Origin of the sequence: Leclercia sp. UBA2479 (assembly GCF_002341985.1) — a bacterium.
Classification (GTDB): Bacteria; Pseudomonadota; Gammaproteobacteria; order Enterobacterales; family Enterobacteriaceae; genus Enterobacter; species Enterobacter pneumoniae.
Genome location: NZ_DDPB01000012.1, coordinates 1 through 57,047 on the forward strand (window position 1 = coordinate 1; position 57,047 = coordinate 57,047).

Annotated in this window: 53 protein-coding genes and 7 tRNA genes (1 of these 60 running past the window's edge); 44 read left to right on the forward strand and 16 right to left on the reverse strand. The window is 55.2% G+C overall.

Features of this window, described 5'->3' with window-relative positions:
* The first annotated feature begins 39 nt into the window (after positions 1-39).
* Positions 40-116 (forward strand) — tRNA-Asp (locus B3B59_RS17380).
* 51 nt (positions 117-167) lie between these two features.
* Positions 168-243: transfer RNA gene (locus B3B59_RS17385), tRNA-Trp, on the forward strand.
* A 101-nt stretch (positions 244-344) separates the two neighbouring features.
* On the opposite strand, the gene hdfR is transcribed toward B3B59_RS17385, so the two are convergent.
* Entirely contained in the window at positions 345-1,196 is an 852-nt protein-coding gene (hdfR, locus tag B3B59_RS17390) for an HTH-type transcriptional regulator HdfR (protein WP_172657828.1), read from the reverse strand.
* 88 nt (positions 1,197-1,284) lie between these two features.
* Between hdfR and B3B59_RS17395 the strand changes: the two genes are divergently transcribed.
* Positions 1,285-1,623, forward strand: coding sequence for a DUF413 domain-containing protein (locus B3B59_RS17395; RefSeq protein WP_040078058.1), 339 nt, complete (start codon positions 1,285-1,287; stop codon positions 1,621-1,623).
* Positions 1,624-1,647: 24 nt separating this feature from the next.
* On the opposite strand, the gene B3B59_RS17400 is transcribed toward B3B59_RS17395, so the two are convergent.
* Complete coding sequence (locus B3B59_RS17400; protein ID WP_212478628.1) at positions 1,648-3,168, reverse strand: YifB family Mg chelatase-like AAA ATPase; 1,521 nt, start codon at positions 3,166-3,168, stop codon at positions 1,648-1,650.
* 341 nt (positions 3,169-3,509) lie between these two features.
* On the opposite strand from B3B59_RS17400, the gene ilvL reads away from it, so the two are divergent.
* The 6 genes from ilvL (at position 3,510) to ilvA (ending at position 10,059) form a co-directional block, all read left to right on the forward strand.
* Positions 3,510-3,608 carry an ilv operon leader peptide gene (gene ilvL, locus B3B59_RS17405; RefSeq protein ID WP_040090233.1) on the forward strand — a complete coding sequence of 33 codons (99 nt, stop codon included), beginning with the start codon at positions 3,510-3,512 and terminating at the stop codon, positions 3,606-3,608.
* A gap of 139 nt (positions 3,609-3,747) precedes the next feature.
* Positions 3,748-5,394 (forward strand): acetolactate synthase 2 catalytic subunit, encoded by a 1,647-nt coding sequence (gene ilvG / locus B3B59_RS17410; protein WP_046886626.1) that lies wholly within the window; start codon positions 3,748-3,750, stop codon positions 5,392-5,394.
* Positions 5,391-5,654: an acetolactate synthase 2 small subunit gene (gene ilvM / locus B3B59_RS17415; RefSeq protein WP_040078062.1), complete on the forward strand. Its 264-nt coding sequence runs from the start codon at positions 5,391-5,393 to the stop codon at positions 5,652-5,654. Before ilvG ends, ilvM begins: the two co-directional genes overlap by 4 nt.
* Positions 5,655-5,671: 17 nt before the next feature.
* The gene (locus B3B59_RS17420) at positions 5,672-6,601 is read left to right on the forward strand and encodes a branched-chain amino acid transaminase (RefSeq protein ID WP_040078063.1); all 930 of its coding nucleotides are present in this window, start codon (positions 5,672-5,674) and stop codon (positions 6,599-6,601) included.
* A 60-nt stretch (positions 6,602-6,661) separates the two neighbouring features.
* Positions 6,662-8,512: a dihydroxy-acid dehydratase gene (gene ilvD / locus B3B59_RS17425; RefSeq protein WP_233804489.1), complete on the forward strand. Its 1,851-nt coding sequence runs from the start codon at positions 6,662-6,664 to the stop codon at positions 8,510-8,512.
* Between the two features lie 2 nt (positions 8,513-8,514).
* Entirely contained in the window at positions 8,515-10,059 is a 1,545-nt protein-coding gene (ilvA, locus tag B3B59_RS17430; protein WP_286809625.1) for a threonine ammonia-lyase, biosynthetic, read from the forward strand.
* On the opposite strand, the gene ilvY is transcribed toward ilvA, so the two are convergent.
* Entirely contained in the window at positions 10,056-10,946 is an 891-nt protein-coding gene (gene ilvY, locus B3B59_RS17435) for an HTH-type transcriptional activator IlvY (protein WP_040078066.1), read from the reverse strand. The two genes, ilvA and ilvY, sit on opposite strands and share 4 nt — an antisense overlap.
* A 152-nt stretch (positions 10,947-11,098) precedes the next feature.
* Here ilvY and ilvC point away from each other — a divergent pair, with 152 nt between their 5' ends.
* Positions 11,099-12,574, forward strand: a complete 1,476-nt coding sequence (ilvC, locus tag B3B59_RS17440; RefSeq protein WP_046886624.1) for a ketol-acid reductoisomerase — start codon at positions 11,099-11,101, stop codon at positions 12,572-12,574.
* Between the two features lie 56 nt (positions 12,575-12,630).
* Here ilvC and B3B59_RS17445 read toward each other — a convergent pair whose 3' ends face one another.
* A complete protein-coding gene (locus B3B59_RS17445; protein ID WP_286809626.1) occupies positions 12,631-13,269 on the reverse strand; it encodes a class I SAM-dependent methyltransferase in 639 nt (212 codons plus the stop codon).
* A gap of 124 nt (positions 13,270-13,393) precedes the next feature.
* On the opposite strand from B3B59_RS17445, the gene B3B59_RS17450 reads away from it, so the two are divergent.
* Positions 13,394-13,834 carry an RrF2 family transcriptional regulator gene (locus tag B3B59_RS17450; protein WP_040078070.1) on the forward strand — a complete coding sequence of 147 codons (441 nt, stop codon included), beginning with the start codon at positions 13,394-13,396 and terminating at the stop codon, positions 13,832-13,834.
* Positions 13,835-13,853: 19 nt separating this feature from the next.
* Here the strand turns inward: B3B59_RS17450 and ppiC (B3B59_RS17455) are convergent, their stop codons facing one another.
* The gene (gene ppiC, locus B3B59_RS17455; protein WP_003017999.1) at positions 13,854-14,135 is read right to left on the reverse strand and encodes a peptidylprolyl isomerase PpiC; all 282 of its coding nucleotides are present in this window, start codon (positions 14,133-14,135) and stop codon (positions 13,854-13,856) included.
* Positions 14,136-14,184: 49 nt separating this feature from the next.
* Positions 14,185-14,466: a peptidylprolyl isomerase PpiC gene (gene ppiC, locus B3B59_RS17460; RefSeq protein WP_046886622.1), complete on the reverse strand. Its 282-nt coding sequence runs from the start codon at positions 14,464-14,466 to the stop codon at positions 14,185-14,187.
* A gap of 112 nt (positions 14,467-14,578) precedes the next feature.
* Here ppiC (B3B59_RS17460) and rep point away from each other — a divergent pair, with 112 nt between their 5' ends.
* Positions 14,579-16,600: a DNA helicase Rep gene (gene rep, locus B3B59_RS17465; RefSeq protein ID WP_207292613.1), complete on the forward strand. Its 2,022-nt coding sequence runs from the start codon at positions 14,579-14,581 to the stop codon at positions 16,598-16,600.
* Positions 16,601-16,631: 31 nt separating this feature from the next.
* On the opposite strand, the gene gppA is transcribed toward rep, so the two are convergent.
* Positions 16,632-18,116: a guanosine-5'-triphosphate,3'-diphosphate diphosphatase gene (gene gppA / locus B3B59_RS17470; RefSeq protein WP_046886620.1), complete on the reverse strand. Its 1,485-nt coding sequence runs from the start codon at positions 18,114-18,116 to the stop codon at positions 16,632-16,634.
* A 5-nt stretch (positions 18,117-18,121) separates the two neighbouring features.
* Positions 18,122-19,387: an ATP-dependent RNA helicase RhlB gene (gene rhlB, locus B3B59_RS17475; protein WP_040078076.1), complete on the reverse strand. Its 1,266-nt coding sequence runs from the start codon at positions 19,385-19,387 to the stop codon at positions 18,122-18,124.
* A 144-nt stretch (positions 19,388-19,531) separates the two neighbouring features.
* On the opposite strand from rhlB, the gene trxA reads away from it, so the two are divergent.
* The 21 genes from trxA (at position 19,532) to B3B59_RS17575 (ending at position 36,836) form a co-directional block, all read left to right on the forward strand.
* Positions 19,532-19,861 carry a thioredoxin TrxA gene (gene trxA, locus B3B59_RS17480; protein ID WP_006179218.1) on the forward strand — a complete coding sequence of 110 codons (330 nt, stop codon included), beginning with the start codon at positions 19,532-19,534 and terminating at the stop codon, positions 19,859-19,861.
* 163 nt (positions 19,862-20,024) lie between these two features.
* A complete protein-coding gene (locus B3B59_RS20445; protein ID WP_325948127.1) occupies positions 20,025-20,108 on the forward strand; it encodes a rho operon leader peptide in 84 nt (27 codons plus the stop codon).
* A gap of 87 nt (positions 20,109-20,195) precedes the next feature.
* Complete coding sequence (rho, locus tag B3B59_RS17485; RefSeq protein ID WP_001054528.1) at positions 20,196-21,455, forward strand: transcription termination factor Rho; 1,260 nt, start codon at positions 20,196-20,198, stop codon at positions 21,453-21,455.
* A 243-nt stretch (positions 21,456-21,698) separates the two neighbouring features.
* Positions 21,699-22,793: a UDP-N-acetylglucosamine--undecaprenyl-phosphate N-acetylglucosaminephosphotransferase gene (gene wecA / locus B3B59_RS17490; RefSeq protein ID WP_040078077.1), complete on the forward strand. Its 1,095-nt coding sequence runs from the start codon at positions 21,699-21,701 to the stop codon at positions 22,791-22,793.
* Between the two features lie 21 nt (positions 22,794-22,814).
* On the forward strand, positions 22,815-23,861 hold the full coding sequence (gene wzzE, locus B3B59_RS17495; RefSeq protein WP_040078079.1) for an ECA polysaccharide chain length modulation protein: 1,047 nt from the start codon (positions 22,815-22,817) through the stop codon (positions 23,859-23,861).
* Between the two features lie 56 nt (positions 23,862-23,917).
* Positions 23,918-25,048 carry a non-hydrolyzing UDP-N-acetylglucosamine 2-epimerase gene (gene wecB, locus B3B59_RS17500; protein WP_040078080.1) on the forward strand — a complete coding sequence of 377 codons (1,131 nt, stop codon included), beginning with the start codon at positions 23,918-23,920 and terminating at the stop codon, positions 25,046-25,048.
* Positions 25,045-26,307 carry a UDP-N-acetyl-D-mannosamine dehydrogenase gene (wecC, locus tag B3B59_RS17505; RefSeq protein WP_040078081.1) on the forward strand — a complete coding sequence of 421 codons (1,263 nt, stop codon included), beginning with the start codon at positions 25,045-25,047 and terminating at the stop codon, positions 26,305-26,307. Before wecB ends, wecC begins: the two co-directional genes overlap by 4 nt.
* Positions 26,304-27,371, forward strand: a complete 1,068-nt coding sequence (gene rffG, locus B3B59_RS17510; protein ID WP_286809628.1) for a dTDP-glucose 4,6-dehydratase — start codon at positions 26,304-26,306, stop codon at positions 27,369-27,371. The genes wecC and rffG overlap by 4 nt, the downstream gene beginning before the upstream one ends.
* A 12-nt stretch (positions 27,372-27,383) precedes the next feature.
* Positions 27,384-28,265, forward strand: coding sequence for a glucose-1-phosphate thymidylyltransferase RfbA (gene rfbA / locus B3B59_RS17515; RefSeq protein WP_046886617.1), 882 nt, complete (start codon positions 27,384-27,386; stop codon positions 28,263-28,265).
* A complete protein-coding gene (rffC, locus tag B3B59_RS17520; protein ID WP_286809629.1) occupies positions 28,216-28,917 on the forward strand; it encodes a dTDP-4-amino-4,6-dideoxy-D-galactose acyltransferase in 702 nt (233 codons plus the stop codon). Before rfbA ends, rffC begins: the two co-directional genes overlap by 50 nt.
* A gap of 4 nt (positions 28,918-28,921) precedes the next feature.
* Positions 28,922-30,052 (forward strand): dTDP-4-amino-4,6-dideoxygalactose transaminase, encoded by a 1,131-nt coding sequence (gene rffA, locus B3B59_RS17525; RefSeq protein WP_046886615.1) that lies wholly within the window; start codon positions 28,922-28,924, stop codon positions 30,050-30,052.
* Between the two features lies 1 nt (position 30,053).
* A complete protein-coding gene (gene wzxE / locus B3B59_RS17530; RefSeq protein ID WP_286758290.1) occupies positions 30,054-31,304 on the forward strand; it encodes a lipid III flippase WzxE in 1,251 nt (416 codons plus the stop codon).
* Complete coding sequence (locus tag B3B59_RS17535) at positions 31,301-32,380, forward strand: TDP-N-acetylfucosamine:lipid II N-acetylfucosaminyltransferase (RefSeq protein ID WP_286809631.1); 1,080 nt, start codon at positions 31,301-31,303, stop codon at positions 32,378-32,380. The genes wzxE and B3B59_RS17535 overlap by 4 nt, the downstream gene beginning before the upstream one ends.
* Positions 32,377-33,729: an ECA oligosaccharide polymerase gene (gene wzyE / locus B3B59_RS17540; RefSeq protein WP_286758291.1), complete on the forward strand. Its 1,353-nt coding sequence runs from the start codon at positions 32,377-32,379 to the stop codon at positions 33,727-33,729. Before B3B59_RS17535 ends, wzyE begins: the two co-directional genes overlap by 4 nt.
* A 12-nt stretch (positions 33,730-33,741) precedes the next feature.
* Positions 33,742-34,482 (forward strand): lipopolysaccharide N-acetylmannosaminouronosyltransferase, encoded by a 741-nt coding sequence (wecG, locus tag B3B59_RS17545; RefSeq protein ID WP_046886611.1) that lies wholly within the window; start codon positions 33,742-33,744, stop codon positions 34,480-34,482.
* 264 nt (positions 34,483-34,746) lie between these two features.
* Positions 34,747-36,132 carry a bifunctional threonine/serine APC transporter ThrP gene (gene thrP, locus B3B59_RS17550; RefSeq protein WP_046886610.1) on the forward strand — a complete coding sequence of 462 codons (1,386 nt, stop codon included), beginning with the start codon at positions 34,747-34,749 and terminating at the stop codon, positions 36,130-36,132.
* A gap of 102 nt (positions 36,133-36,234) precedes the next feature.
* Positions 36,235-36,311 (forward strand) — tRNA-Arg (locus B3B59_RS17555).
* A gap of 57 nt (positions 36,312-36,368) precedes the next feature.
* Positions 36,369-36,444, forward strand: a tRNA-His gene (locus B3B59_RS17560).
* A 19-nt stretch (positions 36,445-36,463) separates the two neighbouring features.
* A tRNA-Leu gene (locus B3B59_RS17565) sits at positions 36,464-36,549 on the forward strand.
* A 42-nt stretch (positions 36,550-36,591) separates the two neighbouring features.
* Positions 36,592-36,668 (forward strand) — tRNA-Pro (locus B3B59_RS17570).
* Positions 36,669-36,759: 91 nt separating this feature from the next.
* A tRNA-Pro gene (locus B3B59_RS17575) sits at positions 36,760-36,836 on the forward strand.
* A 501-nt stretch (positions 36,837-37,337) separates the two neighbouring features.
* Here the strand turns inward: B3B59_RS17575 and B3B59_RS17580 are convergent.
* From B3B59_RS17580 to hemC, 5 genes are all read right to left on the reverse strand, one after another.
* Positions 37,338-38,549 (reverse strand): MFS transporter, encoded by a 1,212-nt coding sequence (locus tag B3B59_RS17580; RefSeq protein ID WP_286809632.1) that lies wholly within the window; start codon positions 38,547-38,549, stop codon positions 37,338-37,340.
* A 169-nt stretch (positions 38,550-38,718) separates the two neighbouring features.
* A complete protein-coding gene (hemY, locus tag B3B59_RS17585) occupies positions 38,719-39,918 on the reverse strand; it encodes a protoheme IX biogenesis protein HemY (protein WP_040078095.1) in 1,200 nt (399 codons plus the stop codon).
* Positions 39,919-39,920: 2 nt separating this feature from the next.
* Entirely contained in the window at positions 39,921-41,108 is a 1,188-nt protein-coding gene (hemX, locus tag B3B59_RS17590) for a uroporphyrinogen-III C-methyltransferase (RefSeq protein ID WP_046886528.1), read from the reverse strand.
* 21 nt (positions 41,109-41,129) lie between these two features.
* Entirely contained in the window at positions 41,130-41,870 is a 741-nt protein-coding gene (hemD, locus tag B3B59_RS17595; RefSeq protein ID WP_046886529.1) for a uroporphyrinogen-III synthase, read from the reverse strand.
* Positions 41,867-42,808: a hydroxymethylbilane synthase gene (hemC, locus tag B3B59_RS17600; RefSeq protein ID WP_040078100.1), complete on the reverse strand. Its 942-nt coding sequence runs from the start codon at positions 42,806-42,808 to the stop codon at positions 41,867-41,869. Before hemC ends, hemD begins: the two co-directional genes overlap by 4 nt.
* A 343-nt stretch (positions 42,809-43,151) precedes the next feature.
* Between hemC and cyaA the strand changes: the two genes are divergently transcribed.
* Positions 43,152-45,695: a class I adenylate cyclase gene (gene cyaA, locus B3B59_RS17605; RefSeq protein WP_040078101.1), complete on the forward strand. Its 2,544-nt coding sequence runs from the start codon at positions 43,152-43,154 to the stop codon at positions 45,693-45,695.
* 39 nt (positions 45,696-45,734) lie between these two features.
* Here cyaA and cyaY read toward each other — a convergent pair whose 3' ends face one another.
* The gene (cyaY, locus tag B3B59_RS17610) at positions 45,735-46,055 is read right to left on the reverse strand and encodes an iron donor protein CyaY (protein ID WP_286809633.1); all 321 of its coding nucleotides are present in this window, start codon (positions 46,053-46,055) and stop codon (positions 45,735-45,737) included.
* Between the two features lie 139 nt (positions 46,056-46,194).
* On the opposite strand from cyaY, the gene lptM reads away from it, so the two are divergent.
* From lptM to corA, 8 genes are all read left to right on the forward strand, one after another.
* Positions 46,195-46,398: an LPS translocon maturation chaperone LptM gene (lptM, locus tag B3B59_RS17615; RefSeq protein ID WP_040078103.1), complete on the forward strand. Its 204-nt coding sequence runs from the start codon at positions 46,195-46,197 to the stop codon at positions 46,396-46,398.
* Between the two features lie 34 nt (positions 46,399-46,432).
* Positions 46,433-47,257, forward strand: coding sequence for a diaminopimelate epimerase (gene dapF, locus B3B59_RS17620; RefSeq protein ID WP_040078104.1), 825 nt, complete (start codon positions 46,433-46,435; stop codon positions 47,255-47,257).
* Positions 47,254-47,961: a DUF484 domain-containing protein gene (locus tag B3B59_RS17625; protein WP_040078105.1), complete on the forward strand. Its 708-nt coding sequence runs from the start codon at positions 47,254-47,256 to the stop codon at positions 47,959-47,961. Before dapF ends, B3B59_RS17625 begins: the two co-directional genes overlap by 4 nt.
* The gene (gene xerC / locus B3B59_RS17630) at positions 47,958-48,860 is read left to right on the forward strand and encodes a tyrosine recombinase XerC (RefSeq protein ID WP_286809634.1); all 903 of its coding nucleotides are present in this window, start codon (positions 47,958-47,960) and stop codon (positions 48,858-48,860) included. The genes B3B59_RS17625 and xerC overlap by 4 nt, the downstream gene beginning before the upstream one ends.
* A complete protein-coding gene (gene yigB / locus B3B59_RS17635) occupies positions 48,860-49,576 on the forward strand; it encodes a 5-amino-6-(5-phospho-D-ribitylamino)uracil phosphatase YigB (protein ID WP_040078108.1) in 717 nt (238 codons plus the stop codon). The genes xerC and yigB overlap by 1 nt, the downstream gene beginning before the upstream one ends.
* Before the next feature lie 76 nt (positions 49,577-49,652).
* On the forward strand, positions 49,653-51,815 hold the full coding sequence (gene uvrD / locus B3B59_RS17640; RefSeq protein ID WP_040078109.1) for a DNA helicase II: 2,163 nt from the start codon (positions 49,653-49,655) through the stop codon (positions 51,813-51,815).
* Positions 51,816-51,964: 149 nt separating this feature from the next.
* On the forward strand, positions 51,965-52,021 hold the full coding sequence (gene ysgD / locus B3B59_RS17645) for a YsgD/CorL family protein (protein ID WP_212743980.1): 57 nt from the start codon (positions 51,965-51,967) through the stop codon (positions 52,019-52,021).
* A 150-nt stretch (positions 52,022-52,171) separates the two neighbouring features.
* Entirely contained in the window at positions 52,172-53,122 is a 951-nt protein-coding gene (gene corA, locus B3B59_RS17650) for a magnesium/cobalt transporter CorA (RefSeq protein WP_040078111.1), read from the forward strand.
* Positions 53,123-53,157: 35 nt separating this feature from the next.
* On the opposite strand, the gene rarD is transcribed toward corA, so the two are convergent.
* Both rarD and yigI read right to left on the reverse strand, forming a co-directional pair.
* The gene (gene rarD / locus B3B59_RS17655; RefSeq protein WP_046886532.1) at positions 53,158-54,054 is read right to left on the reverse strand and encodes an EamA family transporter RarD; all 897 of its coding nucleotides are present in this window, start codon (positions 54,052-54,054) and stop codon (positions 53,158-53,160) included.
* Between the two features lie 51 nt (positions 54,055-54,105).
* Positions 54,106-54,573 carry an acyl-CoA thioesterase YigI gene (yigI, locus tag B3B59_RS17660; protein ID WP_040078113.1) on the reverse strand — a complete coding sequence of 156 codons (468 nt, stop codon included), beginning with the start codon at positions 54,571-54,573 and terminating at the stop codon, positions 54,106-54,108.
* A 159-nt stretch (positions 54,574-54,732) separates the two neighbouring features.
* Here yigI and pldA point away from each other — a divergent pair, with 159 nt between their 5' ends.
* A complete protein-coding gene (gene pldA / locus B3B59_RS17665) occupies positions 54,733-55,602 on the forward strand; it encodes a phospholipase A (RefSeq protein ID WP_286809635.1) in 870 nt (289 codons plus the stop codon).
* Between the two features lie 89 nt (positions 55,603-55,691).
* Positions 55,692-57,047: the 5' portion of an ATP-dependent DNA helicase RecQ gene (recQ, locus tag B3B59_RS17670; RefSeq protein ID WP_040078116.1), read on the forward strand. The gene runs 474 nt beyond the window's last position; 1,356 of the gene's 1,830 nt are visible here — the first part of the coding sequence; its start codon is at positions 55,692-55,694; its stop codon lies beyond the right edge, outside the window.

Here is a 57,047-nt window from a genome sequence, read left to right on the forward strand (position 1 = left end):
GCCGGTGCACTAACCCGGTGGTTACAAAAAGAATACGGTGGAGCGGTAGTTCAGTCGGTTAGAATACCTGCCTGTCACGCAGGGGGTCGCGGGTTCGAGTCCCGTCCGTTCCGCCACTTATTCAAATTAAGCCTGCTTTATAAGCAGGCTTAATGGTAAGAAAATTTAGGGGCGTAGCTCAGTTGGTAGAGCACCGGTCTCCAAAACCGGGTGTCGCGAGTTCGAGTCTCTCCGCCCCTGCCATATAAGAATCCTTTGCTACGGCAAAGGATTTTTTTTTGCCTGCGAATCCTCCACTTCCCCTCAACACAGTCTCTCATTAGCATCCTTGCTAACCCGATTCATTAGTCCATCACGTTGATTTTTAGAAGATCTTTTATCTGCCCTTGCTTATCGCTATTTTGTAGCCAAATAGCATATAGCGGACGCTGAAGCGTCGCCGAATCGGCCACTGTATGTAACCCCGCTTTGGTACTTGCCCATCGTTGCGGCAACCAGGTGCAGCCTTTCAGCAGTGCGAGTTGCTGACAGGCGATTTCTGCCGAACTGGTCGTCAGAAGAGGCACGTCTTCGGCAGTGATCAACCCTGCTTCATGTTGCTGAAAGTCCGGCCCCCACTCTAATCGCAGGTAATTCAGGTCGCTTTTCATGACCGCAGGTTCAGAGGCGTAAAGCGCCAGCGTGAACTGACCAAGTATTTGGCTGCTAAATTCGTCCATTTTCGGTGCTTCGGTGGTGATAAGCAGATCCAGCTGTCTTTCATGGAGTTGCTTAACCAAAGACTGCCGTTGCGCAATGCGCGCCTCAAATTGTAGGTGACCATGTGAACGATAGAGACGGTTAAGCCACGGACTTAACATACACTCCCACAGTGAAGCGCTGGCACCAATAGAGAACTCGTTATGCCGCGACGTATGCGCGACTTCTTTACGCGCAGCCTGCCAGGTATTCATCAACGTCTCAGCATAGGGCAGTAACTTCTCTCCTGCCGTCGTCAGGCGAATGTTATTGCGATGACGAGTGAACAGATTGACGCCCAATTGGTTTTCAAGCTGTCGAATACGAAAGCTGACGGCCGACTGAGTCAGGTAAAGCGCTTCAGCGGCGCGACCGAAGTGTCGCGTTCTGCTCACTTCGAGAAAAGTTTTTAGCAATTCCGTATCCACGGTTTTCTCCGCAAAATAATTTGTCGTTATGATTTAAATGTTTTGTTTTACACTCTGTCAAGCGTAACTAATACTCCGCGCCATAAATAGCTCGGCCAAAGATATAGGAGCGTGTAGGATGGCGGAAAGCTTTACGACTATTAATCGTTTTTTCGACAACAAAAATTATCCACGCGGATTTTCTCGTCATGGTGATTTCACCATCAAAGAGGCACAACTGCTTGAGCGCCATGGTTATGCTTTTAACGAGTTGGATCTGGGAAAACGTGAACCTGCGACTGAAGAAGAGACGCTGTTCGTTGCCGTATGTCGTGGCGAGCGCGAGCCTGTAACAGAAGCGGAACGTGTATGGATCAAGTACATGGCACGTATTAAGCGTCCTAAGCGTTTCCACACCCTGTCTGGTGGCAAGCCACAGATGGAAGGTGCAGAAGATTACACTGATTCAGACGACTAAATGAGAGGGGCTACGGCCCCTTTTTTAGGTCAGCATCTTTTGTAAGTGCTGTAATAATCTGTCGATGGCGCGATAGCCCAGCGCTTCCTGCAGATGCCTTCGTTCAATATTCAAACATTTCTCCAGATCGGCAATCGTGCGTGCGACCTTCAGCAGGCGCTGCCAGGCCCGAACGGAAAGACCGAAGCGAGTAAGCGTCTCCTCCAGCCATTTTGCATCTTCTGCTTCCAGCTGACAAAACCGGCGTATCTCGGCGTTATCAAGATGGGCGTTGAGTTTGTTTTGACGCGCCATTTGCGTGCCCTGTGCCGCCATGACCCTTTTCCGCACGGTCGCGCTGTCCTCTCCCGTTTTCTGCATCTGGCAAAGCAGCCCTGGCGGCGGCAGAGGGATCTCCAGAGATAAATCAAACCTGTCGAGAAAAGGGCCGGACAGCCGCGACAGATAGCGCAACGTCTGCTCTGGCGTGCAGCGATTGTGTTGACCCTGATAGTGTCCGGTCGGACTGGGATTCATCGCTGCAATCAGCTGAAAACGGGCCGGATACGCTATCTTTGCGCGCGTGCGGGAGATATTGATCTGGCCTGACTCAATAGGCTCTCGCAGGGCATCAAGCACCCGTCGCTCAAACTCTGGCAGCTCATCCAGAAAAAGAATGCCATTGTGAGCCAGCGAAATCTCGCCGGGAGCCGGAATAGAACCACCTCCCACCATGGCCGCCAGCGAGGCGCTATGATGTGGTGCGCGGAACGGGCGCATACGCCACTGCTTATGCAGAGAGCTGGCATTGACGAGACTAATAATCGCTGCGCTTTCCAGAGCTTCATGATTACTCAGCGGCGGTAACAGTCCATTCAGCCGACTGGCAAGCATGGTCTTTCCTGTACCCGGAGGACCAATGAGCAAGAGATTATGAGAGCCAGCCGCGGTGATCTCGAGGGCGCGCTTGCCATGCTCCTGGCCAATAATATCATTGATATCATTTGATTCAGGCTCGGTGGAAAAGGGCACCGGCTCGGGCTCGGCCAGCTGATGTTTCCCTTCCAGGAAGGCGCAGACCTCCTGTAAATGCCCCGCGACCAGGCAGCCTTTCTGCTCGATAAGACTGACTTCTGCTGCATTATCGGTAGCGACGATGATCTCCCGACCAGCATTCAGCGCTGCGATTGCACCGGATATTGCACCTGGAACCCCTCTCAACGCGCCTGTAAGGGCCAGTTCACCCACAAACTCGTAATGACCCAGACGTGGTGCAGAGAGCTGCTCAGACGCAGTGAGAAGCGCAATAGCGATAGGTAAATCGTATCGCCCTCCCTCTTTGGGTAAATCCGCAGGGGCGAGGTTGATGGTAATTTTCTTTGCCGGAAAGGTATAACCGCTGTTGATAATCGCGCTGCGTACCCGGTCTCTGGCCTCCTTAACGGTGGTTTCCGGTAGACCCACCAGGGTCAGCCCCGGAAGCCCATTACTCAAATGCACTTCAACAGAAATGAGCGGCGCTTTTACCCCTAACGCCGCACGCGTGTAAACAACCGACAATGACATAGACACCCTCCTTAAAGGTGCACTATGCCATTACGATCGCTGCCAAATTACGGATGATTGCTCTCTTTGCGCGCAAGATTCGTAATTTTCTTTACGTGGATGCAATGCTTGCAATGCACTGGAACAGCCGCCGCAAAAAGTCATCATTTTTTCTTTTTAAACGAAATTTGGTCAAAAAAATGAAAATAATTCATTTTCTATTTTTGTGATAAAAAACAATGATTTTTAACTAAATTCGTTGGCGTACAAAAAATAGCGTAATAAAAAAATCTTGTGATACCGAGCAAATCTGTGATAACTCTTTAGGTATTCCTTCGAACAAGAAGCTTAAAGAACTAAAAATGACAACCCTTCTACGAGTGATTAGCCTGGTCGTGATTAGCGTGGTGGTGATTATTATCCCACCGTGCGGGGCTGCACTTGGACGAGGAAAGGCTTAAAAATCAAGCCTTAACGAACTAAGACCCCCGCACCGAAAGGTCCGGGGGTTTTTTTATGGCCAAAAAATATAAGTGAGGAGCAGATTATGGGTTTCAGCATAAAATTCTGTTTCTCCCGATTTACGACGGGGAAGTAACTATGAATGGGGCACAGTGGGTAGTACATGCGTTGCGTGCACAGGGAGTCGAGACCGTTTTCGGTTACCCGGGTGGTGCAATTATGCCGATTTACGATGCGTTGTATGACGGCGGCGTGGAACATCTGTTGTGCCGACACGAGCAGGGAGCAGCGATGGCGGCTATTGGTTACGCCCGCTCTACCGGAAAAACCGGTGTTTGCATGGCAACGTCGGGGCCTGGTGCAACCAACCTGATCACCGGCCTGGCCGATGCGCTGCTCGACTCCGTTCCCGTTGTTGCTATCACCGGTCAGGTTGCTTCTCCCTTCATCGGTACCGACGCCTTCCAGGAAGTGGATGTGCTCGGGTTATCGCTGGCTTGCACCAAACACAGTTTCCTTGTTCAGTCCCTGGAAGAGTTGCCGCGCGTGATGGCTGAAGCCTTTGAAGTGGCAAACTCGGGTCGACCTGGGCCGGTTCTGGTCGATATCCCGAAAGATATCCAGGTGGCCCTGGGCGATCTGGAACCGCATTTCTCCACCGTTGAAAGCGCCGATGTTTTCCCACACGCCGAAGTGAAAGAGGCCTTTCACATGTTGGCTCAGGCGCAAAAACCGATGCTCTACGTCGGCGGCGGGGTCGGCATGGCACAGGCGGTTCCCGCGCTGCGTGAGTTTCTCGCCGTTACGCAAATGCCGGCCACCTGTACGCTGAAAGGATTGGGCGCTGTCGATGCAGATAATCCGTACTATCTCGGCATGTTGGGCATGCACGGTACCAAAGCGGCGAATCTGGCGGTGCAAGAGTGTGACCTGCTCATCGCTGTAGGGGCCCGTTTTGACGACCGTGTTACCGGCAAACTGAATACTTTCGCCCCTAATGCCAAAGTGATTCATATGGATATCGATCCGGCAGAGATGAACAAACTGCGTCAGGCGCACGTTGCTTTGCAGGGCGACCTCAATGCCCTGTTACCGGCGTTGCAACAACCGCTCAATATCGACGCGTGGCGCCAGCATGCAGCGGATATGCGCTGTGAGCACGCCTGGCGTTACGACCATCCCGGCGACGCCATTTATGCCCCTCTGCTGTTAAAACAGCTGTCGGATCGCAAGCCAGCAGACAGCGTAGTGACGACGGATGTCGGTCAGCATCAAATGTGGTCGGCCCAGCATATGACATACACTCGCCCGGAGAATTTCATCACTTCGAGTGGATTAGGCACGATGGGCTTCGGTCTGCCCGCTGCCGTTGGCGCACAGGTCGCACGTCCAGACGATACTGTTATCTGCATCTCCGGTGATGGCTCGTTCATGATGAACGTGCAGGAGTTGGGCACGGTGAAACGTAAGCAGTTACCGGTCAAGATCGTACTGCTTGATAATCAGCGTTTAGGCATGGTCCGCCAGTGGCAGCAGCTCTTCTTCCAGGAGCGCTACAGCGAAACGACCCTTACCGACAATCCCGATTTCCTTGTTCTGGCCAGCGCGTTTGGCATTCCAGGCCAGCACATCACCCGTAAAGACCAGGTTGAAGCGGCGCTCGACACCATGTTGTCCTGCAAAGGGCCGTACCTGCTTCATGTCTCAATCGACGAGCTTGAGAATGTCTGGCCGTTGGTGCCGCCTGGCGCCAGTAACTCACAAATGCTGGAGAAATTATCATGATGCAACATCAGGTCGCCGTGCAGGCTCGCTTCAACCCGGAAACGTTAGAACGTGTTTTACGCGTGGTTCGCCATCGGGGCTTTCAGATATGCTCGATGAATATGGAAACCGCAACGGATGCACAGAACATAAATATCGAATTGACCGTTGCCAGTCCACGGCCTGTCGAATTACTGTTTAGCCAGCTAAGTAAACTGGTCGACGTCGCGCATGTCGCCATCTGCCAGAGCACAACCACATCGCAACAAATCCGCGCCTGAGCGCAATAGGAAGAAAAATGACCACGAAAAAAGCTGATTACATTTGGTCCAATGGTGAGATGATTCGCTGGGAGGACGCGAAGGTCCACGTGATGTCCCACGCGTTGCACTACGGTACCTCTGTGTTTGAAGGTATCCGCTGCTATGACTCACACAAAGGTCCAGTGGTGTTCCGCCATCGCGAACATATGCAGCGTCTGCGTGATTCAGCCAAAATCTATCGATTCCCTGTTTCTCAAAGCGTTGATGAGCTGATGGAAGCTTGCCGCGCGGTTCTGCGTAAAAACAACCTGACCAGCGCCTACATCCGCCCGCTGGTATTTGTAGGTGATGTGGGCATGGGCGTGAACCCGCCGGCCGGCTATACCACTGATGTGATCATCGCGGCGTTCCCTTGGGGAGCTTACCTGGGCGCAGAAGCGCTAGAGCAGGGGATCGATGCCATGGTCTCCTCATGGAATCGTGTCGCACCTAACACCATTCCGACCGCGGCCAAAGCGGGCGGCAATTACCTCTCCTCTCTGCTGGTAGGCAGCGAAGCGCGTCGCCACGGTTACCAGGAAGGGATCGCACTGGATGTGAACGGCTACATCTCCGAAGGCGCTGGCGAAAACCTGTTTGAAGTGAAAGACGGTATTCTTTTCACGCCGCCATTTACCTCTTCGGCACTGCCGGGTATCACCCGCGATGCCATTATCAAGCTGGCGCAGGATTTGGGGATCGAGGTTCGTGAGCAGGTTCTCTCTCGTGAATCCCTGTACCTGGCGGATGAAATATTTATGTCCGGTACCGCCGCAGAAATTACACCAGTACGCAGCGTTGACGGGATCCAGGTTGGCGAAGGCCGCCGTGGTCCGGTGACCAAGCGTATTCAGGAAGCGTTCTTTGGTCTCTTCACCGGCGAAACAGAAGATAAATACGGTTGGTTGGATCAGGTTAATCCATAAGCATCACTATGGGACGGCACGCACCGTCCCATTTACAAGATAGACGGGAGTAAATAAAGCATGCCTAAGTATCGTTCCGCCACCACCACCCACGGCCGCAACATGGCTGGTGCCCGCGCGCTGTGGCGCGCCACCGGGATGACCGACGCCGATTTTGGAAAACCGATTATCGCCGTGGTGAACTCTTTTACCCAGTTCGTTCCGGGTCACGTACACCTGCGCGATCTCGGTAAACTGGTCGCCGAACAGATCGAAGCTGCGGGCGGTGTGGCGAAAGAGTTCAATACCATCGCCGTCGATGACGGTATCGCGATGGGCCACGGGGGCATGCTCTATTCACTGCCGTCGCGTGAGCTGATTGCCGACTCGGTTGAGTACATGGTGAATGCCCACTGTGCCGACGCCATGGTCTGTATCTCTAACTGTGACAAAATCACCCCAGGGATGCTGATGGCCTCCCTGCGCCTGAATATTCCAGTGATCTTCGTCTCTGGCGGCCCAATGGAAGCCGGTAAAACCAAGCTTTCCGACAAAATCATCAAGCTTGACCTTGTTGATGCCATGATTCAGGGTGCGGACCCGAAAGTCTCTGACGAGCAGAGCGATCAGGTAGAACGTTCGGCCTGTCCGACCTGTGGCTCCTGTTCAGGTATGTTCACCGCGAACTCCATGAACTGTCTGACCGAAGCGCTTGGCCTGTCCCAGCCGGGTAACGGCTCGCTGCTGGCGACCCACGCCGATCGTAAACAGCTGTTCCTTAATGCGGGTTCACGTATCGTTGAGCTGACTAAACGCTACTACGAGCAGGACGACGCCAGCGCACTGCCGCGCAACATCGCCAGTAAAGCGGCGTTTGAAAATGCCATGACGCTCGATATCGCCATGGGTGGCTCCACTAACACCGTTCTGCACCTGCTGGCTGCCGCACAGGAAGCCGAAATCGACTTCACCATGAGCGATATCGACAAGCTTTCCCGCAAAGTGCCACAGCTGTGTAAAGTGGCGCCAAGTACTCAGAAATACCATATGGAAGACGTCCACCGCGCGGGCGGGGTTCTCGGTATCCTCGGCGAGCTGGATCGCGCCGGGTTAATGAACCGCGACGTGAAAAACGTGTTGGGGCTGACGCTGCCAGAGGCGCTGGAACAGTACGACGTGATGCTGACCAAAGATGAGGCGGTGAAAAAGATGTTCCGCGCAGGGCCGGCGGGTATCCGTACCACGCAGGCCTTCTCGCAGGATTGCCGCTGGGATACGCTGGATGACGATCGCGCAGAAGGCTGTATCCGCTCGCTGGAGCACGCCTACAGCAAAGATGGTGGGCTCGCGGTGCTCTACGGTAACTTTGCAGAAAACGGCTGTATCGTAAAAACCGCAGGCGTGGACGACAGCATCCTTAAATTTACCGGCCCTGCCAAAGTCTACGAAAGCCAGGACGAGGCAGTAGACGCTATCCTCGGTGGCAAAGTCGTAGAAGGCGACGTGGTCGTTATCCGTTACGAAGGGCCAAAAGGCGGTCCGGGTATGCAGGAGATGCTCTACCCAACCACCTTCCTGAAATCCATGGGGCTTGGCAAAGCCTGCGCGCTGATCACCGACGGTCGTTTCTCCGGCGGGACGTCAGGGCTCTCTATCGGCCACGTGTCACCAGAAGCGGCAAGCGGCGGCAACATCGCGATCATTGAAGATGGCGATCTGATTGAAATCGACATCCCGAACCGCGGTATTCAACTGAAGCTGAGCGATCAGGAGATTGCTGCACGCCGTGAAGCGCAAGAAGCTCGCGGTGAGAAAGCCTGGACGCCGAAAGATCGTCAACGCGAAGTCTCCTTTGCTCTGCGTGCTTACGCGACCCTGGCCACCAGTGCAGATAAAGGCGCAGTGCGCGATAAATCGAAACTCGGGGGGTAATGATGGCCGACTCACAACCCCTGTCTGCCGCCCCCGAGGGGGCGGAATATCTCCGGGCGGTGCTACGCGCACCGGTCTATGAAGCCGCGCAGGTCACGCCGCTGCAGAAGATGGAAAAGATCTCTTCGCGCCTCGATAACGTGATTCTGGTGAAGCGTGAAGATCGGCAGCCGGTGCACAGCTTTAAGCTGCGGGGCGCTTACGCCATGATGGCCGGGCTAACCGAAGAGCAAAAAGCGCGTGGTGTGATCACCGCTTCGGCGGGTAACCATGCCCAGGGGGTTGCGTTCTCTGCGGCGCGTCTGGGTTTGAAAGCCTTGATTGTGATGCCTGTGGCAACGGCTGACATCAAAGTCGATGCCGTACGTGGCTTTGGTGGCGAGGTGTTGCTGCACGGTGCGAATTTCGATGAAGCGAAAGCCAAAGCGATTGAGCTGGCACAACAGCAGGGTTTTACCTGGGTCCCGCCGTTCGACCATCCGATGGTGATTGCCGGGCAGGGTACGCTGGCGCTTGAGCTTTTGCAGCAGGATGCCCACCTCGACCGCGTCTTCGTGCCGGTAGGCGGTGGCGGACTTGCGGCAGGCGTAGCGGTGCTAATCAAACAGCTAATGCCACAGATCAAAGTGATTGCCGTTGAAGCGGAAGACTCGGCCTGCCTGAAAGCGGCGCTGGAGGTCGGACATCCGGTTGACCTGCCGCGGGTCGGGCTGTTTGCCGAGGGGGTGGCCGTCAAACGCATTGGCGATGAAACGTTCCGTCTCTGTCAGGAATATCTCGACGATATCGTCACGGTTGATAGCGACGCTATCTGCGCGGCGATGAAAGATCTGTTCGAGGACGTTCGCGCTGTGGCGGAGCCGTCCGGCGCGCTGGCGCTGGCGGGAATGAAAAAATACATCGCGCAGCACAACATTCGCGGGGAACGTCTGGCTCACGTGCTCTCGGGCGCTAACGTCAACTTCCACGGTCTGCGCTACGTTTCCGAACGCTGCGAGCTGGGTGAGCAGCGTGAAGCGTTACTGGCGGTGACCATTCCGGAAGAGCAGGGGAGCTTCCTCAAGTTCTGCCAGCTGCTGGGTGGCCGTGCGGTGACGGAGTTTAACTACCGTTTTGCCGATGCGAAAGACGCCTGCATTTTTGTTGGTGTTCGCCTGAGCCGGGGTCTGGAGGAGCGCAAAGAGATCCTCAACCTGTTGCACGAAGGTGGCTACAGCGTAGTGGATCTTTCTGACGATGAAATGGCCAAGCTGCACGTGCGCTACATGGTGGGCGGGCGTCCATCGAAGCCGCTGCAGGAGCGTCTGTACAGTTTCGAATTCCCGGAATCGCCCGGCGCGTTGCTGAAGTTCCTGCATACGCTGGGCACGCACTGGAACATTTCGCTATTCCACTACCGCAGCCATGGCACCGACTATGGCCGCGTGCTGGCGGCGTTTGAACTGGGCGAGCACGAGCCGGATTTCGAAACCCGTCTGAACGAACTGGGTTATGACTGTCATGACGAGACCCATAACCCGGCGTTCCGCTTCTTCCTGGCGGGTTAACTGCCCGGCAGTAATTTCCAGAACGCATCAATAAGCGGCTCATGCAGCCGCTTTTTTTGTGCGCACACGCCAAGTTCGAACGGCGTTTTTTCATCACTGCGTTCGAGAATCATCACGCGGTTGCGCACCGGCTCCGGGCTGTTCTCCAGCACCACTTCCGGCAGCAGCGCCACGCCGCAGCCTAATGCCACCATTGAGACCATTGCCTCGTGGCCGCCCACCGTGGCGTAAATCGACGGATTGCTGATTTTTTGCCGACGGAACCAGAGTTCGATGCGACGACGCACTGGCCCCTGGTCGGCCATGATAAACGGCACCGTTGACCAGTCGGGTTTTTCCACCGATACCTGATTTCGCACCGGACACGGCAGCGCCGGTGCAATCAACACCACGGCCAGGTTCTCAAGCATTGAGAATGCCACCGCGCCCGGCAGGGTTTCCGGTTTGCCGGCGATCGCCAGATCGGCCTCACGGGTCACCACTTTTTCCATCGCATCGGCCGCATCGCCGGTGGTGAGTTTGATCTCTACCGAAGGGTGTTCAGCGCGAAAGCGATCCAGAATGGGGGGCAGATGACTGTAAGCCGCGGTCACAGAACAGAAAATATGGAGTTCGCCCGAAAGTGACGGGCCCTGCTGATCGATGGTGTGTCGCAGTTGCTGATACTGTAATAACGTCTGCTGAGCAAAAACGCGCAACTCTTCGCCCGCTTCCGTGAGCGTAACGGTGCGATTATCGCGTACAAACAGCGGCTGGCCGAGATCCTCCTCCAGACGCTGGATCTGGCGCGAGAGCGTGGAGGGGCTGACGTGCATCGCCCGCGCGCTGCGGCCAAAGTGGCGGCTTTCCGCCAGATGGAGAAACATTTTCAGATCGCGTAAATCCATTGATTTCACCCGCCCTTTTTACATTGCAGATATTGCAACGTGACGTTGTGAATATATCAATTTCCGCAATAAATTTCCTGTTGTAATGTGGGTACATTCTCGCTGAACAGCGAACCGAACAATAAGACACACAACATCACGAGGTATCACCCATGGCTAACTACTTTAATACACTGAATCTGCGCCAACAGCTGGCGCAGCTGGGCAAATGCCGCTTCATGGCGCGCGATGAATTTGCTGATGGCGCGAGCTACCTTCAGGGTAAAAAAGTGGTCATCGTCGGCTGTGGCGCACAGGGCCTGAACCAGGGTCTGAACATGCGTGACTCCGGTCTGGATATCTCCTACGCCCTGCGTAAAGAAGCGATTGCTGAGAAGCGTGCCTCCTGGCGTAAAGCGACCGAAAATGGCTTCAAAGTGGGTACCTACGAAGAGCTGATCCCGCAGGCGGATCTGGTGGTTAACCTGACGCCAGACAAACAGCACTCCGACGTAGTGCGTTCCGTGCAGCCGCTGATGAAAGATGGCGCAGCGCTGGGTTACTCCCACGGCTTCAACATCGTGGAAGTGGGCGAGCAGATCCGTAAAGATATCACCGTCGTGATGGTGGCACCGAAGTGCCCGGGTACCGAAGTACGTGAAGAGTACAAGCGTGGTTTCGGCGTACCGACGCTGATCGCGGTTCACCCGGAAAACGATCCGAAAGGCGAAGGCATGGCGATTGCCAAGGCATGGGCAGCGGCCACCGGCGGCCACCGTGCGGGCGTTCTGGAGTCCTCCTTCGTTGCAGAAGTGAAATCTGACCTGATGGGTGAGCAGACCATTCTGTGCGGCATGCTGCAGGCCGGCTCTCTGCTCTGCTTCGACAAGCTGGTGGAAGAGGGTACTGACCCGGCATACGCTGAGAAACTGATTCAGTTCGGCTGGGAAACCATCACCGAAGCGCTGAAACAGGGCGGTATCACCCTGATGATGGACCGTCTGTCTAACCCGGCAAAACTGCGTGCTTATGCGCTGTCTGAACAGCTGAAAACCATTATGGCACCGCTGTTCCAGAAACATATGGACGACATCATCTCCGGTGAGTTCTCTTCCGGCATGATGGCCGACTGGGCAAACGACGATAAAAACCTGCTGACCTGGCGCGAAGAGACCGGTAAAACTGCCTTTGAAACCGCTGCACAGTTCGAGGGTAAAATCAGCGAGCAAGAGTACTTCGATAAAGGCGTTCTGATGATCGCGATGGTGAAAGCGGGCGTTGAACTGGCGTTCGAAACCATGGTGGATTCCGGCATCATCGAAGAGTCAGCGTACTATGAATCGCTGCACGAACTGCCGTTGATTGCGAACACCATTGCCCGTAAGCGTCTGTACGAAATGAACGTGGTTATCTCTGATACCGCCGAGTACGGTAACTATCTGTTCTCCTACGCCTGCGTACCGCTGCTGAAAGAGTTTATGACTACCCTGCAGACAGGGGATCTGGGCAAAGCGATTACCGAAGGCGCGGTAGATAACGCCCAGCTGCGTGATGTGAACGAAGCGATTCGCAGCCACGAGATCGAGAAAGTGGGCCAGAAACTGCGTGGCTACATGACCGACATGAAGCGTATTGCTGTCGCGGGCTGATAACCCGATCGGGTGGCGCCAGCGCCTACCCGACCCCCAGGCAGGCCCGAAAAGCGTTAGCGCTGTCGGGCCTGTTTTTTGCGCTTCAGCGCAATAACCGCATCTGACACCTCGCCCTCTTGTCCTTCCGGCCCTTTCATTATTCTTGATACGTCATCGCAGAACACCGTTTCCCACTCCGCCGCCGATGGCGCCAGGGATGCAAAAGCCTCCTCCGCTGACTGGAAGGGGCGATCGGCATGCTTTGACCATGAAGGAGGTCTGGCATGCGATGTAATCAACAACATTCCGCCTGGCGTGACATGTTCTAATGCAGTACGAAAGATAGAGATGCGATCGAAGGTGAGCGGCGATTCTAGGAACGATGCCACGATCAGATCGTACTGGCCCTCAGGAAAACGCGCGGTGAGATCGTATTGCGCGAAGGCGATCTTCCCGCTTACACCGGAACGCTCGGCATTGGCGGCAGCATAATCCAGCGCGCGTGGAGATAAATCAACCGCAGTAACCCGCCAGCCTTTTTTCGCCAGCCAGACGCTATCATCGCCGCGCCCGCATCCCAACTCCAGCGCCTTTCCGGGCGTAAGGTCATCGACAAAACGCACCAGAATTTTACCGGGTATGCCGTTTGATAGGGGCGACATTGCTGCGTAATGCTCTTCCCAGAACAGATCGGGGGATTGTTCGGTAGCCATCGTTTTCTCCTGCATGAAGTCACTTATGTAACATCAAAAGTATCATAAGATTTACGGCCGTCAATCGGTGAATTTTTCATCCCAGAGGTTGAAGAGGCTAAGTACATGTAATAATGTAAGTTACATGAAAATAAATAACTCTTTCTCCGCCACGCTGCATATTCTGCTGCACCTTGAACAGATGGATAAGCCCTTAACATCAGAGCAGATGGCGGCATTTATCGACGGAAATCCCGCTTTTATCCGCAAGTTATTGGCAGGGTTGCGTGAGCAAAAAATTGTTGGTTCAAGCAAAGGGCATCATGGCGGGTGGACGCTTTCACGCCCCGCGAGTCAGGTCACGCTGTATGACATCTATACAGCGCTGGGCTCGCCAGTGCTGTTTGCACTGGGTAACCGAAACGAAAATCCGCGCTGCCTGGTTGAAAAGGGGGTAAACCGGGTAATGTCAGATACTTTTGCCGAAGCAGAAACGCTAATACTGGAAAGGTTTAAACGCCTGACGCTGGCAGAGGTAGGAAGTGAGTTTATCGACTATTTCAATGCACAAGGGCAGGACAACTAAGCCTGCCCCTGCAAAGAGATTAGTTACGGTACAGCACTTTAATGATGTGGTAACCGAACTGGGTGTGCAGTGGACCAGTGGGTTCCAGCACCGGGCAAGAGAAGACCACTTTATCGAATGCAGGTACCATCTGGCCCTGACGGAATTCGCCTAAATCACCGCCACGTTTGCCTGACGGGCAGATAGAGTGTTTCTTTGCCAGCTTGCCGAAGTCGGCGCCGTTTTTAATCTGTTCCAGAAGATCCAGAGCCAGTTTCTCTTCTTTCACCAGGATATGCACTGCTGCTGCTGTTTTTGCCATGATTGTGCCTCGAAGGGGTTTAAGTCATCGGAGCGCAATATACCATGCGTTAACGGCGATAGAGCACCTTAATGATATGGTAGCCAAACCTGGTTTTCACCGGGCCAAAGGGCTTAAGAAGCGGGCAGCTAAAGACCGCCTGATCGAACGGGCCGACCATCGCCCCCTGCTTAAACTCGCCTAAATCACCGCCGTTACGCCCTGAAGGACATTTCGAATAGCGTTTCGCCAGATGATCAAAGCTAATGCCACGCTCCAGTTTGGCGAGGATCTCCTGCGCCAGCTTCTCTTCTTTCACCAGAATGTGCAGGGCTGCTGCAGTCTTTACCATGGTACTGTTCTCGGGGTTACACGCGTGACCTTCACTTTATCATTAGCCGGTAAATCTGCGCCCCGCTTTCTGCTACAATCCACACCCCGTTCGAAGATTGAGCACTATTCCCATGCGTTTAAACCCTGGACAACAACAAGCGGTCGAATTCGTTACTGGACCATGCCTGGTGCTGGCAGGGGCAGGATCCGGTAAAACCCGCGTAATTACCAATAAAATCGCCCACCTTATTCGTGGCTGTGGCTATCAGGCCCGCCATATCGCGGCAGTGACCTTTACGAACAAGGCAGCGCGCGAGATGAAAGAGCGTGTCGGCCAGACGCTGGGGCGCAAAGAGGCGCGCGGCCTGATGATCTCGACCTTCCACACTTTGGGGCTGGATATCATCAAGCGCGAATACGCCGCGCTGGGGATGAAGTCGAACTTTTCACTTTTTGACGATACCGATCAGGTGGCGTTACTTAAAGAGTTAACCGAAGGGTTGATCGAAGACGACAAGTTGATCCTGCAACAACTGATCTCGACGATCTCCAACTGGAAAAACGATCTCATGACCCCTGCGCAAGCTGCGGCAAGCGCGAAAGGTGAGCGGGATCGGATCTTCGCGCACTGTTACAGCCTGTATGATGCGCATCTCAAAGCCTGCAATGTGCTCGACTTTGACGATCTCATTCTGTTGCCAACCCTGTTGCTTCAGCGCAACGAAGAGGTACGCGAGCGCTGGCAGAATAAAATCCGCTATCTGTTGGTGGATGAGTATCAGGATACCAACACCAGCCAGTACGAACTGGTGAAGTTGTTGGTAGGACAACGTGCACGCTTTACCGTGGTGGGTGATGATGACCAGTCGATCTACTCCTGGCGCGGCGCACGTCCACAAAATCTGGTGCTACTGAGCAAAGACTTCCCGGCGCTGCAGGTGATCAAACTGGAGCAGAATTACCGTTCTTCCGGGCGTATCCTGAAAGCGGCAAATATCCTGATTGCTAACAACCCGCACGTCTTTGAGAAGCGCCTTTTCTCCGAGTTGGGTTACGGTACCGAACTCAAGGTGCTTAGCGCCAATAATGAAGAGCATGAAGCTGAGCGCGTCACCGGTGAACTCATTGCGCATCACTTCGTTAATAAAACCGGCTATAAAGACTACGCGATCCTCTATCGCGGCAATCACCAGTCACGCGTCTTTGAAAAGATGCTGATGCAGAACCGCATCCCGTACAAAATCTCCGGGGGCACCTCTTTCTTCTCACGCCCTGAAATCAAAGATCTGCTGGCCTATCTGCGGGTGCTCACCAATCCGGATGACGACAGCGCATTCCTGCGTATCGTTAATACGCCGAAGCGTGAAATTGGCCCGGCGACGTTGCAAAAGCTGGGCGAATGGGCGATGACCCGCAACAAAAGTCTGTTTACCGCCAGCTTTGATATGGGCCTGAGTCAGACCCTCACCGGACGGGGCTACGAATCGCTAACGCGCTTTACGCAGTGGTTAGGTGAAATTCAGCGTCTTGCTGAACGTGAGCCGGTGGTTGCCGTACGCGATCTGATTCGCGGCATCGACTACGAGTCCTGGCTATACGAAACCTCCGCGAGCCCAAAAGCGGCGGAAATGCGTATGAAAAACGTTAACCAGCTCTTCAGCTGGATGAGTGAAATGCTTGAAGGCTCAGAAATTGATGAACCCATGACCCTGACCCAGGTCGTCACCCGTTTCACCCTGCGCGATATGATGGAGCGTGGCGAGAGCGAGGAAGAGGCCGATCAGGTACAGCTAATGACGTTGCATGCCTCGAAAGGGCTGGAATTCCCCTATGTCTATCTGGTGGGAATGGAAGAGGGGATACTGCCGCATCAGAGCAGCATTGACGAAGATAACGTCGATGAAGAGCGCCGGCTGGCCTATGTGGGCATTACGCGTGCGCAGAAAGAGTTAGTCTTTACGCTTTGTAAAGAGCGCCGCCAGTACGGTGAATTGGTGCGTCCAGAGCCGAGCCGCTTTCTGATGGAATTGCCCCAGGATGATCTGATTTGGGAGCAGGAGCGTAAGGTCATTACGGCGGAAGAGAGAATGCACAAAGGTCAGGCAAACGTGGCAAACATACGTGCCATGCTGGCGAAAGCGAAAGATAAGTAACATGTTCCTCTCCTGCGGGAGAGGCGGCGTTTTACTGAATATGCAGGGGCCAGTGAACGTAGCTCTGCCACTGGCACTCTTGCTCAATCATCTCTGCGCCCAGTGGATGCTGCATCAGCCAGCCTTCCGGTAACATCAGGGTGAGTGTCTCACCTTCAGCCTGCAGGCCAATCTCTGGCAACAAATCATCGCGACGACGGCTGGCAAAAATGATCGCCAGACGCAGTATGCGACACAAATGTTCTGCAACGCGCGGCGGTACCGCATTTTGCTGATGCAGAGAGGAGAGGTCGAGCGGGTTGGTCTGGTTCAATAACAGCGTGGCGAGCAATTTTTTCTGCGCAGGAGTGAAGCCGGGCAGATCCAGATGACGAACCAGCCAGGCGGCATGCAGCGGTGCCTGCTTATATTCAACGCTAAGCCCAATTTCATGTAGCTGAGCGGCGCTTTGCAGCAGAACATGGCCTAACGGCCCTAAATCCCAGCTTTTGCCGACCTGATCGGCGAAATAAAGCGCCAACTGTGCAACGCGTTCGCCCTGGCTGGTATCCACCAGGAAGCGGCGTTGTACATTGCGCAAGGTACGGCTGCGAATATCTTCATCTACTGCCAGGTGCAGCATGCCGTAAACCAACCCTTCACGCAGAGCACCACCGGCCAGGGTCATGCACTGAATATCCAGTTCGGTAAAGATGGCGATCAGAATAGCCAGCCCGCTAGGGAAGACGAGGGCGCGCTCGAGGGTCAGCCCCTCTATCTCCAGCTCTTCAAGTCGACCACACTGGATGGCGCGCTGTTTCAGCTGCTCCAGTTTGGCCAGGGTGATGCGCTCATCCATTCCCTGAGCCATCATGATCTCTTGCAACGCCTGAACGGTACCCGATGCGCCGACACAGACCTTCCAGCCGTGTTGCAGCAGCGTACCAACAACAGGGCGAACCACCTCGCGGGCGGCCAGCTCTGCCTGGTCGAAGCTCTCTTTTGTCAGATTACGGTCGGTGAAAAAACGCTCGAGCCAGGTCACGCAACCCATGGAAAGACTGTTGAGGGAGGTGGCCTGGGCGCCGTTGCCCGTTACCAGCTCGGTGCTGGCTCCGCCAATATCGACAACCAGACGGCGCTCGTCGCCACCGGTGGTGTGCGCCACGCCCTGATAAATCAGACGTGCTTCCTCTTCACCGCTGATGACTTGCACCGGGCAGCCCAGTATCGTCTGCGCTTTCGCAATAAATTCACCCGCGTTAACCGCAAGGCGCAACGTGGCCGTCGCGACGACACGAATCTGCTGGTGGGGAATATCCTGTAGGCGTTCAGCAAAGAGACGCAGGCACTGCCAGCCGCGCTCCATGGCTTCAGGAGAGAGATGATTATCACTACTAAGGCCCGCCGCGAGACGGACCTTACGCTTAATACGTGTCAGCGTTTGTATGCTTCCCGCCACCTCACGCACTACCAGCATATGAAAACTATTCGAACCTAAATCAATAGCGGCATAGAGTGAGGTGGTGCTGAGCATAATGTTTAGCCTGAACGACGACGATTACGCGGTGCGCCTGAACGACGCGGGCCATTGCCGGAGCGTGGGCGCGTAAGGCGCTTCGCTGGCGGCAGTTCGCTTAATAGCGCATCCGGATTGTACTTACTCTGCGGAATAGAGTGGCCGATATACGTTTCAATGGCTGGCAGGTTCAGGGCGTACTCTTCACAGGCAAGGCTGATGGAGTGGCCACTGGCACCGGCACGACCGGTACGACCAATACGGTGCACGTAGTCTTCGCAATCATCAGGCAGATCGTAGTTGAAGACGTGAGTCACGGCTGGAATATGCAGGCCGCGTGCCGCAACGTCAGTTGCCACCAGGATGTCCAGATCGCCACGAGTGAATTCATCAAGAATACGCAGGCGTTTTTTCTGCGCGACATCACCCGTCAGCAAGCCAACGCGGTGTCCGTCTGCAGCCAGGTGGCCCCAGATATCTTCACAGCGGTGTTTGGTGTTGGCGAAGATAATGGCGCGATCTGGCCACTCTTCTTCGATCAGGGTTTGCAGCAGACGCATTTTCTCTTCGTTAGACGGATAGAAAAGCTCTTCTTTAATACGGTGACCTGTTTTCTGCTCTGGCTCGACTTCCACGTATTCGGCATTGTTCATCTGCTCGAATGCCAGCTCGCGTACGCGGTAAGAAAGGGTTGCGGAGAACAGCATGTTCAGACGCTGGTTTGCCGCAGGCATGCGACGGAACAACCAGCGAATATCTTTAATGAAGCCCAGATCGTACATGCGGTCTGCTTCATCCAGAACTACCACCTGAATGGCGCCGAGGTTGATGTGGTTCTGTTTGGCGTAGTCGATAAGACGGCCGGTAGTACCGATCAGGATATCTACGCCGCTTTCCAGCACTTTCAGCTGTTTATCGTAGCCATCACCGCCGTAGGCGAGGCCGAGCTTCAGGCCGGTAGCCTGTGCCAGCGGTTCCGCATCTGCGTGAATCTGTACCGCCAGTTCTCGCGTCGGAGCCATAATGAGCGCGCGCGGCTGGTTAACTTGACGGTCTGCAATTGCGGGATGAGAAAGTAAATAATGGAACGTTGACGTTAAAAACGCCATCGTTTTGCCGGTACCGGTTTGCGCCTGCCCCGCAACATCGCGACCGGCCAGCGTCAGCGGCAGGGCGAGAGCCTGAATAGGCGTGCAGTTATGAAACCCTTTAGTTTCAAGGGCTTCGATCACCTTTGGGTGCAGGGCGAAGTCGGAAAACTTCTGTTCTGTTAAATGTGTTTTGCTCATAGTGTGGTAGAATATCAGCTTACTATTGCTTTACGAAAGCGTATCCGGTGAAATAAAGTCAACCTTTAGTTGGTTAATGCGACATCAACACGTCGTTGATGATTGCTACACCAACGCGCCAGGCTTATTCCTGTGGAGTTATATATGAGCGATAAAATTATTCACCTGACTGACGATAGTTTTGACACGGACGTGCTTAAAGCTGACGGGCTGATCCTCGTCGATTTCTGGGCAGAATGGTGTGGTCCTTGCAAAATGATCGCCCCGATTCTGGATGAGATCGCCGACGAATATCAGGGCAAACTGACCGTTGCGAAACTGAACATCGACCAGAACCCGGGCACCGCGCCGAAATACGGCATCCGTGGTATCCCAACCCTGCTGCTGTTCAAAAATGGCGAAGTGGCTGCTACCAAAGTGGGCGCCCTGTCCAAAGGTCAGCTGAAAGAGTTCCTGGACGCTAACCTGGCGTAAGGGTTCTCGGCGGCGCGTCCGGGGTTTCAAAATTGTTTGGATCTCTGGACGCCCGGCAATAGTCGTGCTAAGTTACCTATGACTTCGTTTTAAACATACCTTGTCGTTCTTGTTTTACCCGATACTTCCCGTTGTTGACATAAACAGTGCGAGAAGTGGATAGATTCCGGGCTTGTCACTCAATCCGTCTTGTCGTTTCAGTTCTGTGCTTTTTCCTGTAAGCAGACAGCGAACAGACATGAGTTGATGGCCGCTAACAGGCATGGATGACCCTGCCATACCATTCACAATATTAAGTTCGAGTATTACCCCGAGTTTAAGAACCCACACCATTATGAATCTTACCGAATTAAAGAATACGCCGGTTTCTGAGCTGATCACTCTCGGCGAAAATATGGGGCTGGAAAACCAGGCTCGTATGCGCAAGCAGGACATTATTTTTGCCATCCTGAAGCAGCACGCAAAGAGTGGCGAAGATATCTTTGGCGACGGTGTGCTGGAGATATTGCAGGACGGATTTGGTTTCCTCCGCTCTGCAGACAGCTCCTACCTCGCCGGTCCTGATGACATCTACGTTTCCCCCAGCCAAATCCGCCGTTTCAACCTCCGCACAGGTGATACCATTTCAGGTAAGATTCGTCCTCCTAAAGAGGGTGAACGCTACTTCGCGCTGCTGAAAGTTAACGAAGTTAACTACGATAAGCCTGAAAACTCGCGTAATAAGATCCTGTTCGAAAACTTAACGCCGCTGCATGCAAACTCTCGTCTGCGCATGGAGCGTGGTAACGGGTCTACCGAAGACTTAACCGCTCGCGTGCTGGATCTCGCTTCGCCGATCGGCCGTGGCCAGCGTGGTCTGATTGTTGCGCCGCCGAAAGCGGGTAAAACCATGCTGCTGCAGAACATTGCGCAGAGCATCGCCTACAACCACCCAGACTGTGTGCTGATGGTGCTGCTGATTGACGAACGTCCGGAAGAAGTGACCGAGATGCAGCGTCTGGTAAAAGGTGAAGTTGTGGCTTCTACCTTCGACGAACCCGCATCTCGTCACGTTCAGGTTGCGGAAATGGTTATCGAGAAGGCGAAACGCCTGGTTGAGCACAAGAAAGATGTCATCATCCTGCTCGACTCCATTACCCGTCTGGCGCGTGCGTACAACACCGTCGTCCCTGCTTCCGGCAAAGTACTGACCGGTGGTGTGGATGCCAACGCCCTGCATCGTCCGAAGCGTTTCTTCGGTGCCGCACGTAACGTGGAAGAGGGCGGTAGCCTGACCATCATCGCAACGGCGCTGATCGACACCGGCTCCAAAATGGACGAAGTTATCTACGAAGAGTTTAAAGGTACAGGCAACATGGAACTGCACCTCTCTCGTAAGATTGCTGAGAAACGCGTCTTCCCGGCTATCGACTACAACCGTTCCGGTACCCGTAAAGAAGAGCTGCTTACCACTCAGGAAGAGCTGCAGAAAATGTGGATCCTGCGCAAAATCATTCACCCAATGGGCGAAATTGACGCAATGGAATTCCTCATTAACAAGCTGGCGATGACCAAAACGAACGATGATTTCTTCGATATGATGAAACGTTCTTAAAATCACGCTATAGCCGACAAACGCCACGTTTTTACGTGGCGTTTTTCTTTTAACGCTTATACGCTATTACGACAATCACTGAATGAATCCTTTCCTTCACGACAAAGGGAATGTGCGGAAAGTCAGGAAATTAATTGATTGAAAAATATACAAAGGGACTTGTAAGAGGCGAGCTTTATTCCTTCAGGCGTAGCGTCTTCAAGGTTATACTTCTGGGATCAACATTTGTAGAGAGCCTCCATTGTGAATTTACTCACTGCGGTGACTGAGCTAATCAGTATTTTTCTGTTCACGACCTGCTTCTTATTCGTTGCACGTAAGGCGGCAAAAAGAATCGGGTTGGTGGATAAGCCCAACTTTCGTAAGCGCCATCAGGGCCTGATACCGCTGGTTGGAGGGATTTCCGTTTATGCGGGGATCTGTTTTACCTTCAGTATTGCCGATTACTATATACCGCACGCAGCTCTCTATTTGGGATGCGCAGGTGTACTGGTGCTCGTGGGAGCCCTCGACGATCGCTACGACATCAGTGTAAAGATTCGGGCATCAATCCAGGCCGCGATCGGTATCGTCATGATGGCCGTTGGCAATCTCTATCTCAGCAGCCTGGGCCATATCTTTGGTTCGTGGGAGATGGTGCTTGGGCCATTCGGTTATTTCCTGACGCTATTTGCCGTCTGGGCGGCGATTAACGCTTTCAATATGGTCGACGGCATAGATGGTTTGCTGGGCGGCCTTTCCAGCGTCTCATTCGGTGCTATCGGTATCATCCTGTGGTTTGACGGCCAATACAGCCTCTCCATGTGGTGTTTTGCCATGATCGCCGCCATCCTGCCTTACATCTTGCTTAATCTCGGGGTGCTTGGACGTCGTTATAAAGTGTTTATGGGCGACGCAGGTAGCACGCTGATTGGTTTTACCGTTATCTGGATTTTGCTCGAAACCACCCAGGGTAAAACGCACCCCATCAGCCCGGTAACGGCGCTCTGGATCATCGCCATCCCACTGATGGACATGGTGGCTATTATGTATCGCCGTCTGCGTAAAGGGATGAGTCCCTTCTCGCCAGACCGTCAGCATATTCATCATTTGATCATGCGCGCAGGGTTTACTTCGCGTCAGGCTTTTGTCCTTATCACCTTAGCCGCTGCACTTCTGGCAGCCATCGGCGTTGTAGCAGAATATTCCCATTTCGTCCCTGAGTGGGTGATGTTGGTATTATTCTTGCTAGCATTCTTCCTGTATGGCTACTGTATTAAGCGCGCCTGGAAGGTTGCGCGGTTTATTAAACGTGTAAAACGGCGGATGCGTCGTAACAGTAGCAGCAATCAAACTTAAACCAGGTAAATCGGGATTGAAATGACTCAACCGTTGGCGGGAGCTAAATCAGTGGCAACTGAGAATGAGCTGGATGTTCGTGGTTTGTTTCGCGTGTTATGGGCGGGCAAATTTTGGATTGCAGGAATCGCGCTGGGCTTTGCGTTAATCGCACTGGCCTATACTTTTTTTGCAAAGCAGGAGTGGAGCGCGACAGCGATCACCGATCGCCCGACTGTGAATATGCTCGGCGGCTTCTACTCTCAGCAGCAATTTCTGCGTAATCTGGATGTTAAAGCAAATCTCGCCCCGGTTGATCAGCCGTCCGTTATGGATGAGTCGTACAAAGAGTTCATTATGCAGCTGGCTTCCTGGGATACGCGCCGTGATTTCTGGAGCCAGACCGACTACTACAAACAGCGGATGGTCGGTAACAGTAAGGCGGATGCCGCGCTGCTTGATGAAATGATTAACAATATTCAGTTCATGCCCGGCGATGCGCTGCGCAATGTGAATGACAGCGTGAAGCTCATCGCGGAAACCGCGCCAGACGCCAATAACCTTCTACGTCAGTACGTGGCCTTCGCCAGCCAGCGCGCGGCAAGCCATCTGAACGATGAGCTAAAAGGTGCCTGGGCAGCGCGAACCATTCAGATGAAAGCGCAGGTGAAGCGTCAGGAAGAGGTAGCCAAAGCTATCTTCACGCGTCGCGTTCACAACATTGAACAGGCGCTGAAAATCGCTGAGAAGAGCAATATCTCGCGCAGTGAAACCGATGTGCCAGCAGATGAACTGCCGGACTCCGAAATGTTCCTGCTGGGGCGCCCGATGCTGCAGGCTCGCCTGGAGAATTTACAGGCCGTCGGACCCGCCTTCGATCTCGATTACGACCAGAACCGCGCAATGATGACCACCCTGAACGTAGGTCCTACACTGGACCCGCGTTTTCAGACCTATCGTTATTTGCGCACGCCTGAAGAACCTGTAAAACGCGATAGCCCACGCCGTGCCTTCCTGATGATTATGTGGGGGATCGTGGGTGCATTAATTGGTGCTGGCGTCGCATTGACGCGCCGTCGCAGAAATTAAGATCGCCGTCTACGATGAAGGCTCTGGCCTTCATCGTCTAATCGAAGAGAATCGATGTGAAAGTACTCAGTGTCTTTGGTACAAGGCCGGAAGCCATCAAGATGGCGCCTCTGGTTCATGCGCTGGCGAATGACCCTCATTTTGAAGCGAAAGTCTGTGTTACCGCCCAGCATCGTGAGATGCTGGATCAGGTCTTGACCCTGTTTTCTATTGTTCCTGATTACGATCTTAACATTATGAAACCGGGGCAAGGGCTGACAGAAATTACCTGCCGAATTCTGGAAGGGTTAAAACCGATTCTGGAATCCTTTAAGCCTGATGTGGTGTTGGTGCATGGTGATACCACCACCACCATTGCCACAAGCCTTGCTGCATTTTATCAACGTATTCCGGTTGGCCACGTCGAAGCGGGCCTGCGTACGGGCGATCTCTATTCGCCCTGGCCGGAAGAGGCCAACCGCACGTTGACTGGACATCTGGCGATGTACCACTTTGCGCCAACCGAAAACTCTCGCCAGAATCTATTGCGGGAAAATATTCCTGACCGCACGGTGTTTGTTACCGGCAATACGGTCATCGACGCGCTCATCTGGGTACGCGATCGGGTGATGGCTAATGACGCGCTGCGTGCCGAACTGGCAGAACGTTATCCGTTCCTCTCCAACGGTAAAAAGATGATCCTGGTGACGGGGCATCGCCGTGAAAGCTTTGGCCGCGGTTTTGAGCAGATTTGCCATGCGTTAGCCGAAGTGGCGGCGCAGAACGAAGATGTACAGATTGTTTATCCGGTGCATCTCAATCCAAACGTCAGCGAACCGGTGAATCGTATTCTCGGCCACGTTGAGAATGTGATCCTCATTGAGCCGCAGGACTATCTGCCCTTTGTCTGGCTAATGAACCATGCCTGGCTGATTCTGACCGACTCCGGTGGTATTCAGGAAGAGGCGCCATCCCTCGGTAAACCGGTGCTGGTCATGCGAGAAACAACCGAACGTCCGGAGGCCGTCAAGGCCGGTACCGTGCGTCTGGTTGGCACCGACACCAAACATATCGTTGAAGAGGTCACTCGCCTGCTGCATGACGACGAGGCGTATCAGACAATGAGCCGTGCCCATAACCCTTACGGTGACGGGCAGGCTTGTGATCGTATTTTGTATGCACTTAAACACAATCGGGTATCGCTATGAGTTTTACTACCATCTCCGTCATTGGTCTGGGCTACATTGGCTTGCCAACCGCTGCCGCTTTCGCTTCGCGTCAAAAGCAGGTTGTAGGGGTAGATATCAACCAGCATGCGGTTGATACCATTAACCGGGGTGAAATTCATATCGTCGAACCCGATCTCGATAAGGTTGTGAAGAGCGCGGTAGAGGGTGGCTATCTGAAAGCCAGCACCACGCCGGTAGAAGCCGATGCCTGGCTGATTGCCGTGCCGACGCCTTTTAAGGGCGATCATGAGCCCGATATGGTCTACGTTGAGGCGGCCGCAAAATCGCTCGCCCCGGTGCTGAAGAAGGGAGCGCTGGTCATCCTTGAATCCACCTCGCCGGTGGGGGCTACCGAGCAGATGGCCCAGTGGCTGGCCGATGCCCGCCCGGATCTGACCTTCCCGCAGCAGGCTGGTGAGCAGGCTGATGTGAACATCGCCTACTGCCCGGAGCGTGTACTGCCAGGGCAGGTGATGGTTGAGCTTATCAAGAACGACCGCGTTATTGGCGGCATGACGCCAGTCTGCTCCGCCCGCGCCAGCGAGCTTTATAAAATCTTCCTGGAAGGTGAGTGCGTGGTAACTAACTCCCGCACCGCCGAAATGTGCAAACTGACAGAAAACAGCTTCCGCGACGTTAATATCGCTTTTGCCAATGAACTGTCGTTAATTTGTGCCGATCAAGGGATTAACGTCTGGGAACTGATTCGCCTGGCTAACCGCCATCCACGCGTTAACATCCTGCAGCCCGGTCCGGGTGTCGGGGGCCACTGCATTGCGGTCGATCCCTGGTTTATCGTGGCGCAAAACCCTGAGCAGGCGCGCCTGATCCGCACTGCACGTGAAGTTAACGACGGAAAGCCGCACTGGGTGATTAATCAGGTTAAAGCCACCGTGGCAGATAGCCTGGCTGAAAGCGGCAAACGCGCCAGCGAGCTGAAAATTGCCTGCTTTGGTCTGGCGTTCAAACCCAATATTGACGATCTGCGCGAAAGCCCGGCGATGGAGATTGCCGAAATGATCGCCGACTGGCACAGCGGCGAAACGCTGGTGGTCGAACCCAATATCCACGCCTTACCGAAAAAACTGGCGGATAAATGTCAGCTGGTGGCCGTGGACGCAGCGCTGGCTACCGCAGATGTGCTGGTGCTGTTGGTCGATCATAAAGAATTCAAAGCCATCAGCGGCGATGCAATTCATCAGCAGCATGTCGTCGATACAAAAGGAGTCTGGCGTTGAGAAGGATTTTAGTGACCGGCGGCGCGGGGTTTATCGGTTCCGCGGTAGTTCGCCATATTATCCAGAACACCCAGGACGCCGTAGTGGTGGTGGATAAACTCACCTACGCGGGCAACCTGGCCTCGCTGGCGCCAGTGGCGGACGATCCGCGCTTCGCCTTTGAGCAGGTTGATATCTGCGATCGCGACGCCCTGAACACCGTCTTTGCCACCCATAAACCCGATGTGGTGATGCACCTGGCTGCAGAGAGCCACGTCGATCGCTCTATCGATGGCCCGGCAGTGTTTATCGAGACCAATATCGTCGGTACCTATAACCTGCTGGAGACGTCTCGTGCCTGGTGGAGCGGCTTAGCCGCTGAGCAGAAAGAGGCGTTCCGCTTCCATCACATCTCTACTGATGAGGTGTATGGCGACCTGCATTCGATGGACGATTTTTTCACCGAAACCACGCCTTATGCCCCCAGCAGCCCCTATTCAGCGTCTAAAGCCAGCAGCGACCATCTGGTTCGCGCCTGGCAGCGCACTTATGGTTTGCCGACGCTGGTAACCAACTGTTCCAATAACTATGGCCCCTATCATTTCCCGGAGAAATTGATTCCGCTGATGATTCTGAATGCCATCGCGGGCAAACCCTTGCCGGTATACGGCGATGGTCAACAGATTCGCGACTGGCTGTATGTTGAAGATCATGCCCGGGCGCTCTATTTGGTGGCGACAGAAGGCACCCCCGGCGAAACCTGGAATATCGGCGGGCATAACGAGCGCAAAAATCTCGACGTCGTTACTACCATTTGCGATCTGCTGGAAGAGTTGGTCCCGGTGAAACCGCAGGGTGTACAGCAGTATCGTGATCTGATCACCCGGGTACCCGACCGTCCAGGCCATGACCTCCGCTATGCTATTGATGCGTCCAAGATCGAACGTGAGCTGGGCTGGGCCCCGCAAGAGACGTTCGAAAGCGGCATTCGCAAAACCGTTGAGTGGTATCTCGCCAATGAAGGCTGGTGGAAGCAGGTACTGGATGGCAGTTATCAGGGCGAGCGTCTGGGGCTGAAGGGCTAACCGGGAGGATTTATGAAAGGCATTATTCTGGCAGGGGGCTCAGGCACGCGCCTGCATCCCATCACTCGCGGCGTATCGAAGCAACTGCTGCCAATTTATGATAAGCCGATGATTTATTATCCGCTTTCGGTGCTGATGCTGGCCGGTATTCGCGAAATTTTAATCATCACCACGCCGGAAGATAAAAGTACCTATCAGCGCCTGTTGGGCGATGGTAGCGAATTTGGCATTGCGCTGACCTACGCAGAACAACCGAGCCCGGATGGTCTTGCCCAGGCCTTTATCATTGGCGAAACCTTCCTGAACGGCGAGCCCTCTTGCCTGGTGCTGGGAGATAACATCTTCTTCGGGCAGGGGTTCAGCCCTAAGCTGCGCTCGGTTGCGGCACGCTCCGAAGGGGCGACGGTCTTTGGCTATCAGGTCATGGATCCAGAACGCTTTGGCGTAGTGGAGTTTGACGATAATTTCCGCGCACTGTCGCTGGAAGAGAAGCCCAAACAGCCAAAATCCAAGTGGGCGGTGACGGGTCTCTATTTCTACGATAACAAGGTCGTAGATTACGCGAAGCGGGTCAAACCCTCTGAGCGCGGCGAGCTTGAGATCACCTCAATCAACCAGATGTACCTCGAAGAGGGCAACCTCACGGTTGAGCTGCTGGGCCGCGGTTTCGCCTGGCTGGACACCGGTACCCATGACAGCCTGATCGAAGCCAGTACGTTTGTGCAAACCGTCGAAAAACGACAAGGCTTTAAAATTGCCTGTCTGGAAGAGATTGCCTGGCGTAATGGCTGGCTGGATGACGACGGCGTTAAACGCGCGGCCAGCCAACTGGCTAAAACGGGTTATGGCCAGTATCTACTGGAGCTGCTCCGTGCACGTCCACGCCAGTATTGATCCTCTCGTCTGGGAGAGCGATTTTTTCGGCATTCCGTCGGCGATTGTACGGGTTAACGATGACGCGCCGCCGCTTTCTGCTGCTGATTTCGCCCCCTGGCAACGTCTGCAGGCGAAAATCCCGGCAGAACGTAGCGATCTGCTGGATGCGCTTCAACAGCAGGGGTTTCGCCTTGTCGAAGGTGAAGTTGATCTGGCCATCACGGTGAGTCAGCACACCAATCCTGGCGCGGAGGTGGCGAAGGTCCAGGATATTCCTGCGCTTCGTCATCTTGCCGCAGAAGCCTTTGCGCAAAGCCGTTTTCGAACGCCCTGGTACGCCCCACAAGACAGCGGGCGTTTTTATGCCCAGTGGATTGAGAACGCGGTACAAGGCACCTTCGACCATCTCTGTCTGGTGTTTCGCGCGGCAGATGGCGGGATCCAGGGGTTTGTCTCGCTGCGAAAACTGAACGACAGCGAAGGACGGATTGGTCTTCTCGCCGGGCGCGGTCTCGGCGCAAAATTAATGCAGGCAGCCCTCCATTGGGCGCAGCAACAGCAGCTTTCCACTTTGCGCGTGGCGACCCAGTTGGGCAACACCGCCGCACTTAAACGTTACATTGCGAGCGGCGCCAACATTACAGCGACTGCTTACTGGCTATACAGGTGACAAGATGATTCCATTTAATGCGCCTCCTGTGGTGGGCACCGAACTCGATTACATGCAGTCTGCAATGGGCAGCGGCAAGCTCTGCGGCGATGGTGGTTTTACTCGTCGTTGCCAGCAATGGATGGAGCAGCGCTTCCACAGCGCCAAAGTCCTGCTGACCCCGTCCTGCACCGCCTCGCTGGAGATGGCCGCGCTGCTGCTGGACATTGGGCCTGGCGATGAAGTGATCATGCCGAGCTATACCTTCGTCTCGACGGCGAATGCCTTTGTGCTTCGCGGTGCAAAAATCGTCTTTGTTGATGTGCGTCCGGATACCATGAACATTGACGAGACGCTGATCGAAGCGGCTATTACGGATAAAACGCGGGCGATTGTGCCGGTGCATTACGCGGGCGTGGCCTGTGAGATGGACACCATTATGGCGATCGCCAAAAAACACAACCTGTTCGTGGTAGAAGATGCCGCACAGGGGGTGATGTCCACCTACAAAGGGCGCGCACTGGGCACCATTGGCCATGTCGGCTGTTTCAGCTTCCACGAAACGAAGAACTACACCGCAGGCGGTGAAGGTGGCGCAACGCTGATTAACGATCGCGCGCTGGTAGAGCGTGCCGAGATCATCCGCGAGAAAGGCACTAACCGCAGCCAGTTCTTCCGCGGCCAGGTGGATAAATACACCTGGCGTGATATTGGCTCCAGCTACCTGATGGCCGACCTGCAGGCCGCCTATCTGTGGGGGCAACTCGAGGCTGCAGACCGCATCAATCAGCAGCGCCTTGCGTTGTGGCAGACCTATTACGATGCGCTGGCCCCGCTGGCGAAGAAAGGGCGTATTGCGCTGCCAACGATTCCGGCGGACTGCGTCCATAACGCGCACATGTTTTACATCAAGCTGCGTGACAACGACGATCGCAGCAAGCTGATCGACTATCTTAAAGAAGCCGAGATTCTGGCCGTTTTCCACTACATTCCGCTGCACTCCAGCCCGGCTGGCGAAGCCTTCGGACGTTTCGTGGGCGAAGATCGATTTACGACGAAAGAGAGTGAGCGGTTACTCCGCTTGCCGCTGTTCTACAACCTTACCGCGTCTAATCAGCGCACGGTTATTAATTCCCTTCTGAGCTACTTCAGCTGATATGTCTCTGGCGAAAGCATCGGTGTGGACCGCCGCGTCCACCCTCGTCAAAATCGGCACGGGACTGCTGGTTGTGAAATTACTGGCGGTCTCTTATGGTCCTTCTGGTGTTGGGCAGGCGGGTAACTTCCGCCAGCTGGTCACCGTGCTTGGCGTACTGGCCGGGGCGGGGATTTTTAACGGCGTGACCAAATACGTCGCGCAATACCAGGATGACACGGCACAGTTGCGCCGCGTGGTGGGCACCTCGTCGGCGATGGTACTGGGTTTCTCTACGCTGCTGGCTGTCATCTTTCTTCTGGCTGCTGCGCCTATCAGCCAGGGGCTGTTCGGGCACACCCACTACCAGGGGCTGGTGCGCCTGGTGGCGCTGGTTCAGATGGGCATCGCCTGGGCCAACCTGCTCCTGGCGCTGATGAAAGGGTTCCGTGACGCGGCCGGTAACGCGCTGGCGCTCATCTCTGGCAGCATAATCGGCGTGATTGCCTATTATGCGTGCTATCGGCTGGGCGGCTACGAAGGGGCGCTGCTGGGGCTGGCGTTGGTGCCTGCACTGGTGGTGATCCCGGCAGGCTTTTTCCTGCTTCGGCGCGACAATATCCCGCTGCATTATCTGAAGCCGCAGTGGGACAAGATGCTGGCCAGCAGCCTGGGCAAGTTTACCCTGATGGCGTTGATCACCTCAGTCACCTTGCCTGTCGCCTATGTGATGATGCGAAACCTGCTGGCGGCGCACTACAGCTGGGATGAAGTGGGGATCTGGCAGGGGGTGAGCAGTATTTCCGACGCCTACCTGCAGTTTATCACGGCCTCCTTTAGTGTCTGGCTGCTGCCAACGCTGTCGCGCCTGATCTCTCGCGAGGATATCACCCGCGAGATTGGTCGCTCGCTGCGCTTTGTGTTACCTGCCGTAGCGGTGGCCAGCTTTACGGTCTGGCTGCTGCGCGATGTTGCCATCTGGCTCCTCTTTTCCGACAAATTCACCCCCATGCGCGATCTGTTCGCCTGGCAACTGGTGGGGGATGTACTGAAAGTAGGCGCTTACGTCTTCGGCTATCTGGTGATTGCGAAAGCCTCGCTGCGGTTGTACATCCTGGCGGAAATCAGCCAGTTCACCTTGTTAACTGCGTTCTCTTACTGGCTGATACCTGCGCACGGTGCGCTGGGGGCAGCCCAGGCCTATATGGCCACCTATATTGTCTATTTCGCTGCCTGTTGCGGCGTATTTTTACTTTGGCGTAGACGCGCATGACTGCACTGATTCACGTACTGGGATCGGATATCCTGCACCATAACCAGACCGTATTGCGGTTTTTTAACGATCAACTGGCGTCAGGTAATCCTGATGCGCGCGCGTTTATGGTGGTTAGTCAAACGCCCGACTCCGTTGCTCATTTTCCAGCTCTGGCTATCACCGTCTGGCCTGATAAAGCCAGCCTGGCAAAAGCCGTTATCGCGAAAGCGAAAGCGAACCGCGAGCAGCGATTTTTCTTCCATGGGCAATTCAATACCGGGCTTTGGCTGGGACTACTAAGCGGTGGGCTGCGGCCTTCGCAGGTGAGCTGGCACATCTGGGGCGCCGACCTCTATGAAGCATCGCGGGGCTGGAAATTCCGCCTCTTTTACCCGATACGCCGGATGGCACAAGGGCGGGTAGGGTGCGTTTTTGCCACCCGAGGCGATCTCAATTATTTTGCGAAACAGCATCCGGCTGTCCGTGGTGAGTTGCTCTACTTTCCCACCCGTATGGATCCTGGTCTGAACAGTCTGGCGAAGGATATCCGCCGGGAAGGGAAGTTAACCATTCTGGTGGGGAACTCCGGGGACCGCAGCAATGACCATCTCGCGGCGCTAAAAGCGGTACACCAGCAATTTGGCGATACGGTTAATGTGGTTGTGCCGATGGGCTACCCTGCACATAACGAAGGGTATATCGCCGAGGTGCGCCAATGTGCGCTGGGGCTTTTCAGCGCCGACAATGTCCAGATCCTCAGTGATAAGCTGGAGTTTGACGCTTATCTGGCGCTGCTGCGTCAGTGCGATTTAGGCTATTTTATCTTTGCGCGACAGCAGGGCATTGGAACACTCTGTCTGCTGATTCAGGCGGGCGTGCCCTGTGTGTTGAATCGCGAAAATCCCTTCTGGCAGGACATGGCTGAGCAGAGCATCCCGGTGCTGTTTACCAGCGATGAGCTGAATATAGAGGTGGTACGCGAAGCACAGCGCCAGCTCGCACTGGTTGATAAAAACGCTATCACATTTTTCAGCCCGAACTATCTTGCTCCCTGGCATCAGGCATTACGGATCGCTTCAGGAGGTCAGAAATGAGCCAGTTGCAATTCAGCGGCCTGCTGGTGGTATGGCTGTTGAGCACGCTCTTCATCGCTACTCTGACGTGGTTCGAGTTCCGTCGCGTGCGTTTTAACTTCAACGTCTTTTTCTCGTTGCTGTTTCTGCTCACTTTTTACTTCGGCTTCCCGCTAACCAGCATCCTGGTCTTCCGCTTTGATGTCGCCGTGGTGCCGCCCGAAATTCTCATGCAGGCGCTGCTGTCGGCTACCTGTTTCTATGGTGTCTATTACGTCACCTACAAGACGCGGCTAAGGTCGAACGCCAGCACCGCGCCGCGCCGCGCGTTGTTCACTATGAATCGGGTCGAGACGCATCTGACCTGGATAATGCTGATGATGATCGCGCTGGTAAGCGTTGGCATCTTCTTTATGCACAACGGATTTTTGCTGTTTAAGTTGCACTCTTACAGCCAGATTTTCTCCAGTGAAGTGTCCGGTGTAGCGCTGAAAAGGTTCTTCTACTTCTTTATACCGGCGATGCTGGTGGTCTATTTCCTGCGCCAGGATGCCCGAGGATGGCTCTTCTTCCTCGTCAGTACGGTGGCGTTTGGCTTGCTGACCTATATGATCGTCGGCGGCACGCGCGCCAATATTATTATCGCCTTCGCCATCTTCTTGTTTATCGGCATTATTCGTGGCTGGATTTCGCTGTGGATGCTGGCCGCTGCGGGAGTGATGGGCATTGTGGGGATGTTCTGGCTGGCGCTTAAACGCTACGGTATGGACGTGAGCGGAGACGAGGCGTTTTACACCTTCCTCTACCTCACCCGCGATACCTTTTCGCCATGGGAAAATCTGGCGTTACTGCTGCAAAACTACGACAAGATCGACTTCCAGGGGCTGGCGCCGATTGTCCGCGATTTTTATGTCTTTATTCCCACCTGGCTGTGGCCAGACCGACCAGGCATTGTGCTCAATACTGCCAACTACTTTACCTGGGAAGTGCTGAATAACCACTCCGGGCTGGCTATCTCCCCCACGCTTATCGGCTCGCTGGTGGTGATGGGCGGCGGCTGGTTTATTCTGCCGGGCGCGATTGTCGTGGGGCTGATTATCAAGTGGTTTGACTGGCTCTACACCCTGGGTAACCAGGAGACAAACCGCTATAAGGCCGCGATTTTGCATAGTTTCTGTTTTGGTGCCATTTTCAATATGATCGTGCTGGCGCGAGAGGGGCTGGATTCGTTCGTCTCCCGTGTGGTTTTTTTCATGATGATTTTTGGTGCCTGTCTGCTGATGGCGAAACTGTTGTACTGGCTGTTCGACAGTGCCGGACTGGTGCATAAACGTGAATCAAGACCCAGCAGAACGCTCTCGCAAGTCTGAGTAAGGATAAGAATGACTGACAATACCTCTGCGCCACAGTATGACCTGCGTGGTCTGAAACTGATCGGCTGGCGTGATATGCAGCATGCACTGGACTATCTGTGTGCTGGCGGCCACATCAAAACTGGCACCCTGGTCGCCATCAATGCAGAAAAGATGCTTACCCTTGAAGACAACCCCGAGGTTCGTCAACTGATCGAGGCGGCAGAATTTAAATACGCCGACGGCATCAGCGTGGTGCGTTCGGTACGTAAAAAATACCCCGCGGCGAATATCTCCCGCGTGGCAGGGGCCGATCTCTGGGAGGCGCTGATGGCGCGTGCAGGCGCGGACGGCACGCCGGTGTTCCTGGTTGGGGGGAAGCCTGAAATCCTTGCGCAGACGGAACAGAAGCTACGCCGCCTGTGGAACGTCAATATCGTGGGCAGCCAGGACGGCTATTTCAAACCGGACGATCGTCAGGTGCTATTTGAACGTATCCGCGACAGCGGAGCCAAAATTATTACCGTGGCGATGGGATCGCCGCGCCAGGAGATCCTGATGCGAGACTGCCGTCAGGTCTGTCCGGATGCGCTCTATATGGGCGTGGGCGGGACTTACGATGTCTTCACCGGGCATGTGAAACGCGCGCCAAAAGTGTGGCAACACCTGGGTCTTGAGTGGCTCTATCGTCTGCTTTCTCAGCCGAGCCGCATCACGCGTCAGCTCCGTTTGCTGCGTTATCTGCGCTGGCACTATACCGGGCGCTTATAAAGTTGGCCGGGCAGCGCGACAGAGTGGTCGCGCTGCAACCCACCTGTAAACCTGCTGCATTATTGTACGATACATCTATTTTTTTAACACACCGTTTGCCATTTTTCCGATTTTAAGAAACCATTCCCTCCCGTCGCAGTGCCATGGTGTTTTTTGCGCCAACCGTCAATCAGACGGTCGACGCTGCATGGCCTGTTATGGCGCATGTTTACCATAACAATAACCGGCTGACGCCGGGAGAGTAGCAAGCACAACTGAGGATTTATGGCAGAGAAAAAACCGGAGCTACAGCGTGGGCTGGAAGCTCGTCATATCGAATTGATTGCCCTCGGCGGCACTATTGGCGTGGGGCTGTTTATGGGCTCAGCCAGCACCCTGAAGTGGGCAGGCCCGTCCGTCCTGCTCGCCTACATTATCGCGGGGCTGTTCGTCTTCTTCATCATGCGTTCGATGGGCGAGATGCTATTCCTGGAGCCGGTGGCTGGCTCCTTTGCAGTGTATGCTCACCGGTATATGAGCCCATTCTTCGGCTATCTTACCGCCTGGTCCTACTGGTTTATGTGGATGGCGGTAGGGATATCTGAAATTACGGCGATAGGGGTCTATGTCCAGTTCTGGTTCCCGGAGATGGCGCAGTGGATACCCGCGCTTATTGCCGTGGGGCTGGTCGCGTTAGCTAACCTTGCTGCCGTACGTCTTTACGGCGAAATTGAGTTCTGGTTTGCGATGATTAAAGTCACCACCATCATCGTGATGATTGTGGTCGGGCTGGGGGTGATCTTCTTTGGCCTGGGTAATGGTGGCGAGTCGATTGGCTTTGGCAACCTGACCGAGAACGGCGGCTTCTTCGCCGGCGGCTGGAAAGGCTTTCTGACGGCGTTGTGTATCGTAGTGGCGTCCTATCAGGGCGTAGAGCTGATCGGCATCACCGCCGGTGAAGCGAAAAATCCGCAGGTGACGCTGCGCAGCGCGGTAGGCAAAGTGCTGTGGCGTATCCTGATTTTCTATGTGGGCGCGATTTTCGTTATCGTCACCATCTTCCCGTGGAACGAGATTGGTAGCAACGGCAGTCCGTTTGTTCTCACCTTTGCCAAAATTGGTATTACGGCGGCGGCAGGCATCATCAACTTCGTGGTGCTGACGGCGGCGCTCTCGGGTTGTAACAGCGGCATGTATAGCTGCGGCCGTATGCTCTATGCTCTGGCGAAGAACCGCCAGCTTCCGGCGGCGGTAGGTAAGGTCTCGCGTGCGGGCGTACCGGTAGCGGGCGTGGCGATCTCTATTGCGATACTGCTGATCGGCTCCTGCCTCAACTACATTATCCCGAACCCGCAGCGCGTGTTTGTGTATGTCTACAGCGCCAGCGTGCTGCCGGGTATGGTGCCATGGTTCGTGATCCTGATTAGCCAGCTGCGTTTCCGTGAAGCGCATAAAAAAGCCATCGCCAGCCATCCGTTCCGCTCGATTCTGTTCCCGTGGACCAACTATGCGACAATGGCGTTCCTGGTCTGCGTATTGATCGGCATGTATTTTAACGAAGATACCCGTATGTCGCTGTTTGTCGGGGTCGCCTTCCTGGCGCTGGTAACAGCGTTCTACAAGCTTTTTGGGCTTGGGCGCCACGTCACGCGTCATAATATGGGCGAATAAGCGGCAAAATGCGCAAAGCGTAACCAAACGCGCATTTTTTTAAAAAAAGCACTAGACAGAACTACGAGACCTCCGTAATATCCAGCCCCGCAACGGCGCTAAGCGCCCGTAGCTCAGCTGGATAGAGCGCTGCCCTCCGGAGGCAGAGGTCTCAGGTTCGAATCCTGTCGGGCGCACCATTAACCCGGTGCTGGAGCTGCGGTGGTTTCGATACCGCGTAGAAAAGATTTGCAGTGGTGGCTATAGCTCAGTTGGTAGAGCCCTGGATTGTGATTCCAGTTGTCGTGGGTTCGAATCCCATTAGCCACCCCATTATTTAAAGTTGTGAAATGCGAAGGTGGCGGAATTGGTAGACGCGCTAGCTTCAGGTGTTAGTGTCCTTAGGATGTGGGGGTTCGAGTCCCCCCCCTCGCACCACGACTTAATGAGTTGAACTAAAAATTCAAAAAAGCAGTAAAGCGGCGAGTAGCGCAGCTTGGTAGCGCAACTGGTTTGGGACCAGTGGGTCGGAGGTTCGAATCCTCTCTCGCCGACCAATTTTGGACCCCGCCAAGGCGGGGTTTTTTGTATCCCACCCGACGAATTACGATTCGCAGGGTTGAAGTAAAAAGTAAAAAAGCAGTACATCGGCGAGTAGCGCAGCTTGGTAGCGCAACTGGTTTGGGACCAGTGGGTCGGAGGTTCGAATCCTCTCTCGCCGACCAATTTTGAACCCCGCTTCGGCGGGGTTTTTTGTTTTCTGCCTTTCCTGCTGTGTTGCTCATCGCCGACAATCCCGTTCAGCATTGTCGTGAATGAGTGACAAATAACGCTTTGAATAATCTACATATTTTATTTTAACGCCTTTCGTGTCGCTACCAGGAGACACTTATTGTATCGCTGACCCTTTTTCTCCTACCTCATTCCCTATGAACTGACATAAATCCCTTAGAACTTAAAAAGTTGTAGTGAAATCCATTTTCAGATGCGACGTTGGCACGTTACGTGCAATAATATAAATGTAGATGCTCATTCCATCTCTTATGTTCGCCTTAGTGCCTCATAAACTCAGGAATGATGCAGAGCCATTTAAGGTGCTTATCGTCCACCGACAGATGTCGCTTCGGCCTCATCAAACACCATGGACATAACGTTGAGTGAAGCACCACTATGTTGTCAAACAGACCTGTTTAACGCCTGCTTTTATAGCAGGCGTTTTTTTTGGTTTATTCCCGGTAGCGGATCATCACGGCAGCGACCAGCAACAGCGCGCTCGCCGACACCAGATAAAACGCCTGTATCGCCCCGTGCGTGGCGGCAATCAGCGCCGCGATGCTGGTAAAGACCGAGGCACTGACTGTTTGCCATCGCCATGCTTTGCCACTGGCGGCGGAGATATGCGTGGCTGCAAAACTGCTCAGCACACCAAAGGTTCCGGCCGCAAAGATAATATTCGATGCCAGGTGAGCAATAAAAATCAGCCCCAGAGCGATGGCTTGCTTTTCAGGCAGAGCCGGAATAAATGCGTAAGCGACGAAAAATAGCCCCAGACAAAGCAGTAGCGGTCGGTTTTGACCTGCATAGCGGGGAAGACTCTCCTTATTGATCAGCAGCGGCCCGCAAAGTTGCCCCAGGCTACGGGCAAACAGTAACGGGAGCGCCATACCGGCAGCGTCAGCAGGCTGAATTTGCTGCGCCAGTGCAGGAAGGAGGGCCATAGCGGGCGCACCGACAGCCGCCAGTGCAGGCAAGAGTAACAGGCTGCGTTTTTGCCGTAGCGTGAGGCTTCGCCAGGACACGGTTACCGCCTGCGGGGTGTCGGGCTCTGAAGGCGCAGGTTTGCCAGAAAAGGCTTGCCCGGTCTGATAAAGCAGCAGTAAAGATCCCCCAAAGCTGAGCGCATCTGTCGCCAGTAACACGGCCATAGGGACATGTTGAAACAACAAAACCCCAAGCCCGGTGCCCAGCAATACCTGCGAGGCAAAAATCATATGCTCAAGGCAAGTCGCGGCTGACAGCTCTGGCTCAGGAAGGCCCCGTTTGAAGAGCAACGTCAGCGCAGGCCAGCTCATACCGCTCAATAATGCTTCGCACGACTGTACCGCCAGCAGCGCCGTGATGCTGTGATAGTGCATCCCCAGCAGGGGAAATAACAGCGCCAGTAAACCCAGTAACTCGGTGATGATTAAGATCCTGATGGGGGCAAATCGCGTGCAGAGCTTTTCGCCGAGCAGGCTACCCACAAAGCCGGGAAGGGTGGCAAAAAGCCAGGCAAGGGTCAGTAATGATGGGGGCGCTTGCCACTCCAGCAACAGGCCAAACACCAGCACCTGCGTGAGTCCATTACCCAGTGAGGTAAAAATAAAAGCACAGGCAAGCAGGCGGAGCCAGCGATGGCACCGCAGCGCGCTCAAGAGCGCGTACAGAAGGGTGTTCATGAACACAGTCCTTTCAAAAACGGTTTAATCCACGCGGCAAAGCGCGTGTACGAATAAAGGTTGATGAAAGGATGTCGTTACATTGGCGGGACGTTTCTCTGATGGCGATGAACAGACTGTAGCAGGCCTGCAGCGATAAAAAAAGGAGGCCTTACGGCCTCCTGATGCGCTACGGTTGGACGCTGTTATTTTGCAGCGTTAACAGCAAGCCATCGCGACGCATCGCGGCGGCTTCTTCTGGCTGGTGCAGCCTGTCCAGCGTATCGGCAAGCCAGGCATAGTCGAACGCGTCCGGACGCTGCTTAAGCGCGGCGCGGAAGGCGAGGCTGGCCTCTTTCCACTCACCGTGTTTAGTGAGCGACTGGCCCAGCGTGCTCCACAGCAGCGGGCGATCGCCCACGGTTTTGATCTGCTGGCGCAGCATTTTTTCGATCTGCTCTGGATTGTTGGTTTTCAGGCGCGGGATGACCATGACCAGACGATCGTCATACTGGCGCTTCAGGCCATCGAGGATGATCTCCTGTGCGGTGTCATGATCGTCACATTCAATAAGATGCTCCGCCATGGCCACCTGCAGCGATACCTGCTGGCGCGTTTTACGGCTTTGGTTCTTCCACCAACTTTTCAGACCATCGCTGCCCAAATCGGCCCGGGCCTGATCCATCAGCCCAATCCAGGCGAGACGTTGCAGCTCATCGCGCTGTTCCTCGTCGCCCACGTCGGCTTTCGCCATCGATGGAATGATGTCCAGTAACGAGCCCCAGGCACCGGTACGGATATAGGCCTGTTCGGCCAGACGCAGCACTTCCGGATGACGCGGGGTGATCTCCAGCAGACGGTCAATGCCGTGGCGTGCCGCATGGTTTTCGTTACGCGCCAGCTGCAGGCGTACGCGGGTAATTTCCACCGGGATCTGATCGTTGGACGCCAGTTCAGCGGCGCGCTCCAGGTGCTGATTGGCACGAGCTTCATCGCCTCGCTGCTGCGCCGCTTCGGCCGCCAACAGGTAGTTCACTACCGGCTGTTCAGCGTGGTCGGCATTCTTCGACATCAGCTTTTCAACCTGCTGATAGTCGCCTTCGGCCAGTTTCAGCAGCGCCTGTTCAGTCTGTTTACGTGCGCGACGGCGTTTACGTCCCACAAACCAGCTCCGGGTGTGAGCCCCGGTCCGGAAGATGCGGCGCAGGATCCACTCGACGGCGAACAGCACAACCATCGCCAGGATCAGAATGATCACCAGCCCCGTGACGCTGGTTTCAACGTTGTAGTTGTCCGTCTGGATCAAGACGTACCCCTGATGGCCCGCCAGCATTGGGCCGAGGACGATCCCGGCGATCAACAGTAAGAAGAGCAACAAGACTTTGATCATGGTTACTCTCCCTGCGGTGCGCTTTGTGGCGCGCTTTCAGGCGCAGCGGTATTTGCTTCGGAGGCGACACCAGGCTGCGCCAGCAGATTACGCACGCGCGTTTGCATCAGTTTTTCCAGCACCGGCTGGCTTTCCAGCTTGTCCGGGACATTCATGGTGATGTTCTGCTGGCTGAGCTTATCCACCTCTTCCAGGAACGCGGTGGTGGTGGCATCGTCGGTATCGTAATAGGCGCGAACCCAGGTGGAGACGTTGTCCAGCGCCTGCTTGTAAGTCTCTTCCTGATGGCGCGGCACGGCCTGGGCGGCGACCAGCAGGCGGGAGCGGATGTTTTCACGCAGATAGACATCCTGATTAGGCGCCAGTAACGGTACGGCGGTTTCGTCACGGCGGCGAATGGTAATAAAGCTGTCCATAAAGTTCTGCCAGCTTTTTTGCAGGTTTATGCGCCACTCACTGATAGAGCTGGAAAGTTCGCCGCTATCAGAATCCATCGGGGTGTCGTCATCGTTGTTATCCGCCAGACGCAGGTTATCAATCTGGTTCGACAGCTGGTTAACCTTAAGGATAATGCCGTCGTAATCGACCTGAGAAACGGCGGCCAGGCTTGCGATATCTTCGGTGATGGCACGACGCGCGTTGATCAGGCTCGGGTCGTTCATATCGGCCAGGCTGGCATCGGCGCTTTTCAGCAGAGCGGCGGCGGTGGTGACATCCTGATCGCTCCACAGCTTACGTCCGGCCAGTTTGACAAGAAAATCGGACTGGGCCAGCAGCCAGGTTTTTGCATCGGTACCGGAGATGGTAGCCACCTTCTGCTGCACCTCGTCCAGCTGTTTTGTCAGCTCAGCCTGCTTGTTATTGGCGGCGGTCAGCGCATCGGCCTGCTGCTTAATAACCGCTTCCAGATCCGTTTTTTGCGTCTCCTGCGCTTTTTGCAAGGCGGTGACCTGGCTCACCAGCGCATCATTGGTGGCGGTCTGGTTGGAGGCCTGATTTTTCACCAGACCGTACAGACCTACGCCCGCGGCGAGCGCGATCGCAATCGCAATGGCGCTTAGCGCAAGGCTAGTTTTATTCGTGTCGCGCTTCTGGGCAGTAGTGTTCTCGGTCTTCTCTGACTGTGGCGTGGTGTCCACCGTCTCCCTGGTCTCTTCAACCACGGCGGAGGATTTTTCTTGTTCCGTCATTATGGCTTCCCATTATGAGAGTTATTGTAATGCGCGCAGCAGCGCATCGTTGTCGGCGTTATCAGCGACCCTAATATCTTGCCAGCCCAGTTCCCGGGCGAGGTTCGCCAGACGCTCACTGACGACAATCAGCCGACAGCGGAGTAACCAGTTTTCACGATACCATGGTGGAATGAGCGACCAGAGCTGTTGCAGCATTTCACCGCTGGTGATCACCAGCGTTGTCACGCCGCGTTGATGCCAGCGCATGGCCTCTTCCGCACCATCATAATGCCTGGTACAACGTTGATAACATTCGCAGAATTTCACCTCTGCGCCGCGCTCGCGAAGCGTTTCACCCAACAGCTCACGCCCGCCGTTTCCGCGCAGAATCAGTGCGCGCTTTCCTGCAACAGACTGTAATTCAGGTAATTGTAGCAACACTTCGCTGGTCTCCCGATCCCGCGGATAGCGAATATCGATTCCGCTAACGGTATGCAGGGCCAGCGCGGTGGTTCGGCCAATGGCGAAGTAGCCGGGGGAGAGCGGCCAGGTTTGGCCTTCCTGTTGCAATTGCGCATGGGCAAACTCCACGGCATGTTGCGACAGCGCAAAAAGCAGGTCGCCTTCCCGTAGGGCGTGAAGCTGCTCTGTGAGCAGAGGCAGCTCCCTTCCCTGAGAGAACTCAATCAGCGGAAAGCTCCATGCCACCTGCCCCAGTGCGCGCAGACGGCTCACTAACTGCTCTCCTGCGGGAGAAGGGCGGGTGACGAGAATACTCATGCCGGGGGTTCTCCGTTATAAACGTCTGCCAGGATCTCGCGCGCGCCGTTATCGAGCAGCTCCTCAGCGAGCGATACGCCAAGCTGCTCGGCATCTTGCGGCTTACCGCGACGTTCACCGCGCACCATTTTAGAGCCGTCCGGGGCGCCAACCAGCGCCCGCAGCCACAGCTCATCATTCTTTAATTCAGCATAGCTGCCAATCGGCACCTGACAGCCGCCTTCGAGGCGGGTATTCATGGCGCGCTCCGCCTGGACACGAATCGCGGTCTCATCGTGATTGAGCGGGGCGAGCAGGTCACGGGTGTGTTGGTCGTCGAGACGGCACTCAATACCCACCGCACCCTGGCCCACCGCAGGCAGAGAGAGTTCGGGTGGCAACGCCACGCGTACGCGTGACTCCAGCCCCAGACGTTTCAGCCCAGCGACCGCAAGGATGATGGCATCATAGTCGCCGTTATCAAGTTTGCTCAGGCGGGTACCCACGTTGCCGCGCAGCGATCGGATAACCAGATCCGGGCGCCGCTCGGCCAGCTGACACTGGCGGCGTAAACTTGACGTGCCAACCACGCTGCCCTGAGGCAACGCGTCAAGCGAGGCGAAGTGGTTGGAGACAAACGCATCGCGCGGATCTTCACGCTCGCAAATCGTGACCAGGCCCAGCCCTTCGGGAAACTCAACCGGAACGTCTTTCATGGAGTGAACGGCAATATCGGCACGGCCTTCGAGCAGGGCCAGTTCCAGCTCTTTGACAAACAGCCCTTTACCGCCCACCTTGGCCAGCGGCGTATCGAGGATCACATCGCCCCGCGTCACCATAGGAACCAGCTCAACATGGAGATCGGCGTGGTAGGCTTCGAGGCGCTGCTTTACATAATGTGCCTGCCAGAGCGCAAGAGGGCTTTGGCGTGTGGCAATTCTTAAAACATTGTCTAACATGCTTGTTACCGTCATTTTCGTCTACTGACCATCCTAACATTGTTGTCTCTGTGATGGCAGTTTTACGGACGATGATGGGAAGAGGGACAAGGCAGCGGCACAAGTTGCCTGGCGCCGTATTCAGGAATTTACACGTACAGAACGGTGCTACACTTGTATGTAGCGCATCTTTCTTTACGGTCAATCGGCAAGGTGTTAAATTGATCACGTTTTAGACCATTTTTTCGTCGTTATGACCATAATGACCCAGGGCGAAAAGTGACGGTTTATTTTTGAAATAGTGTGAATGCGTTTCTCGCGGCCCCGCCAACGGCAACGCCTTCAGAACATCAGGCGATACGTCTTGTACCTCTATATTGAGACTCTGAAACAGAGACTGGATGCCATTAACCAACTGCGCGTAGATCGCGCGCTTGCTGCAATGGGACCCGCTTTCCAGCAGGTTTACAGTCTACTGCCGACATTGTTGCACTATCACCATCCGCTGATGCCAGGCTACCTGGACGGTAACGTTCCCAGAGGCATCTGTCTTTTCACGCCTGATGAAACCCAACAGCACTATCTGAACGAGCTGGAACTCTACCGTGGCATGCCGCCACAAGACTCTCCGAAAGGTGAACTGCCGATCACCGGCGTTTACACAATGGGCAGTACCTCATCGGTAGGACAAAGCTGTTCTTCTGACCTGGATATCTGGGTCTGCCATCAATCCTGGCTTGATAACGAAGAGCGCCAGCTGTTGCAGCGTAAATGCAGCCTGCTGGAGAGCTGGGCGGCATCGCTCGGTGTGGAAGTGAGCTTCTTCCTGATTGATGAAAACCGATTCCGTCATAACGAAAGCGGCAGTCTGGGTGGTGAAGACTGCGGCTCGACTCAGCATATGCTGTTGCTGGATGAATTTTACCGTAGTGCTGTTCGCCTGGCCGGTAAGCGTATTCTGTGGAATATGGTGCCGTGCGATGAAGAAGAGCATTACGACGATTACGTCATGTCGCTCTATTCTCAGGGTGTGCTGACGCCAAACGAGTGGCTGGACCTGGGCGGCTTAAGCTCCCTTTCCGCTGAAGAGTATTTTGGCGCCAGCCTCTGGCAGCTCTATAAAAGTATCGACTCACCGTACAAAGCGGTGTTGAAAACCCTGCTCCTCGAAACCTACTCCTGGGAATATCCTACGCCGCGCCTGCTGGCGAAAGACATCAAGCAGCGTCTGCACGACGGGGAGATTGTCTCCTTCGGGCTCGATGCCTACTGCATGATGCTGGAGCGCGTGACGGAATACCTGAAAGCCATTGACGACACCACCCGTCTGGACCTGGTGCGTCGCTGTTTCTATCTCAAAGTCTGTGAGAAGCTGAGCCGCGAACGGGCCTGCGTGGGCTGGCGTCGTGAAGTAGTCAGTCAACTGGTCAAAGAGTGGGGATGGGACGAAGAGCGGCTGGCAATGCTCGACAATCGCGCCAACTGGAAGATCGATCAGGTGCGAGAAGCGCATAATGAACTGCTCGATGCCATGATGCAGAGCTACCGTAACCTGATTCGCTTTGCTCGACGCAACAACCTCAGCGTTTCCGCCAGTCCGCAGGATATTGGGGTGTTGACCCGTAAACTGTACGCTGCGTTTGAAGCGCTGCCGGGTAAAGTCACGCTGGTTAACCCGCAGATTTCGCCAGACCTGTCTGAACCGAATCTGACCTTTATCTATGTACCGCCGGGCCGCGCGAACCGCACCGGGTGGTATCTGTATAACCGTGCGCCAAGCATGGATTCGATTATCAGCCATCAGCCGCTGGAATATAACCGCTACCTGAACAAGCTGGTGGCCTGGGCCTGGTTCAATGGCCTGCTGACGTCGCGCACCCGGCTGTTTATCAAAGGCAATGAGGTCGTCGACTTAGCCAAGCTGCAGGAGATGGTCGCGGACGTATCGAGCCACTTCCCGCTGCGTCTGCCGGCACCGACGCCAAAAGCGCTCTACAGTCCGTGCGAAATTCGCCATCTGGCGATCATCGTTAACCTGGAGTACGACCCGACGGCGGCCTTCCGCAATCAGGTGGTTCACTTTGATTTCCGCAAGCTGGATGTCTTTAGCTTTGGCGAGCAGCAAAATTGCCTGGTAGGCAGTATCGACCTGCTCTATCGCAACTCCTGGAACGAAGTGCGTACGCTGCACTTCAACGGCGAGCAGGCGATGATCGAAGCGCTGAAGACCATTCTCGGCAAGATGCACCAGGATGCGGCTCCGCCGGACAGCGTCGAGGTGTTCTGCTATAGCCAGCACCTGCGCGGTTTGATCCGTACCCGCGTGCAGCAACTGGTCTCCGAGTGTATCGAATTGCGTCTTTCAAGCACCCGCCATGAAACTGGCCGCTTCAAAGCGCTGCGTGTCTCCGGCCAGACCTGGGGGCTGTTCTTCGAGCGCCTGAACGTATCGGTGCAGAAACTGGAAAACGCCATCGAGTTTTACGGCGCGATTTCCCATAATAAGCTGCATGGCTTGTCGGTGCAGGTAGAAACCAACCACGTGAAGTTGCCGCAGGTGGTGGATGGCTTTGCCAGTGAAGGGATTATTCAGTTCTTCTTTGAAGAGGTGGGGGATGACGCCGGGTTTAACATCTATATCCTGGATGAGACCAACCGCGCCGAAGTTTATCACCACTGTGAAGGCAGCAAAGAGGAGCTGGTACGCGACGTGAGCCGCTTCTACTCCTCATCGCACGATCGCTTCACCTACGGCTCCAGTTTTATCAACTTTAACCTGCCGCAGTTCTACCAGATTGTGAAAGTGGATGGCCGTGCTCAGGTGATTCCGTTCCGTACGCAGGTAATTGCTGCCGCCCCCGCGAATCAGGACGCCGGCGCACCGCTGCTGCAGCAGTATTTCTCGTAGTCGGGCCCGGTAAGCGTGACGCTACCGGGCTAAAACGCGTTAGCTAAAGCTGACTTTCTCACCTGCCTGGGCGGTCGCCGCCTGTTCCAGCAGATCCCAGAAGCGCTCGCCGCTACGGTCACAAATCCACTCATCACCTTTCAGATCGAAATGGTAGCCGCCCTGTTTGGTCGCCAGCCACACCTGATGCAGCGGCTCTTGACGGTTAATGATGATTTTAGTGCCGTTTTCGAAGCTGATGGTCAGCACGCCGCCGTTGATTTCACAATCGATATCGCTGTCGCCGTCCCAGTCGTCCAGGCGCTCTTCAATGGTCTGCCACAGGTCGTCTGCAAGGCGATGGAATTCACTGTCATTCATGGGTCTGTTCCTGTTTTTCGTGATGGCGGCAGTATAACGCTAAATAATTCCCGTTGCAGGTAAGCGGCAAACTCTTGCTTTTGTGTCTTCTCCTGCGATGATAGAAAGCATAAAGCACGAACTTACAGGCAACTAAATAATGAAAAACGTTTTTGGAACGCTGGCCGTTCTCCTCACGCTGCTGAGCCTGACCGGCTGTGGTCTGAAGGGGCCGCTCTATTTCCCACCCGCGGATAAAACGGCGCCGCCGCCAACCCGGCCGGTGGAGAGCCATATTGAGTCAACCACCCCGGTCAGTAACGATCGTGGCGACAACGGCGGCCCGACTCAGGTGAACTACTGACGACCCGTTCTGTACCCGCGCAATGGAGCAAATGATGCAGTTCTCTAAAATGCATGGCCTTGGCAACGATTTTATGGTCGTCGACGCGGTAACGCAGAATGTCTTCTTTTCCCCGGAGCTGATTCGCCGTCTGTCAGACAGACACCTGGGCGTGGGTTTTGACCAACTGTTGGTGGTTGAACCCCCCTACGATCCGGATCTCGATTTTCATTACCGCATTTTTAACGCGGATGGCAGCGAAGTCTCTCAATGCGGCAACGGTGCGCGCTGTTTTGCCCGCTTTGTCCGCCTGAAAGGGCTGACCAACAAGCGTGACATTCGCGTCAGCACCGCCAATGGCCGCATGGTGCTTAGCGTTACCGATGATGAACTGGTGCGGGTTAACATGGGTGAGCCGCAGTTTGAGCCCTCGCAGGTGCCGTTTCGCGCCAACAAAGCGGAAAAGACCTATATCATGCGCGCCGCGGAACAGACAGTCTTGTGCGGCGTGGTCTCCATGGGTAATCCCCACTGTGTGATTCAGGTTGATGATGTCACTACCGCCGCCGTCGAAACCCTTGGCCCGATACTGGAAAGCCATGAACGTTTCCCGGAGCGCGCCAATATCGGCTTTATGCAGGTAGTGAAAAACGAGCATATCCGGCTGCGCGTGTATGAGCGTGGTGCGGGTGAGACACAAGCATGCGGCAGCGGCGCGTGTGCCGCCGTTGCGGTAGGTATCTCACAAGGGTTACTGGCAGAAGAGGTTCGCGTGGAGTTACCCGGCGGCCGACTGGATATTGCCTGGAAAGGCCCGGGTCACCCACTGTATATGACCGGCCCGGCGGCACATGTTTACGACGGATTTATTCATCTATGAAGCAACCAGGGGAAGAACTGCAGGAGTCACTGACAGAGCTGGACGATCGGGCGGTTGTTGATTATCTGCTGCGCCATCCTGAGTTTTTTATCCGCAATGCGCGCGTTGTCGAACAGATGCGTGTACCGCATCCGGTTCGCGAAACCGTGTCACTGGTCGAGTGGCATATGGCGCGCTCGCGTCATCAGATCTCGCATCTGGAAGAGAATATCTCTCTGCTGATGGAACAAGCCACCAGCAATGAGAGCCTCTTCTACCGGCTGCTGCATCTGCAGTCCCGGCTGGCATCTGCCAGCAGCCTGGACGAATTCCTCAACCGTTTCCATCGCTGGGCCCGCGAACTGGGGTTGGCAGGCGCAACGATCCGCCTGTTCCCTGACCGTTGGCGCATCGGTGCGCCTTCTGGCTTTACCCATCTGGCACTGAACCGTCAGGCCTTCGAACCGTTGCGCATCCAGCGTCTGGGCAGAGAGCATCACTATCTGGGTACGCTCAACGGACCGGAACTGCTGGTGGTGCTACCGGAGGCTAAAGCCATCGGTTCGGTGGCGATGTCGCTGATGGGACGTGACGGCGATCTTGGCGTGATACTCTTTACCAGCCGGGACGCGCAGCATTATCAGCAGGGACAGGGCACTCAGCTGCTCCAGGAGATCGCTTTGATGTTACCAGAACTGCTGGAGCGCTGGGTCGAGCGCCTATGACCGGGGCCTCGCTAACTCCCGCCGTGACGCGCTTTATGCGCTACCTGGGCGTTGAGCGCCAGCTCAGCCCCATTACGCTTAAGAATTATCAGCGTCAGCTGGATGCCATCATGCAGATTGCGGAAGAGAGCGGTCTGCAAAGCTGGCAGCAGTGCGATGCTGCCACGGTACGGGGATTTGCCGTACGCAGCCGCCGCAAAGGCCTTGGCCCGGCGAGCCTGGCGTTACGTCTCTCGGCATTACGTAGCTTCTTTGACTGGCTGGTGGCTCAGGGCGAACTCACGGCCAATCCGGCGAAAGGCATCTCCGCGCCGAAAGCACCGCGTCATCTGCCTAAAAATATCGATGTGGATGACGTTAACCGCCTGCTGAATATCGACCTTAACGATCCGCTGGCGGTGCGCGACAGGGCGATGCTGGAAGTGATGTATGGCGCCGGCCTGCGACTCTCTGAACTGGTGAACCTGGACAGCAAACATCTCGATCTCGACACCGGTGAAGTGTGGGTGATGGGCAAGGGGAGCAAAGAGCGCCGTCTGCCGATTGGCCGCAACGCCGTCGTCTGGATTGAACACTGGCTGGATCTGCGCGGGCTGTTTGGTGCCGACGACGATGCGCTGTTTCTCTCGAAGCTGGGCAAGCGCATCTCGGCGCGTAACGTGCAAAAACGCTTCGCCGAGTGGGGCATCAAGCAGGGGCTGAACAGCCATGTGCATCCTCACAAACTGCGCCACTCCTTCGCCTCTCATATGCTGGAGTCCAGCGGCGATCTGCGCGGCGTTCAGGAGTTATTGGGGCATGCCAATTTATCCACCACTCAAATCTATACCCATCTCGATTTTCAACACCTTGCCTCGGTGTACGACGCGGCGCATCCACGCGCCAAACGGGGGAAATAATGCGTTTTTACCGTCCGGTCGGCCAGATTTCTGCGCTGACCTTTGATCTCGATGACACGCTGTACGATAACCGTCAGGTGATCCTGCGCACCGAGCAGGAAGCGCTGAGCTTTGTTCAGAACTATCACCCGGCGTTAAAAACGCTGCAAAACAGCGAGTTTCATCGCCTGCGCCAGGCGTTACGGGAGACTGAACCGGATATTTATCACGATGTCACCGAATGGCGGCGTCGGGCAGTTGAACAGGCGATGCTGGATGCCGGCCTCACGGCGTCCGAAGCGGCTCTGGGCGCGGAGGCGTCGATGGCGCATTTTGCTAAATGGCGTAGCCGTATCGATGTGCCGCAAGAGACGCACGATACCCTTGCCGCGCTTGCCGAAAAGTGGCCGCTGGTGGCTATCACCAACGGCAATGCTCAGCCAGAGCTCTTTGGCCTGGGTGATTACTTCGAATTTGTACTGCGTGCCGGCCCGGACGGACGCTCGAAGCCGTTCAACGACATGTACCATCTGGCGGCGAAAAGACTCAACGTACCGCTGGGCGAGATCCTGCACGTGGGCGATGACCTCACCACCGACGTGGCGGGGGCGATCCGCTGTGGCATGCAGGCTTGCTGGATCAAGCCTGAAAACGCCGACCTGATGCAGGCTTTCGACAGCCGCCTGCTGCCACACGTGGAAATTTCGCGGTTGGCATCCCTCACGACGCTGATATAATCACCAGCAGTATTGTATAAATTAACAGTATGTCCGGTGGCAAGCGCCGCCGGGCAGCTCACTTCTGGCGGTGCCAATGGACGTTTCTTACCTTCTCGACAGCCTTAATGATAAACAGCGTGATGCGGTTGCCGCCTCGCGCACTAACCTGCTGGTGCTGGCAGGGGCGGGGAGTGGTAAGACGCGTGTGTTAGTGCACCGTATCGCCTGGTTACAGAGCGTAGAAAACTGCTCGCCTTACTCCATCATGGCGGTGACCTTCACCAACAAGGCGGCGGCGGAGATGCGCCACCGTATCACCCAACTGATGGGCACCAGCCAGGGCGGTATGTGGGTGGGGACTTTCCACGGCCTGGCGCATCGCCTGCTGCGCGCTCACCATCTGGATGCTAACCTGCCGCAGGATTTTCAGATCCTCGATAGCGAAGACCAGCTGCGTCTGCTTAAGCGCTTGATCAAGGCGATGAACCTTGATGAGAAGCAGTGGCCGCCGCGTCAGGCGATGTGGTACATCAACGGCCAGAAAGACGAAGGGCTACGCCCACACCATATCCAGAGTTTCGGTAATCCGGTCGAGCAGACCTGGCAGAAGGTTTACCAGGCCTATCAGGAAGCTTGTGACCGTGCGGGGTTGGTTGACTTCGCTGAGCTGCTGCTGCGTGCCCATGAGCTGTGGCTCAACAAGCCGCATATTTTGCAGCACTATCGCGAGCGCTTTACCAACATCCTGGTGGACGAATTCCAGGATACCAACAACATTCAGTACGCGTGGATCCGCCTGCTGGCGGGCGATACTGGCAAGGTGATGATCGTTGGCGATGACGACCAGTCGATCTACGGCTGGCGCGGGGCGCAGGTTGAAAATATCCAGCGCTTCCTCAACGACTTCCCCGGTGCGCAGACCATCCGCCTGGAACAGAACTACCGTTCAACCAGCAACATTCTGAGCGCGGCCAACGCCCTGATTGAGAACAACAACGGGCGTTTGGGCAAAAAGCTCTGGACCGACGGCGTCGATGGCGAGCCAATCTCTCTTTACTGCGCGTTCAACGAACTCGATGAAGCGCGGTTTGTGGTGAACCGCATCAAGACCTGGCAGGACAACGGCGGCGCGCTGGAGCAGTGCGCTATTCTCTATCGCAGCAACGCCCAGTCGCGTGTGCTGGAAGAGGCGCTGCTGCAGGTGAGCATGCCGTACCGCATTTACGGGGGCATGCGCTTCTTCGAGCGCCAGGAGATCAAAGATGCGCTCTCCTATCTGCGCCTGATTGCCAACCGTAATGACGATGCCGCCTTTGAGCGCGTGGTGAATACCCCGACGCGCGGGATCGGCGATCGTACCCTGGACGTGGTGCGTCAGACCTCGCGTGAACGTCAGCTCACGTTATGGCAGGCCTGTCGCGAGTTATTACAGGAGAGAGCCCTCGCCGGGCGTGCCGCCAGCGCCCTGCAGCGTTTCCTCGAGCTTATCGAAGCGCTGGCGCAAGAGACCGCCGACATGCCGCTGCACGTGCAGACCGACCGGGTGATTAAAGATTCCGGCCTGCGCACCATGTATGAGCAGGAAAAGGGCGAGAAAGGACAGACCCGTATCGAAAACTTAGAGGAGCTGGTGACGGCAACGCGCCAGTTCAGCTACAACGAAGAAGACGAAGACCTGATGCCGCTGCAGGCATTCCTCTCTCACGCCGCGCTGGAAGCGGGCGAAGGGCAGGCGGATACCTGGCAGGACGCGGTGCAACTTATGACCCTGCACTCCGCGAAAGGGCTGGAGTTCCCGCAGGTGTTCATCGTCGGGATGGAAGAGGGGATGTTCCCCAGCCAGATGTCGCTGGATGAGGGCGGTCGTCTGGAAGAAGAGCGTCGCCTGGCCTACGTGGGGGTGACGCGTGCAATGCAGAAGCTGACGCTCACCTACGCCGAAACCCGTCGTCTGTACGGCAAAGAGGTCTATCATCGCCCGTCACGTTTTATTGGCGAGCTGCCAGAAGCGTGCGTGGAAGAGGTACGCCTGCGCGCCAGCATCAGCCGTCCGGTCAGCCATCAGCGTATGGGAACGCCCGTCTCTGAAAACGACACGGGGTACAAGCTGGGGCAGCGTGTCCGCCATGCTAAATTTGGCGAGGGCACCATCGTCAATCTGGAAGGCAGCGGCGAGCACAGTCGCCTGCAGGTCGCGTTTCAGGGCCAGGGAATTAAATGGCTGGTGGCCGCTTACGCGAAGCTGGAAGCGGTGTAACTTTCAGAAAAACATCATAATTTTGTAATTATCTGCTAGCCTTATACGTTGAGGGTGATTTATTGCTCTTCAGCGTTCCGTTGCGTGTTGACGCCGCAGTTATTGCTGGCGTAACATGCGCGCACGATTACGCTAAGAGGACATTCGCCTTGGACACACCCAGTAGATACTGGCTCAATTCCCTGTCATCCAGGAACAACTCCTAAGGCTATCTCCTCACGCTGATGGCCTTAGTGGTTGTCAGCGACTGCATTATTCCCGTCGCGCTGAGTCAGGCTGTTTAATGGTCTGAAACCCAATTTGTTTCTGTGTGCCCACCGAACTGTCCGATATTTTTTGCATTGGGAGTCCCGGTCATGCTGAGCGCATTTCAACTGGAAAACAACCGACTAACCCGGCTTGAAGCCGAGGAGTCACAACCCCTCATTGATGCCGTATGGGTGGATCTGGTCGAGCCGGATGACGAGGAACGTACACGCGTTCAGTCAGAGCTCGGGCAGAGTCTGGCCACCCGACCGGAACTGGAAGACATCGAAGCATCCGCCCGTTTCTTCGAGGACGAAGACGGCCTGCATATTCACTCCTTCTTCTTCTTTGAAGATGCCGAAGATCACGCTGGCAACTCCACCGTGGCATTTACCATCCGTGATGGGCGCCTGTTCACGCTGCGCGAAAGGGAACTGCCCGCGTTTCGCCTCTACCGCATGCGGGCCCGCAGCCAGGCGATGGTGGACGGGAACGCTTACGAACTGCTGCTGGATCTGTTTGAAACCAAAATTGAACAGCTGGCAGACGAGATTGAAAATATCTACAGCGATCTGGAAAAGCTGAGCCGCGTCATTATGGAAGGGCACCAGGGCGATGAGTATGACGAAGCACTCTCGACGCTGGCCGAGCTGGAAGATATTGGCTGGAAGGTACGTTTGTGTCTGATGGATACCCAGCGCGCGCTGAACTTCCTGGTACGCAAGGCGCGTCTGCCGGGTGGCCAACTGGAGCAGGCGCGTGAGATCCTGCGCGATATCGAATCCCTGTTGCCGCACAACGAATCCCTGTTCCAGAAGGTGAACTTCCTGATGCAGGCGGCAATGGGCTTTATCAACATCGAGCAGAACCGCATCATCAAGATCTTCTCGGTGGTATCGGTCGTGTTCCTGCCACCGACGCTGGTGGCCTCAAGCTACGGAATGAACTTTGAGTTTATGCCGGAGCTGAAGTGGAGCTTTGGCTATCCGGGCGCGATTGTCTTTATGATCCTCGCCGGGCTGGCGCCTTACCTCTACTTCAAGCGCCGTAACTGGCTGTAAGCACATCACCCTCTCCATGGGGAGAGGGTGAAATACTACAATCCTCTTTTTACGCGACGCTGGGTATAAATCGCATCGGCAACGAAAATCGCCAGTGCGACCCAGATAAACGCAAACGTCACCATCTTATCCGCACCCGGTACTTCACCGTAAAACACCACCGCCAGCAGGAACATCAGCGTGGGGCCGATGTACTGGAAGAAGCCCAGCGTGGAGAGGCGCAGGCGCGTTGCCGCACCGGTAAAGCACAGCAGCGGGATCGTAGTGACGACACCTGCGGCCATCAGCATCAGGTTCAGCGACCATGGATTGCCGCCCATATGGCTGGTGGCGCTATCGGCAATGCCAAACAGATAAATCGCGGCGACTGGCAACAGCCACAAAGTTTCGAACAGCATTCCGGTCTGGGCTTCGACGGCGATTTTTTTGCGCACCAGGCCGTAGAAAGCAAAGCTGAACGCCAGCCCCAGCGCAATGACAGGCAGCGAGCCGAACGTCCATAGCTGGACCAGCACCCCGCAGAAGGCGAGAAGTACCGCCACCCACTGCATCCGGCGGAAGCGCTCGCCGAGGAAAATCATCCCCAGCACAATGTTCACCAGCGGGTTAATAAAATAACCCAGGCTTGCTTCGAGCATGTGATGGTTATTCACTGCCCAGATGAACAGCAGCCAGTTGCCGCCAATTAACACGGCAGAGAGCGCCAGTAGAAAGACCTTTTTCGGCGTTTTGAGCAGCGTTTTAACGCCCGACCACTGACGGCTAATACTCATCAGCGCAATCATAAAGAAGAAGGACCAGATAACGCGGTGAGTGAGGATCTCGTCCGCCGGCACGTAGGCGATCAGTTTGAAGTACGCCGGTGCGATACCCCAAATAAAATAAGCGGCAAGAGCGAGTAAAACGCCCTGCCGCGTCTGTTTAGCATCCATCGGGAAAATCCGTTACAAATAAGTGAACTCACTTTACCCGATTTTTTCGCCTCAACCCACCATATAAGTGGCTGTTGCGCTGGCGATATAAACCTGCTCGTCGTTATGCAGCTCTACGCGGGCAACGGCAACTTTGTTACCCGCCCGCAGCAGACTGCTGGTGCAGGTAAAGCGATTTCCGCGGCCGGGCCGCAGGTAGTCAACGCGTAAATCGATCGTGCCCATTCTTGATAAACGCTGACGCAGTTCATCTTCGTTGATGGTCTCGTGGCGCGTTAAGGTGCTACCCACGCAGACCAGCCCGGCGGCGACATCCAGCGCTGAGGCAATCACCCCGCCGTGCAGAATACTCTGCGCCCAGTTTCCCACCATCATCGGCTGGTTATTGAAACTGAGCTGCGCAAAATCCTTCTCGTAGCGCTCCAGCTCCAGGCCCAGTGCGCGGTTAAATGGCATGTGATAGACAAAAATCTCACCGACCAGCTTCAGAGCTTGTTCCGCAGTTAGCGTGGCTGACATGGCACAACAGATCCTTATTGTTAATAAAATGTTGATTTTATCCCTCGCCAAGGCGATTTACCACTTTAAGACATCTGGATGCAGCAGACGGCAAATAAATATGTAGAATGTGGTGGGCAAAATTATTCTTAAAAACTATCTACCTGGAGAACACCACCGATGCGGACGTATCTGGTCTGGTTACTTGCAGCGGTTGCGCTGCCTTTCACAGCTTATGCGCAGGAAGCGACCGTTAAAGAGGTGCACGATGCCCCGGCGGTACGCGGGAGTATCATCGCTAACCTGCTGCAGGAGCATGACAACCCATTTACGCTCTATCCGTACGACACTAACTACCTGCTATACACGACCACCAGCGACCTGAATAAAGAGGCTATCAATACCTACAGCTGGTCTGATAACGCGCGTAAAGATGAGGTAAAATTTCAGCTGAGCCTGGCCTTCCCGTTCTGGCGCGGTATTCTGGGGCCGAATTCGGTGCTGGGCGCCTCATATACGCAGAAATCCTGGTGGCAGCTCTCAAACAGCGGTGAATCATCGCCGTTCCGCGAGACCAACTACGAACCGCAGTTGTTCCTCGGCTTTGCGACTGACTATGAATTTGCTGGCTGGACGCTACGCGATGTGGAATTTGGTTATAACCACGACTCCAATGGGCGTTCAGACCCGACCTCACGTAGCTGGAACCGTCTGTACACCCGACTGGCGGCGCAAAACGGCAACTGGCTGGTTGAAGTGAAGCCCTGGTACGTCGTAGGCGATACCGACGATAACCCGGATATCACCAAATATATGGGTTATTACCAGCTGCGCGTGGGTTATCAACTGGGCGAGGCGGTATTAAGCGCGAAAGGGCAGTACAACTGGAATACCGGCTACGGCGGTGCGGAGATTGGCCTCAGCTATCCAATGACCAGGCATGTACGCCTTTATACTCAGGTATATAGCGGCTATGGCGAGTCACTTATCGACTATAACTTCAACCAGACCCGCGTCGGTGTGGGCGTGATGCTGAACGATCTTTTCTAGCATCCTCGAATGTTTTTGTCTTAATCGTTGAAGTTTCTCTCTCAGGCGCTGAAAATAGCGCCTGTTTTTATTTCAGGCAGGTGGTTAATGTGGCGCAGGCGGAAGTTTTGAATCAGACATTGCTGGCTAAACAGGTTCTGCATGAGACCTTTGGCTACCAGCAATTCCGCCCGGGCCAGGAGACCATCATCGATGCCGTCCTCGAAGGGCGTGATTGCCTGGTCGTGATGCCCACCGGCGGCGGGAAGTCGCTCTGTTATCAGGTGCCCGCGCTGGTGCTTAACGGCCTGACGGTGGTGGTCTCTCCGCTTATCTCGTTGATGAAAGACCAGGTCGATCAGCTGCTGGCTAACGGCGTGGCAGCGGCCTGCCTGAACTCGACGCAAACCCGCGAGCAGCAGCAAGAGGTGATGGCCGGTTGCCGTACCGGGCAGATCCGTCTTCTTTATATCGCTCCAGAGCGGCTGATGCTGGATAACTTCCTCGACCATTTGACGCACTGGAACCCGGTGCTGTTGGCGGTGGATGAAGCGCACTGCATCTCCCAGTGGGGGCATGATTTCCGTCCGGAGTATGCCGCGCTCGGTCAGTTGCGCCAGCGCTTCCCGGCGCTGCCCTTTATGGCGCTGACCGCCACGGCAGATGACACGACCCGTCTGGATATCGTCCGACTGCTGGGGCTGAACGACCCCTTTATCCAGGTTAGCAGCTTCGATCGCCCTAACATCCGCTACATGCTGATGGAGAAGTTCAAGCCGCTGGATCAGCTCTTACGCTACGTCCAGGAGCAACGCGGCAAGTCGGGCATCATCTACTGCAACAGCCGCGCGAAGGTGGAAGACACCGCCGCGCGCCTGCAAAACCGTGGCTTCAGCGCCGCAGCCTATCATGCCGGGTTAGAAAACCACATCCGCGCCGACGTGCAGGAGAAATTCCAGCGCGACGATCTGCAAATCGTTGTTGCGACGGTGGCGTTCGGCATGGGGATCAACAAGCCCAACGTGCGCTTTGTGGTGCATTTCGACATCCCGCGCAATATCGAATCTTACTATCAGGAAACGGGCCGCGCCGGGCGTGATGGCCTGCCTGCGGAAGCGATGCTGTTTTACGATCCGGCGGATATGGCGTGGCTGCGCCGCTGCCTGGAAGAGAAACCGCAGGGGCAACTGCAGGACATTGAGCGCCACAAGCTGAACGCGATGGGGGCCTTTGCCGAAGCGCAAACCTGCCGCCGTCTGGTGCTGCTCAACTACTTTGGTGAAGGACGACAGGAATCGTGCGGTAACTGCGATATCTGCCTCGACCCACCGAAGCAGTACGATGGCCTGATGGACGCGCGTAAGGCGCTTTCGACGATCTATCGTGTCAATCAACGCTTCGGGATGGGCTACGTGGTGGAAGTGCTGCGCGGCGCGAATAATCAGCGTATCCGTGATATGGGCCAC

What these genes read in the sequence shown, in the direction of transcription:
- B3B59_RS17395 (WP_040078058.1), top strand. Translation starts at nt 1,285, where the DNA reads ATGGCGGAAAGCTTTACGACTATTAATCGTTTTTTCGACAACAAAAAT.
- B3B59_RS17400 (WP_212478628.1), bottom strand. Translation starts at nt 3,168, where the DNA reads ATGTCATTGTCGGTTGTTTACACGCGTGCGGCGTTAGGGGTAAAAGCG.
- ilvL (WP_040090233.1), top strand. Translation starts at nt 3,510, where the DNA reads ATGACAACCCTTCTACGAGTGATTAGCCTGGTCGTGATTAGCGTGGTG.
- ilvG (WP_046886626.1), top strand. Translation starts at nt 3,748, where the DNA reads ATGAATGGGGCACAGTGGGTAGTACATGCGTTGCGTGCACAGGGAGTC.
- ilvM (WP_040078062.1), top strand. Translation starts at nt 5,391, where the DNA reads ATGATGCAACATCAGGTCGCCGTGCAGGCTCGCTTCAACCCGGAAACG.
- B3B59_RS17420 (WP_040078063.1), top strand. Translation starts at nt 5,672, where the DNA reads ATGACCACGAAAAAAGCTGATTACATTTGGTCCAATGGTGAGATGATT.
- ilvD (WP_233804489.1), top strand. Translation starts at nt 6,662, where the DNA reads ATGCCTAAGTATCGTTCCGCCACCACCACCCACGGCCGCAACATGGCT.
- ilvA (WP_286809625.1), top strand. Translation starts at nt 8,515, where the DNA reads ATGGCCGACTCACAACCCCTGTCTGCCGCCCCCGAGGGGGCGGAATAT.
- ilvY (WP_040078066.1), bottom strand. Translation starts at nt 10,946, where the DNA reads ATGGATTTACGCGATCTGAAAATGTTTCTCCATCTGGCGGAAAGCCGC.
- ilvC (WP_046886624.1), top strand. Translation starts at nt 11,099, where the DNA reads ATGGCTAACTACTTTAATACACTGAATCTGCGCCAACAGCTGGCGCAG.
- B3B59_RS17445 (WP_286809626.1), bottom strand. Translation starts at nt 13,269, where the DNA reads ATGGCTACCGAACAATCCCCCGATCTGTTCTGGGAAGAGCATTACGCA.
- B3B59_RS17450 (WP_040078070.1), top strand. Translation starts at nt 13,394, where the DNA reads ATGAAAATAAATAACTCTTTCTCCGCCACGCTGCATATTCTGCTGCAC.
- ppiC (WP_003017999.1), bottom strand. Translation starts at nt 14,135, where the DNA reads ATGGCAAAAACAGCAGCAGCAGTGCATATCCTGGTGAAAGAAGAGAAA.
- ppiC (WP_046886622.1), bottom strand. Translation starts at nt 14,466, where the DNA reads ATGGTAAAGACTGCAGCAGCCCTGCACATTCTGGTGAAAGAAGAGAAG.
- rep (WP_207292613.1), top strand. Translation starts at nt 14,579, where the DNA reads ATGCGTTTAAACCCTGGACAACAACAAGCGGTCGAATTCGTTACTGGA.
- gppA (WP_046886620.1), bottom strand. Translation starts at nt 18,116, where the DNA reads ATGCTCAGCACCACCTCACTCTATGCCGCTATTGATTTAGGTTCGAAT.
- rhlB (WP_040078076.1), bottom strand. Translation starts at nt 19,387, where the DNA reads ATGAGCAAAACACATTTAACAGAACAGAAGTTTTCCGACTTCGCCCTG.
- trxA (WP_006179218.1), top strand. Translation starts at nt 19,532, where the DNA reads ATGAGCGATAAAATTATTCACCTGACTGACGATAGTTTTGACACGGAC.
- rho (WP_001054528.1), top strand. Translation starts at nt 20,196, where the DNA reads ATGAATCTTACCGAATTAAAGAATACGCCGGTTTCTGAGCTGATCACT.
- wzzE (WP_040078079.1), top strand. Translation starts at nt 22,815, where the DNA reads ATGACTCAACCGTTGGCGGGAGCTAAATCAGTGGCAACTGAGAATGAG.
- wecC (WP_040078081.1), top strand. Translation starts at nt 25,045, where the DNA reads ATGAGTTTTACTACCATCTCCGTCATTGGTCTGGGCTACATTGGCTTG.
- rfbA (WP_046886617.1), top strand. Translation starts at nt 27,384, where the DNA reads ATGAAAGGCATTATTCTGGCAGGGGGCTCAGGCACGCGCCTGCATCCC.
- rffC (WP_286809629.1), top strand. Translation starts at nt 28,216, where the DNA reads ATGGCCAGTATCTACTGGAGCTGCTCCGTGCACGTCCACGCCAGTATT.
- rffA (WP_046886615.1), top strand. Translation starts at nt 28,922, where the DNA reads ATGATTCCATTTAATGCGCCTCCTGTGGTGGGCACCGAACTCGATTAC.
- wzxE (WP_286758290.1), top strand. Translation starts at nt 30,054, where the DNA reads ATGTCTCTGGCGAAAGCATCGGTGTGGACCGCCGCGTCCACCCTCGTC.
- B3B59_RS17535 (WP_286809631.1), top strand. Translation starts at nt 31,301, where the DNA reads ATGACTGCACTGATTCACGTACTGGGATCGGATATCCTGCACCATAAC.
- wzyE (WP_286758291.1), top strand. Translation starts at nt 32,377, where the DNA reads ATGAGCCAGTTGCAATTCAGCGGCCTGCTGGTGGTATGGCTGTTGAGC.
- wecG (WP_046886611.1), top strand. Translation starts at nt 33,742, where the DNA reads ATGACTGACAATACCTCTGCGCCACAGTATGACCTGCGTGGTCTGAAA.
- thrP (WP_046886610.1), top strand. Translation starts at nt 34,747, where the DNA reads ATGGCAGAGAAAAAACCGGAGCTACAGCGTGGGCTGGAAGCTCGTCAT.
- B3B59_RS17580 (WP_286809632.1), bottom strand. Translation starts at nt 38,549, where the DNA reads ATGAACACCCTTCTGTACGCGCTCTTGAGCGCGCTGCGGTGCCATCGC.
- hemY (WP_040078095.1), bottom strand. Translation starts at nt 39,918, where the DNA reads ATGATCAAAGTCTTGTTGCTCTTCTTACTGTTGATCGCCGGGATCGTC.
- hemX (WP_046886528.1), bottom strand. Translation starts at nt 41,108, where the DNA reads ATGACGGAACAAGAAAAATCCTCCGCCGTGGTTGAAGAGACCAGGGAG.
- hemD (WP_046886529.1), bottom strand. Translation starts at nt 41,870, where the DNA reads ATGAGTATTCTCGTCACCCGCCCTTCTCCCGCAGGAGAGCAGTTAGTG.
- hemC (WP_040078100.1), bottom strand. Translation starts at nt 42,808, where the DNA reads ATGTTAGACAATGTTTTAAGAATTGCCACACGCCAAAGCCCTCTTGCG.
- cyaY (WP_286809633.1), bottom strand. Translation starts at nt 46,055, where the DNA reads ATGAATGACAGTGAATTCCATCGCCTTGCAGACGACCTGTGGCAGACC.
- lptM (WP_040078103.1), top strand. Translation starts at nt 46,195, where the DNA reads ATGAAAAACGTTTTTGGAACGCTGGCCGTTCTCCTCACGCTGCTGAGC.
- dapF (WP_040078104.1), top strand. Translation starts at nt 46,433, where the DNA reads ATGCAGTTCTCTAAAATGCATGGCCTTGGCAACGATTTTATGGTCGTC.
- B3B59_RS17625 (WP_040078105.1), top strand. Translation starts at nt 47,254, where the DNA reads ATGAAGCAACCAGGGGAAGAACTGCAGGAGTCACTGACAGAGCTGGAC.
- xerC (WP_286809634.1), top strand. Translation starts at nt 47,958, where the DNA reads ATGACCGGGGCCTCGCTAACTCCCGCCGTGACGCGCTTTATGCGCTAC.
- yigB (WP_040078108.1), top strand. Translation starts at nt 48,860, where the DNA reads ATGCGTTTTTACCGTCCGGTCGGCCAGATTTCTGCGCTGACCTTTGAT.
- uvrD (WP_040078109.1), top strand. Translation starts at nt 49,653, where the DNA reads ATGGACGTTTCTTACCTTCTCGACAGCCTTAATGATAAACAGCGTGAT.
- corA (WP_040078111.1), top strand. Translation starts at nt 52,172, where the DNA reads ATGCTGAGCGCATTTCAACTGGAAAACAACCGACTAACCCGGCTTGAA.
- rarD (WP_046886532.1), bottom strand. Translation starts at nt 54,054, where the DNA reads ATGGATGCTAAACAGACGCGGCAGGGCGTTTTACTCGCTCTTGCCGCT.
- yigI (WP_040078113.1), bottom strand. Translation starts at nt 54,573, where the DNA reads ATGTCAGCCACGCTAACTGCGGAACAAGCTCTGAAGCTGGTCGGTGAG.
- pldA (WP_286809635.1), top strand. Translation starts at nt 54,733, where the DNA reads ATGCGGACGTATCTGGTCTGGTTACTTGCAGCGGTTGCGCTGCCTTTC.